The sequence below is a fragment of the Pseudomonas sp. stari2 genome, from assembly GCF_040760005.1.
GTDB lineage: Bacteria > Pseudomonadota > Gammaproteobacteria > Pseudomonadales > Pseudomonadaceae > Aquipseudomonas.
On the sequence record NZ_CP099760.1, the window covers coordinates 5458309 to 5515979 of the forward strand.

The window sequence follows — 57671 nt, forward strand, 5'->3', positions numbered from 1 at the left end:
GGGAACGCCGTTACGGGCTGATCGTGCCCCAGCGCACACCCAAGGGGCATCGCCTGTATTCGGCCGAACATGTACAGCGTATCCAGCACATCCTCACCTGGCTCAACCGTGGCGTGGCGGTCAGCCAGGTCAAGCCGCTGCTCGATACACCGCAAACCGTCAACGAGCCGCTGGAAAACGAATGGCAGCACTTGCACCAGGCCGCGCTGCTGGCGGTCACGCAATTGAACGAGCGCAGCCTCGACGACAGCGTCAACCAGGCGATGGCGCTGTACCCGCCACGAACCCTGTGTGAGCAATTGCTGATGCCGTTGCTGGCGGACCTCGAACAGCGCTGGCAAGGCCAGTTCGGCGCGCAGATGGAGCGAGTGTTCTTTCATGCCTGGTTGCGCAGCAAATTCGGCGCACGCATCTACCATAACAACCGTCAGTTGCGCACAGCGCCACTGCTGCTGGTCAATCAGTCGGATTTACTGCTCGAGCCACACCTGTGGCTCTGCGCCTGGCTGATCAGCAGCGCCGATTGCCCGGTACAAGTATTTGACTGGCCACTGCCGGCCGGGGAGCTGGCGTTGGCTATCGATCATCTAGAAGCCCGAGGCGTCCTGCTGTATTCCAGCAAAGCCATGAACCTTGTGCAGTTGCCCAAACTATTGAATGGCATCAGTTGCCCGAAAATGATTGCCGGACCAACGGTGTGCATCCACCACGCCGAGTTGTCCGTAAGAACCTCCGAGATCGCTGATCTGTACCTGGCCGAAGATCCACTGTCGGCGCATCAGGTGCTGATCGAGCGTGGGTTGATTTAATGAAGACTGTCGAGAACGCCATGCAATTGATCTGGCTGCGCAGCGACCTGCGCCAACATGACAACACCGCCCTGACGGCCGCTGCCGAGCGCGGCCCGACCGTGGCCGTGTACCTGTTGAGCCCCGATCAATGGCAGGAACATGACGACGCACCGTGCAAGATCGACTTCTGGCTGCGCAATCTGCGGGAACTGAGCGAGCGCCTCGGCAAACTGAACATCCCGTTGTTGATTCGCAGCGCCCCGCGCTGGGATCAGGCACCAGCGGTGCTGCTTGAGCTCTGCCGGCAATTGAAGGTCGAGGCCGTTCACGTCAACGAAGAATATGGCATCCATGAAAGCCGCCGCGATGCGGCAGTTGAACAAACGTTGCAATCTGAGGGCGTCGCATTTCGTAGCTACCTCGATCAGTTGCTGTTCAGCCCCGGCAGCGTACTGACCAAGACCGGCACCTACTTTCAGGTGTTCAGCCAGTTTCGCAAGGTCTGTTACGAGCGCCTGCATCGCTCGATGCCGCAGCTGATAAAGGCTCCAGCCGCACAGGCCCCGCTGCACATCGACAGCGATCCGGTGCCCGAGTCCATCGAGGGTTTCCCGATACCCGGCCAATCCCTGCGCGACCTGTGGCCTGCCGGTGAAACCGAAGCCCAACGACGCCTCGACACATTCGCCGACGTGCAGATCGACTATTACAAAAGCGAGCGTGACTTCCCGGCCAAGCCTGGCACCAGCCAGCTTTCGGCCTATCTCGCCGCCGGTGTGATCTCGCCGCGTCAATGCCTGCATGCCGCACTGCAAACCAATCAGGGCGAATTCGAAAGCGGCAAGGCTGGCGCCGTCACCTGGATCAACGAACTGCTGTGGCGCGAGTTCTACAAGCACATTCTGGTCGGCTACCCACGGGTTTCCCGGCATCGCGCGTTCCGTCCGGAAACCGAAGCCCTGGCCTGGCGCGATGCGCCGCAGGAACTGGCGGCCTGGCAGGAGGCACGCACCGGCCTGCCGATCATCGATGCGGCCATGCGCCAATTGCTCGAAACCGGCTGGATGCACAACCGCCTGCGGATGGTGGTGGCGATGTTCCTGACCAAAAACCTGCTGATCGACTGGCGCGAAGGCGAGCGCTTTTTCATGCGCCACCTGATCGACGGTGATCTGGCGGCGAACAACGGCGGCTGGCAGTGGAGCGCGTCGACCGGCACCGATGCGGCACCGTATTTCCGGATTTTCAACCCGATCAGTCAGTCGGAAAAATTCGACAGCGAAGGCTTGTTCATCAAGCACTGGCTGCCCGAACTGGCCGGGTTGAACAAGAAAGAAGTGCACAACCCGGCGAGTGTCGGCGGGCTGTTCGGCGTCGCGAACTATCCGCCGCCGATCGTCAACCTGAGCACCTCGCGGGAGCGGGCACTGACCGCGTTCAAAAACCTGCCCTCCCGTGCGTCTATCGGAGAAGGCCATGAGTGAATTCCTGAGCCGTTTCGCCCGCCAGTTCGCGCAGTTGAACAAGGACAATCTGCACAGCCTGGACGCGCTCTACAGCGAGGACATTCACTTCACCGACCCACTGCACGAAGTGCAGGGGTTGACGCAATTGCGCGACTACTTCAGCGAGCTGTACGCCAACGTCAGTGAACTGAGGTTCGACTTCCAAGGCCTCGACCAGATCGGGGACTGCGAAGGTTACCTGCGCTGGGTCATGAGTTACCGCCATCCGCGCCTGGCCGGCGGACGACTGATTCGCGTCACCGGCTGCTCGTACCTGCTCTGGCGCGACAAGGTTTATCGCCACCGGGATTACTTCGATGCCGGTGCGCTGCTTTACGAACATTTACCGATATTGGGTCGGGTGATCGCCTGGCTGAAAAGGAGATTGGGATGAGTCGTACAACTCCACGCCGTTATTGGCTGACCGGCGCCAGCAGTGGTATCGGTGCTGCCTTGGCGGAAGAGATTCTGAAAACCGGTGCGCACCTGGCGGTCAGTTCCCGTCAGATCGCACAGCTCAAAGTGTTGTCGCAGCGTTACCCGGGACAGGTGCTGGTGGTGCCGGGAGATCTGACCAACAGCCAGACCGTGCGGGAAATCGGTGAACAGATCGCGCTGGACTGGGGATCGCTGGACAGCGTGATCCTCAACGCCGGCACCTGCGAATACGTCGACGCAAAACAGTTCGACGCTACGATCGTCGAACACGTGGTACGCACCAACCTGCTTGCCAGCAGCTATTGCATCGAAGCCGCCCTGCCCCTGCTGCGCAAGGGAACCGCGCCGCATCTGGTGGGCATGGCCAGCTCCGTCACCTACGTGCCGCTTCCCCGGGCCGAAGCGTACGGTGCATCGAAGGCCGGACTGCGTTATCTGTTCGAGTCATTGCGCATCGATCTGGCGGACGAAGGCATTGAAGTCACCGTCATCAGCCCGGGCTTTGTCGAAACGCCACTGACGGCGAAAAACGACTTCCCGATGCCATTGAGCTGGCCTGTGGATAAAGCCGCACGGCACATCTTCGCCCGGCTCAAGGAGCGGCCGCTGGAAATCGCCTTTCCGGCCTTGTTCATGGCGGCCCTGTGGCCACTGTCGAAATTGCCTGCCCGGGTACAGCTTGCCATCGGCAAGCGCATGGTACGCAGCAACCCACCGCTGCGGGATCTGACGTGAACATCGCCATCGTCGGCAGCGGGATCGCGGGGCTGACCTGCGCCTACCTGCTCAATCGCCGACATGACGTCACAGTGTTCGAGGCCGGTGACTGGGTCGGCGGCCATACGCACACGGTGACAGTGACAGTGGACGGGCGTGATTACGCAGTCGACACCGGGTTCATCGTGTTCAATGACTGGACGTACCCGAACTTCATTCGCCTGCTCGGCCAATTGGGTGTGAGCAGCAAAGCTACCGAAATGAGTTTTTCGGTGACCGATCCGGACACTGGTCTGGAATACAACGGCAACAATCTCGACAGCCTCTTCGCCCAACGCAGCAATCTGTTGTCGCCGGGGTTCTGGGGCATGCTGCGCGACATCCTGCGCTTCAACAAGGAAGCCCGGCGCGATCTCGCCGAACAGCGGATCGCCAGCGACACCACACTGGACGACTACCTCAAGGCCGGCGGCTACGGCGAGCGTTTCATCCTGCATTACATCGTGCCGATGGGCGCAGCGATCTGGTCGATGCCGATGGCCGAGATGCTGAGTTTTCCGCTGCAGTTCTTCGTGCGGTTCTTCGAGAACCACGGCTTGTTGTCGGTCAGCAATCGTCCGCAATGGCGAGTGATCGAGGGTGGCTCGAGTGCCTACCTCGCACCGCTGACCGCGTCATTCAAAGAGCGGATCCGCGTGAACTGCCCGGTAAACCGGATCGAACGCAACGAACACGGCGTGGTTATCCACAGCCCTGTCGGCATCGAGCACTTCGACAAAGTCGTGCTGGCCTGCCACAGCGATCAGGCATTGCGGCTGCTGGTCGATCCGAGCCGTGCCGAACGAGAAATCCTCGGCGCCCTGCCCTACGCCGACAACGAAGTGGTGTTGCACACCGACACCCGCCTGTTGCCGACCCGCAAAAGGGCGTGGGCCAGCTGGAACTATCGCCTTGGCGGAGCCGGCCATACCCGGGCTGCCGTGACTTACGACATGAACATCCTGCAAGGCATCCAGAGCGACACCACATTCTGCGTCAGCCTCAATCAGAGCGCCGGCATCAGCCCGTCCAAAGTGCTTACCCGTTTCACTTATGCCCATCCGCAATTCAGCCTGGCGACAGTGGCGGCACAACAGCGCTGGGCGGAACTCGATGGGGCGCAACACACCCATTACTGCGGCGCGTACTGGGCCAATGGTTTTCATGAAGACGGCGTAGTCAGCGCTTTGCGCGTGGCCGCAGCGTTCGGAGAAAGCCTGTGAACAGCGCGCTCTACAGCGGCTGGATCGCCCATCGGCGATTTGCCCCACGCCGTCATGAATTCCGCTACCGGATCGGACTGATCTATCTCGACCTGACCGAACAGGACGCCGTGCTGAAGCTGTCGCCGCTGGCGGGCGTGAGCCGCTTCGCGCCGTTCTCGTTTCGCGAGAGCGACTACCTCAAGACCTTCACTGGTCGCGGTGTGCGGCTGATCGATGCGGTACGCCTGCTGGTCGGTAAAGCCCTCGGTCACGAGCCGCAGGGCTCGATCTGCCTGCTCACTCAGCCGCGCAGTTGGGGGCTGGCGTTCAACCCGGTGAGCTTCTTTTATTGCCACGAGACCGACGGGCAACTGGCGGCGATTCTCTGCGAAGTCAGCAACACGCCGTGGCGCGAGCGTTATCACTATGTGCTGCCGGCGCGAGCGCCGACCAACGTACGCGACTTCCACCAGCACTTCGCCGTGGCCAAGGCGTTTCACGTATCGCCATTCCTGCCGCCGGATCTGGAATACCGCATGAGCTTCAGCCCCGCCGCGCAAACCCTGGGTGTGCACATGGCCGACTGGCAGGGCGAACACAAACTGTTCGACGCCACACTCAACCTGAAACGCGAACCTCTCGTTCGACGCAACCTGCACCGGCATCTGTGGCGTTTTCCCTGGATGACCGCCAAGACCGCCCTCGCGATCTATTGGCAGGCCCTGCGATTGCTGCTCAAGCGCACACCACTGTTTTCCCATCGGACGGCTGACGACAGCTTTCGAACCGCCACTGCGACTCCCGAGGAGCACCGCCATGAAATCCTCTAGTGTTTCGGCCAGAGCCGCCATCCCGTTCAGTACCCACGGCATCACCGGTTCGCTGCTGCGCCGAGGTGTATTGCGCCAGCTCGCACAACTTAGGCATGGGCAACTGGTGGTGATCGAGGACGGCGAACGCCAAGTCTTCGGCACACCGGGCAGTGCGTTGCAGGGCGAAATTCATGTCCTCGATTCGGCGGTGTGGGGCATGGTCGCGGGTAACGGCTCGATCGGTGCCGGTGAAGCCTTTACTCATGGTTACTGGAGTTCACCAGATCTGACGGCCGTGGTACGCATCTTCGTCAGCAATCTTGAGGTGCTCGACGGCATGGAGGGCGGACTGGCGAAAATCGGCCGGCCGCTGGTGCGCGGTCTGCATTGGCTCAACCGCAACACACGCAAGGGCTCGCAGAAAAACATCGCCGCGCACTACGACCTCGGCAACGATCTTTTCGAGCAGTTTCTCGACCCGACCATGATGTATTCGGCAGCGCAATTCCTTAGCCCCGACGACAATCTGGAACAGGCACAACTGAACAAACTGGAACGGATCTGCCAAAAACTCGCACTCGAGCCCGGCGATCACCTACTGGAAATCGGCACCGGCTGGGGCAGCATGGCGCTGTATGCCGCGCAGCACTATGGCTGCAAAGTCACCACGACCACGCTGTCAAAAGAGCAATACGCGTTCACCGCCCGGCGCATTGAAAGCCTCGGCCTGCAGGACCGGGTGACGCTGCTGCTCAAGGACTACCGCGACCTCACCGGCCAGTACGACAAACTGGTGTCGATCGAGATGATCGAGGCGGTCGGCCATCGTTTTCTGCCGACCTACTTCAAACAATGCGCGCACCTGCTCAAGAGCAACGGCCTGATGCTGCTGCAAGCGATCACCATTCGGGACCAGCGTTACGAGCAGGCGAAACGCGGCGTAGATTTCATTCAGCGCTACATCTTCCCCGGCGGCGCCCTGCCCTGCGTGCAGAAGATGCTCGAAATCGTCAGCCGTGACACCGACATGAACCTGCTGCACATGGAAGATTTCGGCCTGCACTACGCCAGAACCCTTCGTTTATGGCATGAGAACTTTCGCCATGCCCACGGCCGTCTGAGCGAATTGGGCTACGACGATTATTTCCTGCGGCTGTGGGAATTCTATCTGTGCTACTGCGAGGGCGGCTTCCTCGAACGCACCATCGGCACCGCGCAATTGCTGTTGGCCAAACCGGCGGCCATGCCGGCACCGTTGCTCGGACGCTTCGATGCTTGAGCGGATCGCCAACGCGGTTCTGTTCCAGATCGGCTGGCTGGCCTGCGTGCTCGGCGGCAACAGCCTGTGGTTACTGGTGGCGCTGGCAGTGCTGGTGATTCATCTGAGCTGGATCAGCAGTTGGGCGGCAGAAGGCCGACTGATTCTCGGCGTGGTGATTCTGGGCACCGCCGTGGACAGTGGCCTGCGCGGTCTTGGCGTCTTTGAGTTCAAGGATCTGTCGCCGCTGATTCCGCTGTGGCTGATGTTGTTGTGGGCACTGCTCGCCACGACGTTGCGCCATTGCCTGCATTGGAGCGCCCGGCCATGGTGGCTGGCGAGCGCGCTCGGGGCCGTCGGTGGCGCGTTGTCGTACTGCGCCGGTGGACGACTGGCCGGGGTGCAGTTTCCCTACGGCGAGTTACCGACTTTGATCGGCATCGGCCTGTTGTGGGCGTTGCTGTTTCCGTTGTTGCACGTCTTGTCGCGGCGGCTGGTGCAGTAATCGTCCGTCAGGGCTTTCACACGCGCGCGGGTCACTGCCGTACACTGCGCCCATGAAAACCATTCCCCTCCAGCCAATCGACGACGAGCCCGCCGTCACCTGTTCGACTTGCGCGGCCTGCTGCTGTCAGCTCGAAGTCATGCTGATCACCGACACGGGTGTGCCCGAGCGCTATATCGATACCGATGAGTGGGGTGGGGAGGTCATGCTGCGTCTGGACGACGGCTGGTGCGCGGCACTGGATCGCGACACGATGATGTGCACCATCTACGAAAAACGTCCGCTGATCTGCCGCGAATTCGAAATGGGTGCACCGGAATGCATCGACGAACGCCAGGGAATCGCCACGGCGTATCGCTGAATACAAAAAAGGAGCGCTTGGCGCTCCTTTTTCATGGGTCTTACAACGGCAACGTGTAGTGCAGCGAGTAGCTTTCTACCCCGTCGTTGTTGCTGCTCAGGCCAGCGTTGGAATAGTGCGTGGCCCTGATTCCGATTTCATGCCCGCCATTGAATCGCAGGCCGAAACCGATGCGGTCTTCGAACTGGAAGGCTCCACCGATATTGTTGTCTTCGTACTGGGTGTTGGAGAACAACGCCACCCCGATCCCTGCTTCGACGTAGGGTTTGACCGACTGACCGGCGAATTCGTAAACAAAAACCGGCGAGAACGAAAGACTGTTGTTGCTGGAGGTCTTGTCACCTTCCCAGTAAGTGTAGGCGCCGCTCCAGTAACCGGTCAGGCGACCGACATCGCTTTGCAGCCAGCTCTTGTCCCAGTCGAAATTCATCCCCAGGCGATAGGTCATCGTTGAATCGCTGGTGGCGCCAACCCCGAATTCCACGCCAGCGGCCTGTGCAGTAAAACTTTGCCCCATCAGTGCGGCCGCAATCGCGGCCAAGCAGAATAGTCGCTTCACGTTGAAACTTCCTTTTCCGGAACGATCGTTTGGTTTTTAGGTAACTCAGCGGTATAGAAATCGGCGCTTAAACAGAAGTTCACCCGATATTCGGGTTATTTCACAATCTTTTTACAAGTGGAAGCGTTGCACATCGCCAGGCGTTTGTCCCAGCAACGGCAGAATGTTTTTCAAGGATTGCGGATCGGCGCTGGTCCAGAATCTGGCGGAGCGATTCGGGCCGACAGCAAGCAGATCGCGCTCGGCCAGCAGGCGCTGAAGTTGCCGGGCCACGGCGGCGCCGGTGTCGATCAGGCTGATGTCGTTGGGGAGCATCGTCTTGAGCAGCGGTTTGAGGAACGGATAGTGGGTGCAGCCAAGAATGATCGTGTCGCAACCCGCGCCCAGCAGCGGTTCGACATAGCGGTGAAGCAGCTCGCGCAACTCGGCGCTGTGCAGGTCGCCGCTTTCGATCAGCTCCACCAGTCCCGGGCATGGCTGGGTGATGACCCGGATATCGGTGGCAAAACGGTCGAGCAAAGCCGCGAACTTCGCGCTCTGCAGGGTGCCGGTGGTGGCGAGGACGCCGACCACGCCGCTGCGTGTCGCCGCAGCTGCCGGCTTGACCGCCGGCTCCATGCCGACAATCGGCCAGTCGGGAAAATCACGCCGCAAATCGGCAACGCCGGCCACGGTCGCGGTATTGCAAGCAATCACCAACGCCTTGGCGCCCTGCTCGCGGAAAAAACCGGCCATCACGCTGCAACGCTGGCGAATGAATTCCGGGGTTTTCTCACCGTAAGGAATGTGCCCGCAATCGCCGAGGTACAGCAGCGATTCATTGGGCAGCAGATGCTGGATTTCCGCCAGTACCGACAGGCCACCGACGCCGGAATCGAATACGGCGATCGGCGCCTCACGCATGGTGCGAACCACAGACGCTGCATCCCGGATCACGCTTGACCCGCAGCTCACGGAATCGCGAGCCCAGCGCATCGATCAACAGCAGACGCCCCACAAGTGGCTCGCCGAAACCCGCCAGCAGCTTCAAGGCTTCCAGCGCTTGCAGGCTGCCGACCAGACCCACCAGCGGCCCGACCACGCCGGCTTCGCTGCAAGTCAGTTCGGCTTCGCTGCCGTGACCGTACAGGCAGTGATAGCAAGGGCTCTCGGCGCGACGCGGATCGAACACCGACAGTTGTCCTTCGAGGCGGATCGCCGCGCCGCTGACCAGCGGTTTGCGCGCCGCCACACACGCGGCGTTGACCGCTTCGCGGGTGGAGAAATTGTCCGAGCAGTCGAGCACCAGATCCACTGCTGCCACGGCAGCGGAGAGAGAATCCTCGTCCAGCGCCTGGCGATGGGGCACCAGTTGAATTTCGGGATTGATCGCGCTCAGGCGCTTGAGCGCCGAGTCGACCTTGGTCATGCCGACGCTGTCGGTGTCGTGGATGATCTGGCGTTGCAGGTTGGTCAGGTCGACCGTGTCAAAATCCGCCAGATGCAACTCGCCGACACCCGCCGCCGCCAGATACAAGGCAACCGGAGCGCCGAGACCGCCGAGGCCGACGATCAGTACGCGGCTGTCCTTAAGCTTCAACTGGCCATCGATGTCGATGTGTTGCAGGAGAATCTGCCGACTGTAGCGCAACAATTCCTGATCATTCAGCACGGCAGGCGCCCCAGGCTGATCCGTTGATGGCCGCCCAGATCGGTGCGGCTGTGGACTTCTTCAAAACCTTGCGTCAGCAACAGATCGCGCACGGCTTCGGCTTGATCATAGCCGTGTTCGAGCATCAGCCAGCCACCGGCCTCCAGATGGGCCGGCGCCTGGGCGATGATCAGACGCAGATCGTCGAGCCCGTCGATGCCGGCCACCAGGGCGCTTTCCGGTTCGAAACGCACATCGCCTTCCACCAGATGCGGATCGGCGGCGCGGATGTACGGCGGGTTGCTGATGATCAGCTCGAAACGCTTGCCCTCGAGTGCGCTGAACCAGTGACTGCTGAGCACCGTGGCGTTGTCCAGGTGCAGACGCTGACGGTTGCGCTCGGCCAGGGCCACGGCTTCCAGCACGCGATCCACCGCAGTGACGTTCCATGCCGGACGCTCACTGGCCAGGGCCAGGGCAATCGCCCCGCTGCCGGTGCCGAGGTCGAGAACCTTGGCCGGGGTCGCCGGCAGCAATTCCAGTGCGGCTTCCACCAGCAGTTCGGTGTCCGGGCGCGGAATCAGCGTGTGCGGCGCGACTTCCAGATCCAGCTTCCAGAATCCTTGCTGGCCCAGAATGTAGGCCACCGGCTCGCCGCTGCGGCGGCGTTGCAGGTATTCGGTGAAGACCAGCACGGCTTCGCTCGGCACGATGCGTTCGGGCCAGGTGTGGAGAAAACTGCGGGACTTGCCCAGTGCCGCAGCGAGGAGCAGTTCGGCATCCAGGCGTGCGGTGGGCGAGTCCGGCAGTTCGGCGGCGCGCAACAGGCTGGCGATGATGGTCATTTATTCACCTATCGCTGCCAGTTGGTCGGCCTGGTATTCGGCCAGCAACGGTTCGATCACCGCTTCGACGCCACCGGCGAGGATTTCGTCGAGGGAATACAGGGTCAGATTGACGCGGTGGTCGGTGACCCGGCCCTGGGCAAAGTTATAGGTGCGGATACGCTCGGAGCGGTCACCGGAACCCACCAGCAATTTACGTTCGCTGGCGATGGCGTTCGCCGCCGCCGTGGTCTGCTGGTCGTTGAGCTTGGCTGACAGCCAGGCCATCGCCCGTGCACGGTTCTTGTGCTGGGAACGTTCTTCCTGGCACTCGACCACGATGCCGGTCGGCAAGTGGGTAATACGGATCGCCGAATCGGTCTTGTTGACGTGCTGACCACCGGCCCCGGAGGAACGGTAGGTGTCGACGCGCAAGTCCGCCGGGTTGATCTCGATCGCTTCCTGCTCGTCGGGCTCCGGCAACACAGCCACGGTGCAAGCGGACGTGTGGATGCGGCCCTGGGATTCGGTGGCCGGCACGCGCTGTACGCGGTGGGCACCGGACTCGAACTTCAGCTTGCCGTAGACATTGTCGCCTTCGACCCGGGCGATGACTTCTTTATAGCCGCCGTGCTCGCCTTCGTTCTCCGAGAGGATTTCCACGCGCCAGCCGCGCTTTTCGGCATAGCGCGAGTACATGCGGAACAGGTCGCCGGAGAAGATCGCCGCCTCGTCGCCACCGGTGCCGGCGCGGATTTCGAGGAACACGTTGCGCCCGTCGTTGGGGTCCTTGGGCAGCAGCATGCGCTGCAACGTGGCTTCCAGCTCGACGAGTTGCTCTTTGGTTTCGCGGACTTCTTCCACGGCCATTTCGCGCATGTCCGGGTCGCCGTCCTTGAGCAGTGCCTGTGCGCCTTCCAGATCGGCCTGAGCCTTGAGCAGCTGTTTATAGGCTTCGACGACCGGCTCGACTTCGGCGTATTCCTTGGAATAGGCGCGGAATTTGGTCTGGTCGGAAATGACTTCAGCGTCGCCGAGCAGCGCCGTCAGTTCCTCGAAACGGTCCTGGAGGATATCCAGCTTATTGAGCAGTGACGCTTTCATTGCGGTTTTTTATCCGAAAAGCTATCCGGTGAGCCCTCGAGGGCAAAGAGTTCCTGGGCCATGGCCAGCGCATCGAGGCGGCCTTCGGCAGAAAGCTTTTTCAACTGCACGCTCGGGGCGTGCAGGAGTTTATTGGTCAGGCCACGGGCCAATTGGCCCAGCACGTCTTCGGCGTTACCGCCGTTGGCCAGCAAGCGCAGGGCCTTTTGCAGCTCTTCGTCGCGAAGGCGTTCGCTCTGTTGACGATAGGCCTTGAGGACATCGACCGCCGCCAGCTCCCGCAGGCGCAACATGAAGTCGTCGGCGCCGACCGAAACCATCTCTTCAGCCGCTTGCGCTGCGCCCTGACGGCTCTTGAGGTTTTCGGCGACCACTTCGTGCAAATCGTCGACGCTATAGAGGTAAACGTCGTCGAGTTCGCCGACTTCCGGTTCGATATCCCGGGGAACGGCGATGTCGACCATGAAGATCGGCTTGTGCTTGCGCAGCTTCAGCGCGCTTTCAACGGCGCCCTTGCCGAGGATCGGCAACTGACTGGCGGTAGAACTGATGACGATGTCGCTGCGCACCAGTTCGGCCGGGATGTCCGAAAGCAACACTGCGTGGGCACCGAACTGCTCGGCCAGCAGGCTGGCGCGCTCCAGGGTCCGGTTGGCGACCACGATGCGCTTGACCCCGAGCTCATGCAGATGGCGGGCGACCAGGGTGATGGTCTCGCCGGCGCCGATCAGCAAGGCCTGGCTGCGTTGCAGGTCGCTGAAAATCTGTTTGGCCAGGCTGACGGCGGCAAACGCCACGGACACCGGGTTCTCACCAATGGCGGTATCGGTACGCACTTGCTTGGCGGCGTTGAACGTTGCTTGAAAAAGTCGCCCGAGCAGCGGACCGATGGTGCCGGCCTCGCGGGCCACGGCGTAGGCCGATTTCATCTGGCCGAGAATCTGCGGTTCGCCCAGCACCAGCGAGTCGAGCCCGGAGGCGACGCGCATCATGTGACGAACTGCCGCATCATCTTCATGCACGTAAGCACTCGCGCGCAGCTCATCGAGGCTTAAATGGTGATAGTCGGCCAGCCAGCGCAGCACGATATCGGCCGAAAGCTGATCCTGTTCTATATACAGCTCACTGCGATTGCAGGTGGAGAGGATCGCAGCTTCGCGGCTGTCGGTGAGTCGGCAGAGCTGCTGCAAGGCCTCCACCAGCTGCTCAGGGGTAAAGGCCACGCGCTCGCGGACGTCTACTGAAGCAGTCTTGTGGTTGATACCGAGTGCAAGGAAGGCCATTCAAGGTCGCTGATGGTGACGTGAAGCCGGCAATTGTCCTACTTCGTCAGATTCAGAACAACTACCGCTGACTATTGTCCCAATTGTCGGCCCCTATAATGGCCACAATCGAGACTCGGTTATGTTTGGCCGAAGGCTTGTGTCATGATGATCCGACCGCAGGTTAGTCGTCCTCTTCCTATATGAATAGATCTTCCGCGTTGCTCCTTGCTTTTGTCTTCCTCAGCGGCTGCCAGGCCTTGGCCCCCGTTTCGCACGATGGCACGCCGTCGGTCGAAGACACCACGCCAGCCCCTGAAAAGCCCAAGGTTTACAGCTCGTTCAGCGAAGAAACGGTTTTCAGCCTGCTGAGCGCCGAACTCGCCGGCCAGCGCAATCGTTTCGACATTGCCCTGGACAACTACGTGACCCAGGCCATCAACACTCAGGACCCGGGTGTTTCCGAGCGGGCATTCCGTATCGCCGAGTACCTGGGCGCGGATCAACCGGCGCTGGATACTGCATTGATCTGGGCGAAAAACGCCCCGGATGACCTCGAGGCGCAACGCGCCGCCGCCGTGCAACTGGCACGCGCCGGGCGCTATGACGACTCGATGGTCTACATGGAGAAAGTCCTGCAAGGCAAGGGCGACACCCATTTCGACTTCCTCGCGCTGTCGGCCGCCGATACCGATCAGGAAACCCGCAACGGTTTGATGAAAAGTTTCGACCGTCTGCTGCAGCGTCACCCGCACAACAATCAGCTGATTTTCGGCAAGGCCCTGCTGATGCAGCAGGACGGCGACACCAAAGGTGCGCTGACCCTGCTCGAAGACAATCCGCCGGACGACGGCGAAATCGCCCCGATCCTGCTGCGCGCCCGCCTGCTGCAAGGGCTGAACCGTGGCGACGAAGCCCTGCCGCTGCTGCAGAAAAACATCAAGAAGTACCCGGACGACAAGCGCCTGCGCCTGACTTACGCGCGGATGCTGGTTGAGCAAGACCGGATGGACGACGCCAAGGTCGAGTTCTCCACTCTGGTCCAGCAATACCCGGAAGACGACGAACTGCGTTACTCGCTGGCGCTGGTGTGCCTGGAAGCCAAGGCCTGGGACGAGGCCAAGGGTTACCTGGAAGACCTGGTCGCCCGGGAAAGCCATGTCGATTCCGCGCACCTGAACCTTGGCCGCATCGCCGAAGAACGCAACGACCCGCAAGGCGCACTGATCGAGTACGCCCAGGTCGGGCCGGGCAACGACTATCTGCCGGCGCAACTGCGTCAGGCCGACATCCTGATGAACAACGGCAAGACCGCCGAAGCCCAGAGCAAACTGGCGGCCGAACGTGATGCGCAGCCGGATTACGCAATCCAGCTGTACCTGATCGAAGCCGAGACCCTGTCTGCCAATAATCAGGGCGACAAGGCCTGGAAAACCCTGCAACAGGCATTGCAACAGTATCCAGACGACCTGAATCTGCTCTACACCCGCGCGATGCAGGCGGAAAAACGCAATGACCTGGCGCAGATGGAAAAAGACCTGCGCCTGATCATCAAGCGCGACCCGGACAACGCCATGGCGCTCAACGCCCTCGGCTACACCCTGTCCGACCGCACCACGCGCTACGCCGAAGCCAAGGCGCTGATCGAGCAGGCGCACCAGATCAACCCGGAAGACCCGGCGGTACTCGACAGCCTCGGCTGGGTGAATTTCCGCATGGGCAACCTGGATGATGCCGAGAAATATCTGCGTCAGGCGCTCGAGCGTTTCCCCGATCACGAAGTCGCCGCTCACCTTGGCGAAGTCCTTTGGACCAAGGGCAAGCAGCGCGAAGCCAAACAAGTCTGGGGCAAGTTCCTCAAGGATCAGCCCGACAGCACCATTCTGCGCAGCACCATCAAGCGCCTGACCGGATCCGAGACTCTTTAACTCATGTTTTTGCGCCACGTTATCGTTTTCAGTTTCATCGCCCTGCTTGCCGGTTGCGCGGGTTTCGGCGCTCGCGAATCGGTCGAGGGCCACGGCAGCCCTGCACAATGGGCCGCGAACAAACAACAACTGACCGGCCTCGACGGCTGGCAGATCGACGGCAAGATCGGCATCCGCGCCCCGAAAGACTCGGGCAGCGGCACGCTGTTCTGGCTGCAGCGCCAGGATTATTACGACATCCGCCTGTCCGGCCCGCTGGGTCGTGGCGCAGCGCGACTGACCGGTCGCCCGGGCAAGGTTTCGCTGGAAGTCGCCAATCAGGGCCGCTATGACGCGCAGTCGCCGGAAGTCCTGCTGGAAGAACAACTCGGCTGGAAACTGCCGGTATCGAATCTGTCCTGGTGGGTTCGTGGCCTGCCGGCTCCGGCCAGCAAGAGCCGCCTGACCCTCGATGCCGACAGTCGCCTGGCCAATCTGGAACAGGACGGCTGGCAGGTCGAGTACCTCGGTTATGCCGAACAGAATGGCTACTGGCTGCCCGAGCGGATCAAACTGCACGGCACCGATCTGGACGTGACGCTGGTCATCAAGGCCTGGCAACCGCGCAAGCTGGGGCAATAAGCATGACCGTTCCACGCCTGACGCTGCCTTCTCCGGCCAAACTCAACCTGATGCTGCACATCCTCGGTCGCCGTGAAGACGGCTATCACGAGTTGCAGACGATTTTTCAGTTCCTCGACTACGGCGACGAAATCACTTTCGCCGTCCGTGACGATGGCGTGATTTGCCTGCACACCGAATTCGACGGTGTGCCCCACGACAGCAACCTGATCGTGCGTGCGGCGAAAAAACTTCAGGAACAATCCGGCTGCGCCCTCGGCATCGATATCTGGATCGACAAGATCCTGCCGATGGGCGGCGGCATCGGTGGCGGCAGCTCGAATGCGGCGACCACCCTGCTCGGCCTCAATCATCTTTGGCAGTTGGGCTGGGATGAAGATCGGCTGGCAACACTGGGCCTGACACTTGGAGCCGACGTGCCGGTGTTCGTACGTGGCCACGCGGCTTTCGCCGAAGGAGTCGGCGAGAAACTGACCCCGGTCGAGCCCGCCGAACCGTGGTATGTCGTGCTCGTACCGCAAGTCTCTGTTAGTACGGCAGAAATTTTTTCAGATCCATTGTTGACACGTAACACGCCGCCCATTAAAGTGCGCCCCGTTCCCGAGGGAAACAGTCGAAATGACTGCTTGCCGGTGGTATCAAGGCGTTATCCAGAAGTACGTAACGCATTGAATTTGCTAGGTAATTTTACCGAAGCAAAACTCACCGGAACTGGAAGTTGTGTGTTTGGGGGCTTCCCAAGCAAAGCTGAAGCTGATAAAGTCTCGGCCCTTCTGACAGAGACCCTTACAGGGTTTGTAGCAAAAGGAAGCAACGTTTCGATGTTGCATCGCAAGCTGCAAAGTCTGCTCTAAAGGAACCAAGTGCACGGCACTTGCAAGCAACAGATACAGGGGCGTCGCCAAGCGGTAAGGCAGCAGGTTTTGATCCTGCCATGCGTTGGTTCGAATCCAGCCGCCCCTGCCATTTTCTATACTCATCCAGGTTACCCTCAGCCTCTAGGTACTGCGCGTGTCCAAGATGATGGTCTTTACGGGGAACGCTAACCCCGATCTGGCTCGGCGTGTCGTACGTCAGCTGCATATCCCTCTCGGTGACATCTCTGTCGGCAAATTCTCCGACGGCGAAATTACAGCCGAGATCAATGAAAACGTTCGCGGTAAAGATGTTTTCATTATTCAGCCGACTTGCGCTCCGACCAACGATAACCTGATGGAACTGGTAGTGATGGCTGATGCCTTCCGCCGCTCCTCGGCTACTCGTATCACTGCTGTTATTCCTTATTTTGGTTATGCCCGTCAGGATCGCCGTCCGCGTTCCGCACGTGTGGCTATCAGCGCGAAAGTCGTCGCTGACATGCTTACCGTAGTCGGCATCGACCGTGTTCTCACGGTTGATCTGCATGCTGACCAGATTCAGGGTTTCTTCGATATTCCGGTAGATAACATCTACGGCTCCCCGGTTCTGGTGGATGACATCGAAGATCAGCGCTTCGAGAACCTGATGATCGTGTCCCCGGACATTGGTGGCGTCGTGCGTGCACGTGCCGTTGCCAAATCCCTGGGCGTGGATCTCGGGATCATCGACAAACGCCGTGAGAAAGCCAATCACTCTGAAGTGATGCATATCATCGGTGATGTCGAAGGGCGTACCTGCATCCTGGTCGATGACATGGTCGATACCGCCGGCACCCTGTGCCACGCGGCCAAGGCCCTGAAAGAGCATGGCGCAGCCAAGGTCTTTGCCTACTGCACACACCCTGTGCTGTCGGGTCGGGCCATCGAGAATATCGAAAATTCCGTGCTGGACGAGCTGGTGGTCACTAACACCATCCCGCTGTCCGCAGCAGCACAAGCCTGTGCACGTATCCGTCAACTGGATATCGCACCGGTTGTTGCCGAAGCGGTTCGCCGCATCAGCAATGAAGAATCGATCAGCGCGATGTTCCGCTAAGGGCCCTGCCCTTCTCGAAATGTCTTGTTGACGAAAAGCGCCCCGCCCCAACACTCATGTTGGGGCGGGGCTTTTTTGCCCATGCCGCTTTGACGTCGGTCGCAGACGTCGCCCGGACATGGCTATTTTGGAGATACAAAATGACTGATTTCATCCTGAACGCCGAAGCGCGTACCGACCTGGGGAAAGGTGCGAGCCGCCGCCTGCGTCGTCTCGCCAGCCAGGTTCCTGCCGTTGTCTACGGTGGTGACAAGGCTCCTGAGTCCATCATGATGATGGCTAAAGAAGTGGCCAAGCTGTTCGAAGACGAGGCTGCTTTCAGCCACGTCATCCAACTGAACATCGGCGGCGTCAAGCAAGACGTGGTTGTTAAAGCCATGCAGCGTCACCCGGCCAAGCAGTTCATCATGCACGCCGACTTCGTACGCGTTGTTGCCGGCAAGAAACTGACTGCCGTTGTTCCAGTGCACTTCATCAACGAAGAAGCTCCGGTCAAGAAAGGCGGCGAGATCTCGCACGTTGTTGCAGAAATCGAAGTTTCCTGCGAAGCCAAAGATCTGCCTGAGTTCATCGAAGTCGACCTGGCCAAGGCCGAAATCGGCACCATCATTCACCTGTCGGACCTGAAAGCTCCTAAAGGTGTTGAGTTCGTTGCTCTGGCACACGGCGATGACAAGGCTGTTGCCAACGTCCACGCTCCACGTGTTGCTCCAGAAGCTGCCGAAGGCGCTGCAGAGTAATCACTCTGTAAAGCCGGAGTGAACAGGTAACATCGCGGACTGGAACGTAGCGAGAAAGCGGGCGGGAACGCGGAGTTTACATCCATGGTAAATGAGCATTTTTCGTCCACTTTCGCCGCCTTCCCCGATCGCGGCGATGTTATCCACCACTCCAAGGAAGGGCCCCTATCGTGACTGCCATCAAACTGATCGTTGGCCTGGGAAATCCGGGTGCCGAATACGAACAGACCCGGCATAACGCAGGGGCCCTTTTTGTTGAGCGCATCGCCCACGCACAGAATGTGAATCTCGTGGCCGATCGCAAGTATTTCGGCCTGACCGGGCGTTTTTCGCATCAGGGTCAGGACGTTCGTCTGCTGATTCCCACCACCTACATGAACCGTAGCGGCCAGGCCGTGGCGGCACTCGCCGGTTTCTTCCGCATCAAGCCCGAAGAGATCCTGGTGGCGCACGACGAACTCGATCTGCCTCCGGGCGTCGCCAAACTCAAGGTGGGCGGCGGCCATGGCGGTCACAACGGGTTGCGCGACATCATTGCGCAATTGGGCAATCAGAATACGTTCCACCGCCTGCGGCTTGGCATCGGCCACCCCGGCGTCGCCAGTATGGTTTCAAATTTCGTCCTGGGTCGTGCGCCACGCGCCGAACAGGAAAAACTCGATGCCAGCATCGACTTTGCCCTCGGCGTGCTGCCGGATATCCTCGCCGGTGAATGGAACCGCGCGATGAAAAACCTGCACAGCCAGAAGGCCTGACTCTAATCCGAGGGGAAACACCATGGGATTCAATTGCGGCATCGTCGGCCTGCCTAACGTCGGCAAGTCCACCCTGTTCAACGCCCTGACCAAATCCGGGATCGCGGCCGAGAACTTTCCCTTCTGCACCATTGAGCCGAACAGCGGTATCGTGCCGATGCCGGACCCACGCCTGAATGCTCTGGCGGAAATCGTCAATCCGAAGCGCATCCTGCCGACCACCATGGAATTCGTCGACATCGCAGGCCTGGTGGCCGGCGCGTCGAAAGGTGAAGGTCTGGGCAACAAGTTCCTGGCCAACATCCGCGAAACCGACGCGATCGCTCACGTCGTTCGCTGCTTCGAAGACGAAAACGTGATCCACGTTTCCAACAGCGTCGACCCGAAGCGCGACATCGAAATCATCGACCTGGAACTGATCTTCGCCGACCTCGACAGCTGCGAGAAGCAACTGCAGAAAGTCGCGCGCAACGCCAAGGGCGGCGACAAGGACGCAGTGGCCCAGAAGGCTCTGCTGGAGCAATTGATCCCGCACTTCACCGAAGGCAAGCCTGCACGCAGCCTGATGAAGAACATGAGCGCCGACGAAAAGGCGATCATCAAGGGCTTCCACCTGCTGACCACCAAGCCGGTCATGTACATCGCCAACGTCGCTGAAGACGGTTTCGAGAACAATCCGCACCTGGACGTGGTCAAGGCCATCGCTGAAGAAGAAGGCGCCATGGTCGTTCCGGTCTGCAACAAGATCGAAGCGGAAATCGCCGAGCTGGACGACGGTGAAGAGAAAGACATGTTCCTCGAGGCCCTGGGCCTGGAAGAGCCTGGCCTGAACCGCGTGATCCGCGCCGGCTACGAAATGCTGCACCTGCAGACCTACTTCACCGCCGGTGTCGAAGAAGTCCGCGCCTGGACCGTCCGCGTCGGTGCCACCGCACCACAAGCCGCCGGCGTGATCCACACCGACTTCGAAAAAGGCTTCATCCGCGCCGAAGTGATCGCCTACAACGACTTCATCCAGTACAAGGGCGAAGCCGGTACCAAGGAAGCCGGTAAATGGCGTCTGGAAGGCAAGGACTACATCGTCAAGGACGGCGACGTGATGCACTTCCGCTTCAACGTGTAAAAGCTCCACCCAAGAAAAAGCCGCGTTCGATACGCGGCTTTTTTGTGCCTGAAATTCAGCCCGTCAGGCCTTTTTGGTTCTTGGCAGGAAGATCGCCAATACCCCGAACAACGGCAGGAACGAGCACAGGAAGTACACGTACTCGATGCCGTGAATGTCCGCGAGATGCCCGAGCAACGCCGCACCAATCCCGCCAAAGCCGAACATCAACCCAAAGAACACGCCGGCAATCATTCCGACGTTGCCCGGCACCAGTTCCTGCGCGTACACCACAATCGCCGAGAACGCCGACGCCAGGATAAAGCCGATCACCACACTCAGCACGGTGGTCCAGAACAGATCGACATGCGGCATGAGCAAGGTGAACGGCGCCACGCCAAGGATCGAGAACCAGATCACCGCCTTACGGCCGATCTTGTCGCCAATCGGCCCGCCGAAGAACGTGCCCGCCGCCACCGCGCCGAGGAACAGGAACAGGTGCAACTGGGAACTGGCCACCGACAGGTCGAATTTCTCGATCAGGTAGAAGGTGAAGTAACTGGTCAGGCTGGCCATGTAGAAATACTTGGAGAACACCAGCAACCCGAGCACCACCAGCGCGCTGACCACCCTGCCCTTCGACAGTCCATGAGTGGCGGCTTGCCCGGCTTTGAGCTTGAACAGGTTCAGGTGATGGGCATACCAGCGACTGATGCGGTACAGCACAAACAGCGCAAACACCGCGAACAGCCCGAACCACGCCACGTTGCCCTGTCCAAAGGGAATAATGATCGCCGCTGCCAGCAACGGACCGAACGCCGAACCGGCGTTACCGCCGACCTGGAAGGTCGATTGCGCCAACCCGAAACGCCCACCGGAGGCCAGCCGTGCAATACGAGAAGCTTCCGGGTGAAAGGTCGAAGAACCGATCCCGATCAGCGCTGCCGCCAGCAGAATCAGCGGGAAACTGCCGACCATCGACATCATCACAATGCCGACCAGCGTGCACACGGACCCGGCCGGCAACAGCCACGGTTTCGGGTGCCGGTCAGTGTGATAACCGACCCACGGCTGCAACAGCGAAGCGGTCAATTGAAAGGTCAGGGTAATCAGGCCGACCTGGGTGAAGCTCAAGCCGTAGTTGGCCTTGAGCATCGGATAGATCGAGGGCAGCACTGACTGGATCAGGTCGTTGATCAAATGTGCCAGCGCCACCGCGCCGATGATGCGCATTACCAGTGGACTGCTTTGGGGAGGAGCGGACGCCGACGCAGCGGCGGTCTGAACGTTGCTGATAGCCATGGGAGTTTCCGTACAGCAGATGGGTGCACGCAGGCAGGTGCGTCAATGTGCCATTTTTCGGTGCGCCAGCGCCATCCCCTTAGCCAGCTAACGAACTATTCAGTCGTCGCGCCGCAAGTGATAGCGCAACGCCATGGTCTGAATCTTGCCTTGCTTATCCGCTTGAACGCGGCGCCCTTACAAAGGGCATCGAGAATGGGAAGTTTCGCTACAGAGCCGGCCTACAGAGCGGGCAAGGGTGAACTTTCGAGGCCTTTTAGCAGGGCACCAATCCCGGTCGCAACGACCGCGATGCACGCCGATGGTGCGTGGTGTCCAGAGGAGTCATGAGGCATGCAGGCTTTTTTATCACCGGGGATCGGATTACTGGGGCGGTTTGGCTTCGCGCGTAAATTCCAGTTGTTGTTTCTACTGTTTATCCTGCCTTTGGCCGGCAGCCTGTTGATGATCGGCCAGGACTATCGCGACAAACTCAACCTGATCGCCGGCGAGCGCGCCGGTGTGCGGCAATTGCTCGCCCTCGATGCACTCGACAACCTGCTCGCCGCCCAACGCGACCGCGCCGCCCGCTGGCGCGCCACGGAAACCAACCGCCAGCCGACTCCCGCGACCCTTGCCGCGATGGCTGCGTTCGATGGCGTACAACCCGCTGTTGCCCAAGCGACAGTGGACTTGGGCAATGCCCTGCAAGCCGAAGGCGCGGAAGGCGAAACCCTGGCTCGCTATCAGGCCCTGCAAACCGCGCTCGATGGTCTGGACTCGAAAAGCCTTTCCGGTGTCGGTTGGTGGCCGGACGGTTACGACCGGTTCACCAATGCCCTCAGCGCCCTGCAAGCCTTGCGCGAGCAGATCGCGATGGACAATCGCCTGATCCTTGCACCGTGGCTGGAAACCTATCTGCTGACGCAGATTTCCACCCAACATGCACCTGACCTGATCGAACGCGTCGGCCGGCTGGCAGCCGTCGGTCAGGCGTCTGTGGTGTCCGGTCAGTTCACCCTGCAAAGCCGTCTGCAACTGCGCGACCTGCGCAGCCGCATCGGCGATGCCCGCGAGCAGCTGGTGAAAACCGCAAACCTGCTCGAGGCGCGTCTGCCGCCAGCCCTGCAAGGTTGGGTCGGGCAGTACCACGACAGCCTCAAGCAACTGGATGCCGGTTTGAAAGTGCTGGATGACGGCGTGTTCGGCGGCAGCATCAATCTCAAACCGGAAGACTTCGAGCGCAGCCTGGACACCCTGCTCGGCAACCTCGCCACGCTGCGACAGCAATCGCTGGTGTCGCTCGATCAGCGCCTGGACGACTACCACAGCTCCTCGATTCGTCAGTTCATCATTGTGGCGACGGTCTTCGGTTGCTTGTTGTTGGCAGCACTCTATTTGTTCGTCTGCCTGCAAGCCTCAATCCGTCGCAGCGCCAGCGGTATTACGGTGCTCGCCGAAGCCTTGCGCGACGGCAACCTGAGCCTGCAAGTGCCTGTCGTGGGCCGAGATGAACTGGCCTCGATCAGCACCGCGCTCAACGTGGCCGTGGTGCAACTGCGCACCAGCTTGCTAGGTGTCGATCACGAGACTTCGCAACTGAGCAACGCGGTGCGCAGCCTCAACGATCACTCCAGCGGCGCTCTCAGCGAAGTCGAAGCGCAGCAAATGCAGATCAGCCAGATCGCTGCAGCGGCCACGCAATTGGCGGCCACCTCCCAGGGCGTCGCACAGAGTTGCGAACAGGCCTCCGGCAGCGCCCAGCAAACACGGCGCATCGCCGCCGACAGCAGCCGCGACAGCCAACGCACCACGGCGAGCATTCAACAGCTCAATCAGCGCCTGAACGAAACCGCAGCGGCGCTGGGCCGGGTCAGCGAGCAAGGGCAGCAGATACAACTGGTGGTCGACACTATTCGCGGCGTCGCCGAGCAGACCAACCTGCTGGCGCTTAACGCGGCCATCGAGGCCGCTCGTGCCGGTGAACAGGGTCGCGGTTTTGCCGTAGTGGCCGACGAGGTGCGCAGCCTGTCGCAACGTACGCAATCGTCCACGGCGCAGATCGCCGCGACGGTCGACAGTCTACGCAACACGGTCAACGAAGCCGTGAGCCTGATGGAGGCTGCGTGCGGCCAGGCGCAATCAGACGCAGAAGCGGTCACCGGACTTGGTGAACGCCTGGGGGAAATCGCCAGCGCCGTGCAAAGCGTCACCGACACCCTCGCCCAGATCGCCACGGCGGTCGAAGAACAGGCGAGCACCGCCGATGAGGTCAGCGGCAATATCCAGCAGGTGGATCAGGCGGCGGTTCGCCTGCTCGACGGCGCACGAGCAGTCAACCTGGCGGCAGACACCTTGAGCCTGGGCAGCAAGGCCTTGAGCGACAACACAGCACGCTTCCGGCTCAGTTGATCAACGCTTCGGGAAAGTCCTGTTCCAGCTCAGACTTGAGCCATTGAATGAACCACGCCGCATCCGCCGACAGCTCGGCGGACGGCGTCAGCACCCGATAGCTTTCCAGCTTCACCTGAGCCTCCACTGCGCGCACCAGTTTGCCGGACCTGAGTTCTTCGCGAACCAGCACCTCATTGGCCAACGCGATGCCCTGCCCGCTCTCGGCCACCGATAACGCGTGATCGTTGTTGACGTAGAGCATGTCGGAATTGAGGTGAATATCCAGGTCATGGGCGGCGAACCAAAGGTTCCACCACTCGCCGTCGTCGACGTGGATCAACTCGTGCCGGACCAGATCGGCCGGACCACTGAGCGGCTCGATGCTTGCCAGATATTGCGGGGTGCAGATCGGAAACACCCGGGGACAGATCAACGCTTCACGGGAGTCCGCGTACTGCCCGTCGAGACCGTAGACGATGCCGAGATCGGCGCTTTTGCCATCCACTTCGGTGAAGGTCGAGTTCGGTTCAATGGCAAACTTCAACCCCGGACGCAAGTGACGCATGGCCTCGATGCGTGGCATCAGCCAGCGCTTGGCAAAACCCGGCACCACCATGATCCGCAGCCAGCGTTCGGCCTCTTTGGGACGTGCCTCCTTGCCGGCCTCGATGATCAACTGCAGGGCGGCCGCGATCTTGCGGTGGTACTTCTCACCGGCCGGCGTCAGGTTGACCCCGCGCGACGTGCGTTCGAACAGCTGAATGCCCAGCCAGTCCTCCAGCAGCTTCACATGCCGGCCAATCGCCGGCTGAGTCACGTGCAAGGCTTTCGACGCCTCGACATAGCTGCCCAGGCGGGCAGCGGCATCGAACGCACGCACTGCATTGAGTGGTGGCAAACGGTGGTCGGGCATGTTCCTGGTACCTGTCGGTATTAAATTAACTAACACCTGCCATGTTTAAATTGAAGTTTCGCCCCGCGCAACCCCTCGCCGATAATCGAGCCACAGCAGAACAACAAAACAGCTGGTTTCACCCGTACACAATCTCGATCCTGCCCAGAAAAATAATATCCATGGCCCGACAGATTCGCTGACCAACAGCGCAATCGCAGGCGATGGGGGAATCGGAGGTAACGCATGAATGCCCTGCATTCGCTGCAAACACTGGCGGTGTCGATCCGCTCGGTGCGCAAGGTCTACGGCGATCCGTCCACCGGTCCGGTGGCGTTGAAAAACATCGATCTGGATATCCGCGACAACGAATTCTTCACCCTTCTCGGGCCCTCCGGCTGTGGCAAGACCACGCTGCTACGGATGATTGCCGGGTTCGAATTTCCGACGCAGGGCGAGATCCTGCTCTACGGCGAAAACATCGCCGAGCGCCCGCCATTTCAGCGACCGGTCAACACGGTGTTCCAGCACTACGCACTGTTCCCGCACATGACCATCGCCGAAAACCTGGCCTTCGGCCTTGAGTCGCACCCGATGGGCAAGGTCCTGAACAAGGCACAGATTGCCGAGCGCGTGCGCGAGATGCTTGCCTTGGTGCAGATGGAGCGCTTCGCCAATCGCAAACCGGCGCAACTCTCCGGTGGCCAGCAGCAGCGCGTCGCCCTCGCCCGCGCTCTGGCGCCGCATCCCAAGGTCCTGTTGCTTGACGAGCCGCTGTCGGCACTTGATCTCAAGCTGCGCCAGGCCATGCGCGAAGAGCTGAAAACCATCCAGGCCAGGACCGGCATCACCTTCATCTTCGTCACTCACGACCAGGAAGAAGCGCTGACCATGTCTGACCGCATCGCCGTGCTGTCCGAAGGCGAAGTGCAACAGGTCGGTCGCCCGGAGGACATCTACGAACGGCCGCGTAATCGCTTCGTGGCCGACTTCATCGGCGAAACCAACTTCATCCAGGCCAGCGTCACTCGCGTCGAGGACGGCATGGCGTGGTTCGCCGGGCCGGCCGGACATCCTCTGCCGGCCCAACCGTGCAACGACGTGCAACCGGGTGTCAGCGTGACCCTGTCGGTGCGCCCCGAGCGCCTGCATCTAGTGCCGGCCAATTCTGACGCGGCGTTGCCGTGCCGGGTCGAAGCGCAGATTTATCTGGGCACCGACCTGCAATACCAGGTCAGCCTCGGCGACGGTTCGCGCCTCACCGTGCGCACGCCCAACTGCGTCGATCAGAGCCTGCGCTTTGCCGTGGGCAGTCAGGCCGGTCTGTTGTTCGACCGGGGAAGCGCCAGCGTCCTGCACGATTGAACCCGAGGAGTTGTCATGCACGCCTTACCGATAACCAACACGCTTGAACGCCGACGGGCGTTCCAGAGTTTCCTCGGTGTCAGCCCGGCGCTGATTGCCATCGCCCTGTTTCTGGTGGTGCCGATCCTGATCGTCATCGGTTATTCGCTGATGGAAGCCAACCCCTACGGCGGGGTCAACAAGGTGTTCAGCAGCGACGCCTACACCTCCCTGCTGTTCGAACGGCAAATGGACGACAGCCTGGCCTTCGCCGACTCCTACCTGATCATCGCCCTGCGCTCGGTCGGGATTGCCGGCCTGACCACCGTCATCACGCTGCTGATCGGTTTTCCGGTGGCAGTGTGGCTGGCCATGCAACCGGCGCATCGGCGTGGTCTGTTGATCTTTCTGATCACCGTGCCGTTCTGGGCCAACCTGCTGATCCGCACTTACGCGTGGATTCTGTTGCTGCGTAACACCGGGGTGATCAATAACAGTCTGATGGGCCTGGGCGTCATCCATGAGCCGCTGCAGTTGCTGTACACCGACGGCGCCGTGCTGCTGGGGCTGGTTTATACCTATGCACCCTTCGTGGTTCTGCCGATCTACGCCACGCTGGAAAAAATGGATATCCGTCTGCTCGAGGCCGCTCAGGACCTGTATGCCGGACGCCTGCGCACCTTGCGCAAAGTGGTACTGCCGATCGCCAGACCGGGAATTCTCGCCGGCGCCATTCTCACCTTCGTGCCGTGCCTGGGCGCGATGATCGCCCCGGAACTGCTCGGCGGCGGCACGCGGATGATGCTCGGCAACCTGATCTTCCGGCAGTTCAGCGACGCCCGTAACTGGCCGTTCGGCGCAGCGTTGTCGCTGGTGCTGATGGCGGCGGTGATGCTGGTGCTGACGGTCTATGCCCTGCGCGCCGAACGCCAGCGCATCGCCAAAGGAGGTGCGTGATGATCGGTCTGTTCAAACGCAAGGGACTGGGTGTACAGGATTTCCCCGGATTCGGCGGCTTCAGTTTCCTGTTCTACCTGTACCTCTACGCGCCGATCGTGGTGCTGGTGGTGTTCTCGTTCAACGCCAACCAGTCGGCCACGGTATGGACCGGTTTCAGCCTCGACTGGTATCGCGCCGCGTTCGCCAATCAGGCGCTGCGCCAGGCGGCCGGCAACAGTCTGCTGATCGCGGTGTGCGCCAGCATGGTCGCCACGGCGATTGCCACCCTCGCGGCCCTCGGCACCTCGCGGGGCGCGAAGTTCAAGGGCCTGCAACTGTCGATGGGCGCGATCATGCTACCGCTGGTGCTGCCGGAAATCGTCGTCGGCGTCGCCACGCTCGCGCTGTTCTCAACCATCGGCCTGTCGCTCGGCTACGGCAATCTGATCATCGCCCATACGGTGTTCTGCATTCCGTTTGCCTACCTGCCGATCCGGGCCCGGCTGAACGACATGGACCTGTCGCTGGAACAAGCCTCGGCCGACCTGTATGCCGGCCCGTGGCGGACCTTTCGCAAAGTCACCCTGCCGTTGCTGATGCCGGGGATTTTCTCCGGGCTGATGCTGGCCTTCATCGTCTCGCTGGATAACTTCGTGATCTCGATGATGGTCTCCCAGGCCGGCACCACAACGCTGCCGATCTTCATCTTCGGCCTGTTGCGCATGGGCGTGACACCCGACGTCAACGCCGTGTCGACCCTGATCCTGGGCGTCTCGGTGCTGTTTGTCAGCCTCTCTTACCTGCTGGGCAAAAAGAACGCCTGAACCTTCCAAGAACCGTGGGGAAATAGCATGAGCAAGTGGATAAAAAGCGTCGGTACTTCGTTGTTTCTGACTGTACCGCTGGTCATGGCCGGGAGTGTTCAGGCCGCCGAAAAACTCAACGTGGTGAGCTGGAGCGGTTACTTTTCACCGGAGATTCTCGCCAAGTTCCAGAAGCAGACCGGCATCGAAGTCACCGTCGACTCCTACGACTCCAACGAGACGCTGCTGGCCAAACTGAAACAGGGCGGCGCCGGTTACGACGTGGCGATTCCCTCGCACCAGTTCATTCCGATCCTGATCAAGGAAAACCTGCTGGAGCGCTTCGATCCGGTCAAGGAGCCGTACTACGCCAGTGTGGTCGACAACCTGAAAAAACCGAGTTGGGACCCGGAGGGCGCCTATTCGGTGCCGTTCATCTGGGGCACCACCAGCGTGGTGCTCGACAGTGGCCGCTACAAAGGCCCGGCCGACAGTTACAAGGTGCTTTATGAGCCGCCGGCCGAGTTGCAGGGGCGGATCAACATGTTCGATTCGGTCAGCGACATGGTCGACATGGCCAGCCTGTACCTGAACATTCCGCTGTGCAGCGAGGATCCGAAACAGATGCAACAGATCCTCACGCTGCTCAAGGCGCAGAAGCCATTCGTCAAAACCTACAGCTCCAAGGCCGGCTCGATCCGCGAGAACCTCGCCTCGGGCGAAATCGATATGTCGATGTTCTGGGGCGGTTCGTCAATGCGCGCCCGCGAGATGAAACCGAGCCTGAAATACCTGTACCCGAAAGAAGGGGTGCTGGCCTGGGTCGACAACATGGTCATCCCCGCCGGCAGCAAGAACCCGGCGAATGCCAAGGCGTTCATCGCGTTTCTCAGCCAGCCGGAAAACTCGGCGATGACCCAGAACTTCCTCAAGCATCAGAGCCCGATCAAAGGCGTCGAACCGTTCCTCGATGCAAACCTCAAGGATGCACCGGAACTGCATATTCCCGAGGGCACCCACGTGGTGTTCAGCAAGACCTGCGGTGAAGGCGCGATCCGTCTGGCCGATCGTCTGTGGACCAACCTGATGCGTTGATTTCTACCGCCCCGGCACGAGGCCGGGGCGTTTTTCCAGCCGTCTGAAGGGCGCCGTCGTCATGAACTCCAATAACATCAGCGAACTGGTCCTGTTGCCGGCCATCGAGCTCGCCGAACGCATCCGCCTGCGCCAGGTTTCCTGCCGCGAAGTGATGCAGACCTATCTTGCCCACATCGACCGGTTCAACCCGGCAGTCAACGCACTGATCAGCTTGCAGGCGCCGGAAGATCTGCTGGCCCAGGCCGACACACGGGACGCCGAACTGAGCCATGGCCAATACCGTGGCTGGATGCATGGCCTGCCCCACGCCATCAAGGATCTGTCGCTGACCTGCGGCATCCGCACCACGCTGGGCTCACCGCTGTTCAAGAATTTCATTCCCGAGCGTGACGGCATCATGGTCGAGCGGATCAAGGCTGCCGGCGCGATCATCATCGGCAAGACCAACACCCCGGAATTCGGCCTCGGTTCGCAGAGCTACAACCCGTTGTTCGGGGCCACCGGCTGCGCCTTTGACCCGAGCAAAACCGCAGGCGGCAGCAGTGGCGGCGCGGCGGCGGCACTGGCGATGCATCTGGTGCCGGTGGCCGATGGCAGCGACATGATGGGCTCGCTGCGTAACCCGGCAGCGTTCAACAACATCTTCGGTTTCCGTCCGTCTCAGGGCCGCGTGCCGTTCGATGACAGCGCCGATCTGTTCTTCGATCAACTCGGCTATGAAGGGCCCATGGCGCGCAGTGTGCGTGATGCCGCGATGCTGCTGTCGGTGCAGGCCGGTGGCGATGCGCGGGCACCGCTGTCGATCCGTGAATCCGGTGAGGTCTTTACCGCACCGCTGGAACGCGACTTCACCGGCACCCGGATCGGCTGGCTCGGCGACTTCAACGGGTATCTGCCCATGGAAAACGGCATCCTCGCGTTGTGTGAAAAGACTTTTGCCGACTTTGAAAGCCTGGGTTGCCATATCGAGTCGGCGCGTCCGGAATTTGCCCCTGAAAAGCTGTGGAGCAGCTGGCGCACCTTGCGCCACTGGATGGTCGCTGGCTCCCTGGGCGCGGCTTACGCCGATCCGCAGAAACGGGCGCTGCTGAAACCGGAAGCCTGCTGGGAAGTGGAAAACGGTCTGAAGCTCTCGGCCAGCGAAGTGTTCGCCGCCTCGGTGGTGCGCAGCGACTGGTATCGGGCAATCTCACGCTTGTTCGAAGAGTACGACTACCTGCTGCTGCCCAGCGCGCAGGTCTTCCCGTTCGACAAGACGCAACCGTGGCCGACCGCGATCGAGGGCGTGAACATGGACACTTATCATCGCTGGATGGAGGTCGTGATTCCCGGCACGTTATCCGGTTGCCCGGTGGCGAACGTCCAGGCCGGCTTCAATGCCCGGGGGTTGCCGATGGGGCTGCAGATCATCGGCCGGCATCAGGCAGACTTCGCCGTTCTGCAACTGGCGCACGCGTATGAGCAGGCCAGTCGCTGGTTCCAGCGCTGCCCTTCGCCACTGTTGAACGCCTGATTTTGATAAACGGTTGAAAGCGTAGAAAAAATTTTGAAATTTACGCTTGACGCTTTTCCATTTCAGGGGAATAATGCGCGCCACTTGGCTACATAGCTCAGTTGGTTAGAGCATAGCATTCATAATGCTGGGGTCCGGGGTTCAAGTCCCTGTGTAGCCACCAAGTACTAAAAACGGCTTACCGAAAGGTAGGCCGTTTTTTTATGCCTCGAGAAAAGTGCCCTCCCCGCTGGATCGGTCTGATTCTGTAGGAGCCCGGTGCAAAAGGCGTACGAAGAGGATTTTTCGTTCGTCCAGGCACCTGCATCTGCGCAAGTCGATTTGATCGCCATCCCGATTGACCGACACGCTCCCCTGTCTCGACTTCCAGGACAGACAAGGAGTGGTCATGGACCTGAACAAATTCCTTTTCGACGATGAGTGGCGTCGAAAACGCCCGAGCGGGAACGCTATATGGAGCGGATGGATTCCGCCCCCGCCGCCAGAACCCATTTATATCCGGACAGTCGAATGGCCCACCCCGAAGTCCCGCGACGATCTGGTATTTGCCAAATCCTGCACACCCGATAACTGGTGCCAAACGGAGGCCGGCACGACACCCGAACCCGCCTCAGGTTTTGGCAAGATCATGGTCGCGGGCGCCATGCGCTTTCCCGCTGCCAGTACCGCCGCAGCCAAGGCAATCGGCGCCGATCTGGCTCTGGGGCGCATGGCTGGTGGTGGCATCCTGCAGCAACGCCTGAACTGGGCAATACGAGGCGCCGGCGGCCCGGCCAGTGTGTTCATCCTCGGGATGCTGCCGACCCGAATGGGCGACGGCACGCTCTACACCGACGATCAGTTACGCACCTTGTCTCGCGCAACCACTCGCGTGCGCTTCCAGTTCCGACGCGATGCCGAAGGCGTCATGCAGGTCTACGGCATCCACACCGGTGTCTCGGGCGACGACTCGGTGCGTACCGTAAAAGTCCGGTGGAACAGCGACAAGACCGCCATGGAGGCCAAACTCAACGGCATCACCATTCTGTGGACGCCACAACGCGGGCCGCTGGGAGCGATGCCGCCACTGGTCTATCCGGAGCACGGCGAACCACTGAGCACGATCCTCGTCCACCCGATCGCCGCGAACACCGACAGCCAGATAGAAATCCTGCCCGGCGAAGACATCACCGCCGAGGATTGTATTCTGGTGTTTCCGGCGGAGACCGGGCTGAAGTCGTTGTATGTGGTGTTTTCGAAACCGGCCAGGTTGATGCCGGGGATGGTGACGGGGGTTGGGGAGGATATTGCCGGGATATGGCTGGCGGGAGCGGGGACAGGGATTGGAGCGCCGATTCCGACGCGGATTGCAGACAGACTCAGAGGGAGGGAGTTTTCAAACTTCGACGCGTTCAGAAAAGCATTCTGGCAAGCCGTGCGGGATGATCCAGAACTTTTCGATCAGTTCAATGTGGATGCCCAAGATCGTTTAATGTCGGGCAACGCGCCAGCGGTTCGAGACAGAGAGTCTGTAGGCACACGAGGAGTATTTGAAATTCACCACGTCGAGCGAATCGCTGATGGCGGCGCTGTCTACGACATAGACAACCTCCGGATCAACACCCCTAAAAATCACATCTTTCAACACAAAAGACAGTGAACGCACATGGAAAAAATATCTGAATACACTGAAACCCAATTTATCCGTTTCATCGAAAAAATACGTGTCACGAACAAAAGCGGATCGGATACGGAGCTTGGCGAGCTGCTGGCACAATTCAGAAAGCTTACCGGCCACCCGGATGGCACCGACCTGATTTTTTATCCCGAACCCGGAGAAGACAACTCTGCCGAGGGCATTGCGAAGACCGTAAAAGATTGGCGCGCTGCCAACGGGCTGCCAGGCTTCAAGCAATAACCCTCCGGCATCCATAGTCAAAACCGCCGCACATCACCAGGCAGTCAAACGGCTTACCGAAAGGCAAGCCGTTTGTTTATCCCTCGCCTGCTAATGCCCTGAGCCCTTTCGCCCAGATCTGCCGCGTGCGCAACCCCACCATCGCCCGCCAGTCCGGATCCACCGGATAGAACTGCTCCAGCAGACTCAACTTGATCGCCCGCCCCGTCGCATCCAGTGGATCGCCGTGCAGATGCAGCCAGTGATCATCACGCAGATAACGATGTACGTCCGGCCCCGGATACGTCCCGCACTCGATCACGAACGGCATCAACTGCACATTCGGCAGCGCGTTGAGCAATGCCTGCGAGGTGTAACCGGTAGCCGTTGCCGCGACACCGGTTTCACTCAGGGTTTCAGCGCCTGTGTGCAGCGTGTAGAGCCACGGGCCATAGATTGATTGCGCCTGGGCCAGCGCCGGATACGGTGCCTGAGTGATCGTCAGCAGCATCGGATGGCCATACTCGCCGGCCCCGGTGTGCAGGTCGAAACACATCACGGTTTCGGCACCGGCCAGATGATTCTCGACGACCTGGTGCAGCGTGCGATTCGACCAGCTCGGGGCAAAGCCTCCGAAAAACAGTCCGTCAGGATGGCTGTGCTGACCACCCTCGACAATCGACATCACCGCCGGCCAGCCGTGTTCGGCGATCTGCGCATCGAGCAAGGCATCGGCGCGCTGTCGCTCGGGGCCGTTCAAATCGGCGCAGGCGTAAATTTCGTGCAGCGCGGCGTAGGCCTGGTTGTCCGGGAGGGGCTCGTTGAAATCCAGATGATTGCGGTTCAGGTCAATATTGTCTTCGTTGACCCGCCGCAGCCACGCCGTGCCCCACGGGTTGATCAGGTGAATCATCACCACCGCCACATCCTTCGGTAGCGAACCCGCCGTGAAATGCTTCAGCCAGTCGATCTGACATTCCGAACCGTAATAGCCCTCCACCCCGTGGGTGCCGCTGAGCGCCACCAGACGCCGTTTGGCTTGCGGATCCCCCAGCACCGCCACATCAGTGCTCAACGGCTCGCCAAACGGCCCGCAACGCGGATGGGCGTAGGAAGTGAGCGTCGCACCGGCCGCGGTGGCGGCGGCAAGAAACTGCTCGCGCTGCTGACGGTAGCTGGAGTGGGTCGGAAACTCGCTGTGCATAGTGGCCTCTGTGGATTGTTCTGGCTTCACGCTTGCGCCTGACCCTACAGAAAATTCGCCAAGGCATGAAGGACAAACATACCGACGGTTTGCGTCCTGCACGGTCGGCCGATACAGTCCGTCAGACTTTCATCCCACGGACGGAGAGCCCCGCGTGTTTCCAGCCCAGCCCCTGAAACGCTTTCGCCTGCCGGCCCTGACGTTGATCGTCAGCGCCATCACCCTCGCCGCCTGTAACGCTCCGCCCTCCTCGACCTTGCCGCTGGCACCGGAAGCCGCCTCCGGTTACCGCACAGGCCTGCAAGCCAGTCATGCCGATAAACACATGGCCGCTGCTGCGAATCCGCTGGCCGCCGAAGCCGGTCGCGAGATGTTGCGTAAAGGTGGATCGGCCATCGATGCGGCCATTGCGATGCAAGCCGTGCTGACCCTGGTCGAGCCGCAATCCTCCGGGATCGGCGGCGGCGCGATGATCGTGCTGTGGGACGGCAAGCAGGTGCGCACCTATGATGGCCGCGAAACCGCACCGGCCGGCGCTACCGAAAAGCTGTTCCTGCAGGCTGATGGAAAACCGATGCCGTTCCCGCAGGCGCAGATCGGCGGACGCTCCGTCGGCATACCGGGGGTGATGCGTGCGCTGGAACTGGCGCACAAACAACATGGCCGTTTGCCGTGGGCGACGTTGTTCGAACCGGCGATCAACCTTGCGGAACAGGGCTTTGCGATCTCGCCTAGACTTCATTCGCTGCTGGAGTCCGACCCTGTGGTGCGCCGCTCACCAGACATGGCCAGGTATTTCCTCAACAGCGACGGCAGCGTCAAAGCCATCGGCACGCGCCTGAAAAACCCGGCGTTGGCCGCAGTGCTCAAACGCATCGCCAACGAAGGTGCAGACGCGCTGTACAAAGGCCCGATCGCCGAAGAGATCGTGGCCAAGGTTCAGGGTCACGCCAACCCCGGCAGCCTTTCGCTGAACGACCTTCAGCACTATCAGGCCAGGGAACGCGCGCCACTGTGCACCGACTACAAGCGCTGGCAGGTTTGCGGGATGCCGCCGCCGTCATCGGGCGGGATTGCAGTGGCGCAAATCCTCGGCACCTTGCAGGCCCTGGAGACCCGCGATCCACGCCTGTCCCTGACACCACTCAAACCCGTGAAGACCGATAAACCGGCGGGCCTCGAACCGGCACCGCAAGCCGTGCACCTGATCGCCGAAGCCGAGCGCCTGGCCTACGCCGACCGTGCGCAATACGTGGCCGATACCGACTTCGTGCCGGTGCCGGTCAAAGGCCTGGTCGACCCGGGATATCTGGCCAGCCGCGCCAGCCTGATCGGCGATCGCAGCATGGGCAGCGCCAAATCGGGCACACCACCGGGGGTGCAGGTTGCCTACGCACCGGACCGCTCGCCGCTACGCATCTCCACTTCGCAAGTGGTGGCCGTGGATGACTTCGGTGGCGCGGTATCGATGACCACCACCATCGAAGCGGCATTCGGCTCGCACCTGATGGTTCAGGGTTTTTTGCTCAACAACCAGATGACCGATTTTTCGTTCATCCCCGAAGAAAACGGGCAGAAAGTCGCCAACCGCGTCGAACCCGGCAAACGTCCGCGCTCGTCGATGGCTCCGACCCTGATCTTCGACCGCAACAGCGGCGAGTTCGTCGCCACCGTCGGCTCTCCGGGCGGCTCGCAGATTATCGAATACGTGGCCAAAACCACCGTCGGCCTGCTCGACTGGAACCTCGACCCGCAAAGCGCCATCAGCCTGCCCAACTTCGGCAGCCGCAACGGCCCGACAGAACTGGAACAGGGCCAGTTCAGCCCTGCACTGATTCAGGCACTCAAGGACAAGGGCCATACCTTCAGCGAAATTGACATGACCAGCGGCACCCAGGCCATCGTGCGGATCAAGAATGCACAGGGGAAGGCAACGTTTGCAGGTGGGGCAGATCCTCGGCGTGAAGGGGTAGCGTTGGGGGATTGAAACAGTGCTGCCAACTGAAAAAGGCTTACCGAGAGGTAAGCCTTTTTTGTGTGTCCATGAACCCATTTCAGCGGGCAACTGAAACCCTCAGGCTTCCCCCTTCTCACCCGCCACCCGAATCAGCAGATCTCCGGGCTGACAGCTGAGGTACTCACAAATGGCATCCAGCGTCGCCAGTCGCAGCCCTTTGACCTTGCCCTGTTTGAGCAGTGACAGATTGGCCTCGGTAATGCCGATGGCCGCTGCAAGGTCTTTGGATTTGACCTTGCGCAGCGCGAGCATCACATCCAGTTGAATAACGATTGGCATGTCGACCTCATATAAACGTGCGGTTTTCCCGATCCACTTCGCTGGCTTGAGACAGGATCCGCGCAATCACCGCGATACACGCGGCCAGGAACAATGCGACGAACGAAGCAGCTGTGATGCTCAAGGTGAACAAGCGCTCACCCACCGGTGCATTCTGGGTGATCCACAGGCTGAGCATCGGCTCACAGAGGAAATCCAGCAGCACCCAAATCGCCACGGCTCGCCCGACCTTGCCCAGATGACCGGCCGTTTCACGGGCGAAATACTCACCCCGCCCATAGCTCTGAAACAGCCGGCGCAAATGGTTCAGGCCCGACGCAAGCGCCAGCAGGGGAATGCTCGACAGTACGAGCCCGCCCAGCTTCTGCCACAACGGAAACAGCGTTGCGGTGTCGGCCATTTGCGACAGTTGGCGCTCGGTCAGCGCAAACCCCAGTCCCCAGCCTTCCTTTTCCGCCAACGGTGGGTAAACCCATATGACAGCATTGAGCAGCAGCATCACGACGATCAGGATCAACGTCATCGTCGCCATGCGCCGACTGAATTGCACGAGCCTGTTGGTGGTCATGGGAAAGCCTCACAAGAATGAATGTGAGCGCCACACTAGCGATTAAAATTATCGAATAACAATAATTAATTGCTGCAAAACATTAAAAATTTCAGATATCCAGACTCTTGCCGACCACCGGATCACCGATCTTCAGGAAGTTGCCCCCGGCCACGTGATGCAGCGTACGCAGCTCATCTTGTCCTTCAAAATGCCAACGCCCATCGCTGAAGACTCGCGAATCAGCTCGCGCGGCAATGACCTCTGCCAGGAACAGATCGTACTGTTCGTGATTGCGCGGCTCCGGCAGCAAGCGGCATTCGAGCCATGCCACGCAACCGTCCAGCATCGGTGCCTCGACCTGCTCGCCAGCGAAGGTCTGCAAGCCATACGCATGGAACTTGTCCTGCCCTTGATCACGATTGATTTCCAGGCCCGAAGTCGAACCGACGGTCTGCACGATGTCAGCCTGATTCACGCAAGGGACATTGAGGACAAAGGAGCCCGAGGCCTCGAGCAGTTGTCGGGTCCAGGTGGATTTATCGAGGACCACCGCGACTTTCGGCGGCTCGAAATCCAGCGGCATGGCCCAGGCCGCAGCCATGATATTGCGCTGCCCGTCGTGAGCGGCACTGACCAGCACGGTCGGCCCGTGGTTGAGCAAACGGTAGGCTTTGTTCAGGGGAACCGGGCGACGGAAGGACTCGCTCATGGGATCTGCTCCGGGAAAAAGAGCCGATTGTAGCGGGATAAAAACAGCGAAGGGATTGCCATGGACAATCCCTTCGCCTGACAAGCATCAGTTGGATAGCTGGTTGGCGAACTGGCCGACCGCGTCCACCACTTTCTGCGCGCCATCCTGGATCTCGACGATCACCGTGCCAGCCTCCGCCGCCAGCGCCAGCCCTTGCTCGGCCTGAAGCTTGCCGTCGGTCATCAGCGCCACGGCGTTACGCGCCATGTCCTGGTTCTGACGCACCACGCCGACGATTTCCTCGGTGGCCTGGCTGGTGCGCGAGGCCAGTTGCCGCACTTCGTCGGCCACCACCGCAAAACCACGGCCCTGCTCGCCTGCACGGGCGGCTTCAATCGCGGCGTTGAGCGCCAGCAGGTTGGTCTGCTCGGCAATGCCGCTGATGGTCTTGACGATGGTGCCGATCACCTGGGATTGCTCGTTCAGCGCCTCGATGCCTTCGCCGGCGGTCTGCATGTGCCGCGACAGGTCGCGCATCACGTTGACCGCTTCGGTGACCACACGGGTGCCGCGCTGAGCGGTGCCATCGGTCTGCAAGGACGTGCTGTAGGCAATGTTGGCGGCCTCGGCGACGGCTTGCTCCTGATTGACCTGATCGGTGATCACGGTGGCGAACTTCACCACTTTGTAGAGTTTTTCATTGGCGTCGAGTACAGGGTTGTAGGACGCCTCCAGCCAGACGACCCGGCCATGGTGATCGACGCGCTTGAATCGTCCGGCAACGTACTCGCCATTGTTCAAGCGGCGCCAGAAGTTCTGGTACTCGGCGCTGTTGTACTCATCCGGCTCGCAGAACATACGGTGATGTTTGCCCTTGATCTGCGCCAGGCTGTAACCCATGCCCTGAAGGAAGCGGTCGTTGGCGCTCAGCACATTACCGTTGAGGTCGAACTCGATCACCGCCGTCGAACGCACCAGTGCGCCGATCAGGTTTTCGTGTTCGCGTGAGGCTTCGATGGTGCGGGTCAGGTCGCTGGAGAAAATCGAGAAATGCTTGATGCGCCCGTCCGAAGAGCGGATCGGCTGGACGATCGAACGCAACCACGCCTCTTCGCCATTGCCGCGCGACAGGCGCACGGCGCCGGCGAAATGCTCGCCCCGGCTCAGTGCGGCCCGGAAGCGGTGATGAAACTCGTCGGACTTCACATGAGCCGGCACGATGTCTTCGATGGCGCGGCCGATCAGGTCGTGGCTCTTGTAGAGCATTTCATTGAGGAAGTTCTGGTTGACCGATTGAATCCGCCCGTCGGGCTCAAGGGTCAGCACCAGCATCTCGCTTTCCAGGCTCTCCTTCACTTGCAGAAGGCTGGAGAGTTCTTCACGAAGAGCCGCCAGCTCTTGCTTCAGGCGTTTGTTGAACATGGGAAAGCACCGATGGACTGGATGGATAGCGGGTATGCAGCCTAACCATCGGCCTTGGAAATCTTTTCTGAAGAGCGATCGAGACCGGCCAGTCAAAAATAATCTCAATTAGCCATTGGCCTTATCCGCCCTCGCAGAACGGATACAAAACCCGGCGCTCTGGCCCGGCCATATCAGGTACTCTCAAGTCAAATTGCAACAATATGTTGCCGCTATCCGCTCGATAAGGAGTTCCGTTTTGGATTTATCGACCGCTGCCTGGATGGTCACGACACCCGCCTGATTCTCTGCTGCCTGCTGGCGATTGCGACGATTATCGTGTTGATCAGCGCCAGCAAGCTACCGCCCTTTCTATCGATCCTGATCGGTACATTCATCGCCGGCGTCGGCGCGGGTTTACCGCCAGAGGACGTGGCCAAGGCGTTCAGCAAAGGCGCCGGGGCTATTCTCGGTGAAGCGGGGATCATCATCGCGCTGGGCTCGATGCTTGGTGCGCTGATGGCCGAGTCCGGCGCCGCCGACCGCATTGCGTCAACCTTGCTTGGACTGGGCAAAGGCAAGTCCCTGCCGTGGGTCATGGCGCTGGTGGCGATGGTGATCGGCCTGCCGCTGTTCTTCGAAGTGGGACTGGTGATGATGGTTCCGATCATCTTCGTCATGGCCCGCCGTTCCGGTCAGCCGCTGTTGAAAATCGCGATTCCGGCGCTGGCGGGAATGACCACGCTGCATGCCCTGATGCCGCCGCATCCCGGACCGTTGATCGCGGTCAGCGCATTGCAAGCCGACCTTGGGCTGACCATGTTGCTGGGCTTCAGCATCGCCATCCTGGCGGTGATCCTGGCCGGACCGATCTACGGCAACTGGCTGTCGAAACGCATGCACGTCGATGAGCCGGCAGAACTTGGCGCACTGTTCAGCGCCCCGCCGAAAGCGCCGCGCCAGCCGAGTTTCGGCATGTCGCTGCTGATCATTCTGCTGCCGGTGTTGCTGATGCTCGGCAGCACGCTGGCGAAAGTCGCGATGAACCCGGAAAGCAGCGTCGCCCTGACCCTGAAGTTTCTCGGAGAACCCTTGGTGGCATTGGGCATTGCCGTCATGGCAGCGGTGATCTGCCTCGGCTGGGCCAACGGCATGCCGCGTGAACATGTCGGCGGCACCCTGCGCAAAAGCCTCGCGCCGATTGCCGTGCTGTTGCTGACCATCGGGGCCGGTGGCGGCTTGAAGCAGACCTTGCTGGATGCCGGTGTCAGCCAGACCATCAGCAAAGTCGCCGAAGGCGCGCACATGCCGTATCTGCTGCTGGCCTGGCTGATTGCCGTGGCACTGCGTCAGGCCACTGGCTCGGCGACGGTGGCCACCACGACGACGGCGGGGATTCTGGCGCCGATGATGGCGGGCCTCGCCGCGACGCAAAGTTCGCTGGTGGCGCTGGCGATTGGCGCCGGCTCCGTGTTCTTCTGCCACGTGAACGACGCCGGCTTCTGGATGGTTCGCGAGTACTTCGGCCTGCAACTGAAACAGACGATCTGGGTCTGGTCGGTCCTGCAAACCATTGTCTCGGTGGTGGGTCTGGCGGGGACCTTGCTGTGGTGGCACTGGTTGACGTGACGGCGGCGCGAGTTTGCGCCGCCGTCACGTCAACCAGCCTTCAGGAACAGGGCGCCACCGAACGGCGCCCGCCTGCGGGCATGCGCACACCAAAGTACGCCGCGCTGACGATGCCGACCGCGCCCATCACCGTGCAGAACATCACACAGATCCATGGGCTCCACGGCATCAGACCGATCAGCAGCAGCGGTGTGATGCTTGCCCATGCGGCGTAGGCAATGTTGTAGGTGAAGGAAATGCCGGATACCCGGATACGCGCCGGGAACAGACCGACCATCACCGATGGCACGGCGCCGACCACACCGCAGCCGAGACCGGCGATGGCGTACGCCAGCCCCACCCAATCGCCGCCCATGATCAAACAGCTGTAAAGCACACCGATGCCCAATGGCAGCAGCAGGCTATAAAGCATCACCGTGCGCCAGGCGCCGAGGCGATCGACCAGCAGCCCGGCAATCACGCAGCCGATGTTCAGGAACACGATGCCCAACGCGCTCAGGGCAAAGGTGTGGCCGGCGGACATGCCAAAGGTTTTCTGCATCATGGTCGGGGTGATGACCACGAACACCACCACCGCCGAAGTCAGTACGCAGGTCAGCAGCATGGCCGGCAGCATCGCCAGGCGATGCTCGCGCAAGACCGTGCGCAACGGCAGTTCGACCCGCGCCTCACGCTGCGCCTCCATGGCCACGAACACCGGGGTTTCGCTCAACCAGCGACGCAGGTACACGCCGATCACGCCGAACACGCCGCCGAGCAGGAACGGATAACGCCAGGCGTAATCGAGGATTTCCGCCGGGGTAAACACCTGTGCGAGAAACGTCGCAGTCAATGCACCGATCAGGTAACCGAAGGTCAGCCCGGCCTGCAGAAAACCCAGTGCATAACCGCGATGCGCGACCGGTGCGTGCTCGGCGACGAACACCCAGGCGCTCGGCACTTCACCGCCGACCGCCGCGCCTTGCAGGATGCGCAGCGCCAGCAGCAACAGCGGTGCGAAATAGCCGATCTGCGCGTAGGTCGGCATGATTCCGATCAGCAGGCACGGCAGCGCCATCATCAGGATGCTCAGGCTGAAGACTTTCTTGCGCCCCAGCCGGTCGGCGAAATGCGCCATCAGGATCCCGCCCAGTGGCCGCGCCAGATAGCCTGTGACAAAGATTCCGAAGCTTTGCAGCAGGCGCAGCCACTCGGGCATTTCCGGCGGGAAGAACAACTGGCTGAGGGTCAGGGCGAAGAACACGAAAATGATGAAATCGTAGATCTCCAGCGCCCCGCCCAGGGCCGCAAGGCCGAGGGTCTTGTAGTCGGAACGGCTGAACGGCGCCGGTCGGGCAGTGGAATGGGCAGTCATGGCAAAGAACTCTGGCAGGCAAAAAACCAAGGCGCCCATGGTCTACGCAAACGGGCCGCCGGACAACCCGTTAGACCATAGTCTGATCCAGCAAAACACGGTCACAAAAATCCGCCGGTTGATTTACTGTTGGCACCTGTCCAGACGGGCCGGCCAAGCCCCGAAGACCACAATAAACATAAAAATCCGAGGTACTCCCGTGGCCGTTGATATCGAAGATAGCCGTTCTGCGCGCTTTGCCTTGCGCTGCTCCAGTTTTGCCGAACGCTGGTTTCCCGACTCCTGGGTGTTCGCCGCACTCGCCGTGATCATCGTGGCGCTGGCCACCCTGGCCATGGGCGCCAAACCCACCGACGCCGCCATGGCCTTCGGCGACGGCTTCTGGAGCCTGATCCCCTTCACCATGCAGATGGCCTTCGTGGTAATCGGCGGTTATGTCGTCGCCAGTTCGCCGCCCGCGGTAAAACTGATCGATCGTCTGGCGCGAATCCCGAAGAACGGCCGCTCCGCCGTGGCCTGGGTCGCGCTGATCTCGATGGTCGCGTCGTTGCTCAACTGGGGCCTGTCGCTGGTATTCGGCGGTCTGCTGGTGCGCGCCCTCGCCCGCCGCACCGATCTGAAAATGGATTACCGCGCCGCCGGAGCCGCGGCTTATCTGGGCCTTGGCGCCGTGTGGGCGCTGGGCTTGTCGTCGTCTGCCGCACAGCTGCAGGCCAACCCCGCCAGCCTGCCGCCGTCGATTCTGTCGATCACCGGGGTGATTCCGTTCACTCAGACGATTTTCCTCTGGCAGTCGGGCGTGATGCTGCTGGCGCTGGTGGTGATCTCGATCATCATCGCCTACGCTACCGCGCCCGGACCGAACTCGGCGCGTGACGCCAAGGCCTGCGGCATCGACCCGGCCTTCAACCTGCCGCCGCTGCAACCGCGCACCCGCCCCGGCGAATGGCTGGAGCACAGCCCGTTGCTGATCATCGTGCTGGTACTGCTGGCAGCCGGATGGCTGTTCCACGAATTCTCGACCAAACCGGCCATCACCGCGATTTCCGGGCTCAACACCTACAACTTCCTGTTCATCATGCTCGGTGCCTTGCTGCACTGGCGCCCGCGCAGCTTCCTCGATGCGGTGGCGCGGGCGGTGCCGACCACCACTGGTGTGCTGATCCAGTTCCCGCTGTACGGCTCGATCGCCGCGCTAATGACGACGGTCAAGGGCACCGATGCCCAGACTCTGGCTCACCATATCTCGACCTTCTTCGTCAGCATCGCCTCCCACGACACCTATGCGCTGCTGATGGGCGTGTACTCGGCGATTCTCGGCTTCTTCATTCCGTCCGGCGGCGGCAAGTGGATCATCGAGGCACCCTACGTGATGCAGGTGGCCACCGACCTGAAATACCACCTGGGCTGGGCCGTGCAGATCTACAACGCCGCCGAAGCCCTGCCGAACCTGATCAACCCGTTCTACATGCTGCCACTGCTGGGCGTGCTGGGATTGAAAGCGCGAGACCTGATCGGCTTCTCGTTTGTGCAACTGCTGGTGCACACACCGTTGGTGCTGCTGTTGCTGTGGGCGTTGGGGACGACATTGGCGTATACGCCGCCGGTAATGCCATGACTCGGAATCATCTTCAGGCGTAATTCTCATGAGGGAGCTAGCGTATTGGCTCCCTCATTTGTTTCTGCGCCTTGGAAATGTCACCCAACCGTCACATTCCCTTGCTAGCGTCCGCCAGAAATATACTGAAACAATTAAGCATAAACGGACTTCTACATGAACGACGACACCGACGGCCAAGATCCCTCCTCGCCAGACTCCGACAACCCCACCGATACCAGCCGCCGCCGTTTTCTCGGCGGTGTCGCCGTCCTGGGTGTGGGCGCCACGCTGGCCGGGTGCGGGAATGCCGGTGATCAACCGGGCAAACCCGAGGAGCGTCCGCTCACGCCCGCCGAGCTGGACAAGGCCCTGCGCGATCAGGTGAAGACCGTTGTGGTGATCTACGCCGAAAACCGCAGCTTCAATAACCTGTTCGGTGATTTCCCCGGTGTCGAGAAGCCGCTGTCCGCACTCAAGCCCGAGGAATACCAACAACGCGACCGCGACGGCAGCCTGCTGCAGACCCTGCCGCCGGCCTGGGGCGGTGTATTGCAGATCGGCCCGCAAACGCTTGATGGCGTGACCTATCCCAACGCCGTGCAGTTTCAGGAAAACCTGCCCAACGCACCTTTCGCTCTGAAAGGCCCGAATGCCGAGGACCTGCCACTTGGCCTGGTAACCCGCGACCTTTGGCACGTGTTCTATCAGAACCAGATGCAGATCAACGGCGGCAAGAATGACGGCTTCGTTGCCTGGGCCGATTCCGGCGGCCTGACCATGGGGCACTATGCCCAGAGTCGCTATTCCCTGCGCCTGTGGGACGTGGCCCAGGAATTCGTACTGTGCGACAACTTCTTCCAGGGTGCCTTCGGTGGTTCGTTCCTCAACCACCAATACCTGATCAGCGCCACCGCGCCGTTCTACCCGAATGTCGCCAGCTCAGTCGCCAAGAGCCAGATCGCCGCGCTGCAAAGCGATGACCCGGCCGACCCGCGCCTCAAACCGCTGGAGCAATCCCCGGCCAGCGCCATGACCGGCCCGCCGCAGTTCGGCCCGAGCGCGCTGACCCCGGACGGTTACGGGGTCAACACCCTCGCCCCGCCGTACTGGCCGACCTGGATCCGCGACCCGGAGCGTCCGGCGTATTCCAAGGCCGATCTGCCGAATGTCATGGTGCCGCAGACTCACGAGCACATTGGCGACAAGCTGTCGAAGAAGAACATCGACTGGGCGTGGTACGCCGGAGCCTGGCAGGCGACGCTGGATCAATTCAAGGATTCCGGCGGCATCCCGAAAATCCCCAACTTCCAGTATCACCACCAGCCGTTCAACTACTTCCAGCAACAAGGCCCGGAGCATCCCGAAGAGCGCAGCAAACGCCTGCGCGACGCTGGTCTGGGCGATGAGTCGAGCACCAACAAATTCTTCGCCGATGCCGAGGCGGGCAAGCTGCCGGCCGTGAGTTTCTACAAGCCCCAGGGCAACCTGAACATGCACGCCGGTTACGCCGATGTGGCTTCGGGCGATCGCCATATCGTCCGCGCGCTGAAAGTGCTGCGGGAAAGTCCGCAGTGGAAAAACATGGTGGTGATCGTGACCGTCGATGAAAACGGCGGCTGGTGGGACCACGTCGCGCCGCCCAAGGGCGATCGCTGGGGGCCGGGTTCGAGAGTGCCGACGCTGGTGGTTTCACCGTTTGCCCGCAAAGGCACGGTGGATCACACGGTCTATGACACCGCGTCGATCCTGCGCCTGATCACCCGGATCTTCCAACTGGAGACACTGGCGGGTATCAAGCAGCGTGACGATGCAATGATCGGCCGGGGTCAGAAACCGATGGGCGACTTGACCAACGCCCTGCATTTCAAGGCCTGAGGACAGGTCCTGCGGTACAGCTCAAAAAACTGCGGCTGACGGCTTCTCGCCATCACCCGGCTGATCCAATATGTGGCGCACCCGAGCAACGGGGAACCCACGCTGAAAAGGATCTGAGCATGTTCAAACTCGCAGGACTCACCCTCGCTGCGCTCACATTGAGCGCAGCCGCCCACGCCGATGTCGACCTCAAACTGGGCAGCACCGAACGCGTCACCCGCCTCTTCGCTTATCCCAACAATTGCAGCGTGATCTGCTTTCGCAACTGGACGCTTGAGCAGACCGTCGCCCACTACCTGAGCCAAAGCGTGCAGCGCGATGGCTACGCCGGCGCCAAGGTGCTGGTGAAGAACGACAACGGTCAGATCTACGCCGAGATCAGCGGTGTGCCGAAAGGCTACGACAAGCCGCTGACTGCGCTGCTGGATGCCGGCGACCTGGCCTACACCGGCGCCAGCAAGCTCAACGCCGATGGCAAATGGGCGTACAGCTGGTATTTGTTCCTGCCGCTGGGCATGGCCCTGGAAAACCGTAAAAGCGTCGAACTGTTGCACTTCCCGCCGGATTACTCGCTGACCCAGGCTCAGGACTACCTGCGCTCCAACACCACCGACCGCTGGGCCGCGCTGCTGACCGACAACGGCATCCCGGCCGACCAGACGCCGGGTTACCAGACCATCGTCGACATCGCACCGATTGCCGCCCCCGCCAGCGCCGGCAGCGACCTTGAAGGCGTCTACGACTACTTCAAGGATTACCAGACCAGCATGGTCAAACAGGTCAGCGTCAGCGCCAGCGGTGCTGCCCTGCCGATGGTGGCCTTCGGTGCACCGGTGCGTAACTGGATCAAGAAACAATACGGGCAGACCGTGGATGTTCTGGGCCTGGCAACCATCACTCCGAGCGCCGGGGTGAACGTGCCAGTACTGGGTTCCAACCACCCGAGCTACATCTGGTACGCCGCCGATCCCAAGAGCTACACCGGTGACGACGCCCAGGCCAAGGCTGACGCGGCGGGGCTGAAAGTGATGGGCCAGGACTTGAGCGCCGCCTGCTGGCAGGCCGGCATGGGCAGCAAGCCGGGTACCGACCCGAAAACCTTGCTGAACAGTTGCACCCAGACCTGGCAAGTGACGCAGAAGGTCAAGACTTGCGAGTTGTTCTACACCTCGATCCGCAACTTGACCGCCGAACAGGCCGCCGCCAAGTGCGCCACCACGCCGATCAAGGCCCAGTTGCAACAGCTGAAAGATCCGCTCCCGGCCATGGCCGCACCGACTCCCCACCTCTGAACCCGCGCGTGAAATTCCCGTGTCAGCCTTGGCTGACTCGGGAATGCGCCTATTTCGCCTGTCAGATCTGACAGTAGACCGCAAGTGTGACTTACGAAACTATTGGATCCAAAGTACGACTACTGGACTGACAGGATGTCAGTCTCGGGAATCGCGACACCTGACTGACAAGGAACGTGATGAACACTCACACACTGCAAGCTCACGCCCCGCGCGATACCGAAGGCATTTACCCTTTCACCGGTCTTCCCGTTCGCCTCGGGTTTCCTTCCCGGGCCGACTTTGAAATGGTTCACGACAACCATGCCATGCCCGTCGCCGTCGTCGCCCGCCGAGAATTCCTGCGTATCACCCGAATGTGCCGGGTTTCGGGGCAATTGCTGCCCTATCGCTGCCGGCAGACCCGACAACTGCTGGCCGGCATCCATCTTTACGATTCACGCTTTTGCGGTGCACTTGAGCACTCTTGCGATCCGAACACCTTTCTCGACATGAGCGAGTTATGGCTGTGGGCATTGCGCGACATTGCTGCGGGGGAAAGGCTGACCGTGGATTACACCGCAACCGAAGACAAACTGCTACGGCAGTTCGCCTGCGATTGCGGATGCTCACGCTGCCGTGGATGGATCACCGGCTACGACGAAACACCCAATCTTGAAGGCCAGCGTTATTTACAAGCCTGGCGGAGGCAAGGTTTAGGCTGAACAGAGAATCAAGGTGCGCCGACCGGCCGCAGACGGTATTGCGGCGGCAGTTGCTCGAAACCGCTGATCGTCGTGTTCAGACTCTTCCAGCGGCCATCCTTGATGCCGTAGATGCAACCGTGAATCGACAGACTCTGCCCGCGATGCCAGGCATTCTGGATGATGCTGGTATGAGCAACGTTGGCCACTTGCTGGATCACGTTGAGCTCGCACAGGCGATCGACCTGTTCTTCTTCAGTCGGCAGTTTGGCGAGTTCTTCGCGCTTTTCGTAATACAGATCGCGAATCGACCGCAGCCAGCCATCGATCAGACCGAACTGGCGATCCTGCATCGACGCCCGCACACCGCCGCAACCGTAGTGGCCGGTGACCAGGATGTGTTTGACCTTGAGCACGTCCACGGCGTACTGGATCACCGACAGGCAGTTGAGGTCGGTGTGCAGCACTACGTTGGCGACGTTGCGATGAACGAACAGATCGCCCGGCAGCATGCCGACGATTTCGTTGGCCGGAACCCGCGCGTCGGAGCAACCGATCCACAGGTATTCAGGCGTCTGCTGGCGGGCCAGTTTGGCGAAGAAATCCGGGTCTTCCTTGGTGATCGCGTCAGCCCAACGCTCGTTGTTATCAATCAGGTCTTGTAAGTCATGCATGCTGTAAGGCCTCAAGAAAGATGCGCTGCTATGACAGACAACCGTCCGTCGGGGTCACGAAAAGATCGCAAGTGATTTCGTTGGAATTTCTCGCGTGCCCAGTGAGTCCACCTCAGTAAGGCCCACAGTATGAGGAAGTGCCATGACTGATTCACGACGTCCCTTCGACGCGGTGCAGCCGGAACCCATCGATGATAACGAAGACCGCATGGGATCGGTGCATGAGCTGGATTTCGACGACGAACAGCCCAGTGCGAAGATCGGCGATGAACTGCCGGAACGTGAGCGTGAGCAACGGATGCCTCGCGAGCGGGTACGGGAGGCGGGCCTGACCGGTGCTTCAGTGGCTGATCATGAGCCGACCGACGATGACCTGAGCCCGGAAACCCTGATTCATGAGGACGGCGCCCGGGATGCCGATGAGTTGGGGTCAGGCAATCAGGCGGATTGGGATTTGAGCATTGTCGATGAGGACGACATTGGCGGCAGCGACGGGCTGGATGAAGCGGAAATGGCGCGTCGAGATCCGATGGACGGCAAACGCTGAAATGTTCGTTAGAAGCTGCCTCGGGTTGAGGCAGCTTCTGCTGGCGGTCAGTCAACCAAAGTGCAGGCCATGACCACAGCGTCTTCACGCCCGCCCACCGCCGGATAGTAGTCGCGACGACGGCCGATTTCATTGAAACCGTAGCGCTCGTAGAGGCGGAACGCCGCTGTGTTGCTGTCGCGCACTTCCAGAAAACACTCCCGAGCATCGGCCGCATAGGCACGCGACATCAGGTATTCGAGCAATGTCAGCCCCAGGCCGCGCCCCTGATTCTCCGGCTTGACCGTGATGTTGAGCAGGTGCGCCTCATCCAGAATGATCTGCACCACCCCGTGGCCGACCTGCTGCTCGCCTTCGAACATCAACCAGATCTGGTATTTGCCCAGCCCGTCGAGAAAAATACCGCGCGTCCAGGGATGGCTGTAGGCCGCGAATTCGATTTTCAGCACAGCGTCCAGATCGGCTTCGACCATCGGACGAAAGGTTACAGCATCACTCATTCGATTCTTTCCAGCGCGCCATCAGCCGACGCATGGCTTGCCACACGGCGGCTTTGCGCTGTGGCTCTTCCATCAACAATTCCAGTCCCGGCACGGCCCAGGCCAGGCCAAGACCCTCGATCTGCAATTCACTGTTGAACGCCTCGGCGTCCTTCTCACCGGCAAAGCGCAACGCTGGCAGACCGATCAGCCAAAGGCAGGCGCACGGAGACGTCTCCATTTGCACCGAAAGGAAACCCTGGACGAAATCCCGGGCAGCATCCGGGCCCTGATCCATGGTGCCGCGTACCAGCAGTGGCCAACGCACCGGATCGCCGACGATCTGCGGCGCATCCGGCAAACCGGCGGCCCGCAGCATGTCCTTGAGCAACAGATAGGCAGGATCCCGGCTCTGGAACGATTCGCCGGTGGGTAACTCCACCAGCAACAGGCAACGACCGGCACGCAGCAATTGCAGGGCGAAACGCGGTGGCGGCACCGGCGCCGGCCGTGCGACTACTGGCGCTTCTTCGGCTTCCTCCACCGGTTTGGCAGCAGGGCGGCCGCTGGCGGGCGTCGGTCGCGGGACTTCGATCTTCGGCCGCTCGGCTACACGCGCAGCCGGCTGAGCCGGCGCCTCAGCCGGGGATGCCGGTGCGATGGATGGCGTAACCTCGGGCTCTGGCGCCAGCGGCTCCAGTAGCTCGGGCCGCGACGGAGCGGCGAAGGGCAATTCGGTGCGCGGCAGCCAGTTGACCACCTGCATGGCGTTCAAATAGGCGCGGCGGCGGGACTCGATTAGCAAGGGTCGGCCACTTGTGGATAACTGAAGTGCGCTGATTCTACCGCCCTTCGCTCAAGATCGCTTGCGGTTGATCGATAGTCTTGAACGCTGCTCTTCACTCAGAAAAAGCGACAGCCCGTCCCGAGAGTGAATCGCATCGTCCGCGATGCAGTACAATCGCGGCTTTTAATCGCCAACCAGCCGGCCATTCCGATGATCGAACCCAAGCGCGTCTTGCGCGCCCTCGCTGAACACTGGGCACTTCTGGAGCCACTGTGCGAGCACTTCGACCAGGGCACCCTGAGCCTCAACGAACTGCGCACGCAACTGGCCGCCCAACAACTGGACAGCACGCCGCAGGACATCACCAGCCTGCTCGACGTGTGGATCCGCCTCGACATTCTGGTTCCCGTGGCGAAAAGCCCGAACCGTTTCGAGCTGAACGCGCAGATTCATGACTTCCTCGCCTACCTGCGTAGGGAACACCGACTGGGCCTGTGCCTGGAGATCGAAGCGTATCTGCGCCACCTCGAGCGTCTGGCCGGATATATCCAGGACGCGTTCGACGTTCGTGACGGCAATGATCTGGCCCGTCAGCTGCGCCTGCTCGACATGCGCGTGCGCGACGTTCTGAAGAAACTCGACAACGACGAACAGGCGCTGGTGGCCGTGGCCGAACGGGCCAAGACCAGCGACCGGCAGATCCCGCTGCGTCAGCGTTACGCCGAAGTACTGGCGACCTGGGACGAATACGTCGAGCCAATGATCGATCTGGTGAACGCCGACGGCGCCTTCGAACAAGGCGTGCGCAAGGTCGAAACTGTGCTGCTGAAGATGCTTAGCGAACAGCAGCGCCTCGGCCATCTGGTCGATGACGACATGCTGCTGCGTACTCACGCGCGCATCCTGGAGATGCAGACCAGCGCCCAGTTGACCCTGCGCCACGCCCGGGAACTGCTGCTGCCGCTGCGTGAAGAAGCGCGCCGACACAACGCCGTGACCCGTGGTGCTGCTCTGGCGCTGGCGGCGATCCGCCGCAAAGGCATCGACGCCGTGCCGCAAGCCGCGATGCCGCTGTTCACCCGGCCGCAAAGCACCTTCCTCGGCAGCGCCAGTCAGGTTGAAGCCTACGTCTACGCCTTGGCCCGTTTCGAGCCGAAACCGGCGCGCTTCCCCAAGGCGCACAAGTCGCAAAAGACCGGCGATGCGCCGCGTGCACCGCGCACCGTGCGCGAAATGGTCGACCGTTGCGAAGAGTCCCTGCCAATGCCGGATCTGATGACCTGGCTGCTGGAGCAGGAACCGGACGGCGCCACCGACGAATTGCTTTACTGGTTCTCGCGCCTGTCGCGGGAAAAACGCTTCAAGCGCGAGCGTCTGGAACGCCGCGAATACCACACTCAGGAGCACCAGGTCAGTCTGCGCTCCTTCGCCCTGCTCTCGGCCGGCGACGCCACCGAGGATTCTGCGAGCACCCTCTCTGCAGGTACGTCTAATGCATCTTGATCTTTCCGAACTGTCGCAACTGGCGCCGATCTTCCGCGAGTTGTTCAAGGGTTACCACGTCAGCCGCCGTGATCCTGAGCTGTATGCACAACTGTCGAATTTCCAGGACCAGTACCGCACGCTGTTCAAGGCACTGGGTTTTGAACTGGTCTGCGACACCCGTGGTTTCTACTACTTCGTGCCGGACATGGCTGCCGCAGCGGTGAACAAGACCGCTCAGCGTCTGGCGCTGTTCACTTTCATCCTCGTCGAGCATCTGGCCGATCAGGGCCGCGATCCGATCGCCGTGCTCGACGGCGGCAGCCTCGGCCGCGAAGAACTGCCATCGCTGCTGGAAAAGTACCGCGACCTGTTCATCCAGGCCGAAGTGCAGACCGTTGAAGAGCTGGAAGAAAAGATCATGCGCCGCATGACCCAGCTCGGCTTCGCCAGCGAGGAAAACGGCGTGTACCGTTTCCTGCCGCCGATGCACCGCTTCCTCGACGTATGCCTGTCGGTGCAGCAGGACCGCGATCTGGCGGCCAGCGTCCACAGCGTTCTGCCGCTGCCGGCACCGGTGCTGATCGACGAAGCCGCCGAGGCCAAATTTCTCGCCACCGACGACCCGCTCGATCTTTCCGAATTTGAGGAAGAGAGCGAAGAAGACGCACTGGCCCGCGCCATTGCCGAAGAACAGGAGTCCGACGCATGAGCCAGGAACGCTACGGCATCCGCCGCTTTGCCCTTTTGAACACCGCCGGTTACAGCCTCGGCCTGTTCCCGCTGGAAGAACCACTGTCGGTCTACGGCGCGAACAACCTCGGTAAATCCGCCTCGATCAACGCCTTGCAGTTCCCGATCCTGGCGCGCATGTCGGACATGAGTTTCGGCAAGTACAGCCTGGAACAATCCCGGCGGTTCTACTTTGCATCCGACACCAGCTATATCCTCGTCGAAGTGAACCTGCCTCACGGCCCGCACGTGATTGGTGTGGTCGGCCGCGGCCCGGGCGGCGGTTTCGGGCACCAGTTCTTTGCCTACGCCGGCAAGCTGGATCTGGCGCATTACCAGAAAAACGACACCTGCCTGCGTCAGAAAGAACTGTTCAGCAACCTTGAGAAGGAAGGCCTGAAAGCCTACGAGCTCAAGCCTGATGAACTGCGTCGTTTGCTGGTGGGCGGTCACACGTCGATCCCGCTGGATCTGACCCTGATTCCACTGCGCTCCACCAGCGAGCAGAGTCTGAAGACCTTCCGCGCACTGTTCATCAACCTGTTGCACATGCGCGAAATCACCGCAGCCAAGCTCAAGCAGCTGTTCCTCGATGCCTTCGAACACAGCCTGCGTTCCGGCAGCGTCGACTACATCGCGGCGTGCGAAGAAGCCTTCCGCGATGTGCGTCGCATGGAACAGGACTACAACTCGCTGGTGGCCGCCGGCCCGTTGGTCGAAGCCTTGGCCAACGGCGTGAAACAGCGCGACGTGCTGCGCGGCAAGTTGCATCGCCTGTCGCCGCTGCTCGACTCACTGCTCGGCACGTGGTCGGACTACGCCACGGCCCGCAAGGAAGAGCTGACGATTCAGGCCGAACACTACCGCCGCGAGCAGGACGACCTGCAAAACGATCAGCGGGGTGGCACTCAGGAACTGATGCGTCTGGAACGGGAAATCTCCGGCATCCAGCGCTGGCTTGGCGAACTGTCTGTACTGAAGAACCGCTTTGCACTGGTCGATGACGTCAAGGTGCTGGAGCAGCAACTGCTGGCGGCCAAGGACGCTCACGATGAACTGGCCGGTGCACTGGCGCAGTCCCGTCAGTTCAGCGCCGAGGATCTGGAAGAACGTCTTCGCGATCTGGAAAAACGCCTGAAGTCGGTGAAGCAGCAACTCGATCACGCCGACAACAACAGCTACGCCCGCCTGCGCGAAGAGTTCTCGCAACAAGACGTCGAACGCCTGATGCGCCTGTTCAACAGCGCGCTGTTCAGCCTGCCGCTGGGCGAACATGGCATCACCCTCGACGAGGATGGCGAATGGGTGAAGTCGGTCGAGCTGATCCTCGACGGTTTCAAGGGTGAGCGTTTCGAAGTGCCGGGCCTGTCGATCGACATCTCGCACATCGAGCCACCGGCGCTGCAAGCGCTGGCCGACCGTGCCGCGCTGCGCGATCAGAAAGAACGCCTGGAAAAAGAGCTCAAGCAACTCAAGACCCAACAAGCCGTAGCCGCCGACCGCGCTGCGAGCAAGACCCAGACCGAAGCGCTGTACCAGCAGGTACTGGATGCGCAGAAGGCGCTGGAAGACTTCCGTCGCACCCAGACCTTGAGCGCCGAAGAAGGCGACAAGCTCGAGCAACTGACGCAGATGGAGGCCGCGCAGGACGAACTCAAGCGTTCCAGCGATGCGTTCACCGAGCGCGTCCAGCAACTGTCGGCCAAGCTGCAACTGGTCGGGCGGCAGATCGCCGACATGGAAGCCAAGCAGCGCACCCTCGACGACGCCCTGCGTCGCCGCCAGCTGTTGCCGGCAGACCTGCCGTTCGGTACGCCGTTCATGGATCCGGTCGACGACTCGATGGACAACCTGCTGCCGCTGCTCAACGACTATCAGGACAGCTGGCAAGGCCTGCTGCGTGCCGACGGTCAGATTGAAGCGCTGTACGCGCAGGTACGCCTGAAGGGCGTGGCCAAGTTCGACAGCGAAGACGACATGGAGCGCCGCCTGTCGTTGCTGATCAACGCTTACGCGCACCGTACCGACGAAGCCCTGACCCTCGGCAAGGCCCGTCGTGCAGCCGTGACCGATATCGCCCGAACCCTGCGCAACATTCGCAGCGACTACGACAGCCTCGAGCACCAACTGGCGTTGTTCAACCGCGAGATCAACAAGCGTCAGGTGTCCAACCTGCAGAGCTTCCGCATCGTGCTCGCACCGAACAAGGAAGCCCTCAAGCACATCGACCAGATCATCCACAGCGCCGGTCAGTACGAAGAAGGCGAAACCCTGTCGGTGTTCGACCTGAGCCAAAGTGCGGAACAGGACAACAAGAACGAAGAGGCCAAGGAATACCTGGCACGGCTGGTGGCGGCAAACCACAACCAGCTCGGCCTCAAGGACTTGTTCGAACTGGCGTTCGAGATCACCAAGGTCAACGGCCAGCCGGTGATCCACACCGACATCGACGGCGCGGCGTCCAACGGCACCACGATGACCATCAAGGCACTGACCAACATGTATTTGTTGCTGCACCTGATGGACCGCGACCTGGCCGGTCGCGTGCGTCTGCCGTACTACCTCGACGAGGCGGCGGACATCGACGAGAAGAACCAGGCCGCCCTGCTGGAGACCAGCCTGCAACTGGGCTTCGTGCCGATTCTGGCGAGCGTGAAGCCGCAGGTCTGCGCCAGTGTCGCCATCGACCTGGAAGGTGGCAGCGGCCCGGCCGGTATCTACATCGACGAGGCGGACTGGAAGTACATCCGCCGCCACGATGTGGTGAAGGCCACGATCAATGTCGAAGCGGACGAGCCGGAGCTGGATGCGGTTTGATGCGTAACTGACGGGTACAAAAAAGGGCCGCGATCCATTTTGGATCGCGGCCCTTTTCATTGGGCGGGATTATTTGCCGAGGGGGATTTTCGGCGCCCAGTTCAGCCACTCGTCTTCGAACTTGTCGAACAGCGGGAAGGTTTGTTCGGCGCGGGCCGGATTGCCCATCTTCTCGCCGTCCGGGGTGGCGAAGGCGATACCGCCCTGAATCACTGTTTCAAGCGACTCCGTACGCATGGTCACGCCTTTGAACAAGCCGATATCGAAACCGACGCCGCTGGTGTGCCAGAAGCGACTGCCGCTACGCACCAGTGGCGCGTACTTCGGTTCGATCAGGATATGCACCAGCACGCGATCCGCTGTCTGGCCCAGTTCGTAACCGGTGACTTTGCCCACGGTGATCTCGCGGTAGGTGACCGGCACACCCGGTTTCAGCGAGCCACGACGAGCAGCGCTCAATACCAGACTCAAACCAGCCTCTTGCTTGGTCACCTCTGGTGGATTGGCCAGGGCCACGAAGTTCTTCTGCGGGCCGAGGTTCTTGGCCGCCGGTTGCACTTCGATGTACTGGCCGGTGACCAGGGTCTCCAGGTTCGAGGTCTTGATCAGCCCCAACTCCGGTTTGACCACCCAGAACTGACTGCCGACCCGGGCAATTTTCTCCGGCACTTCAGTGATGCGTGCGGTGAGGATCACTGATTGCAGATCATCGGTCAGGTCGACACTTTCGATCTTGCCGACGTCCAGGCCCTTGAAGCGAACCGGGGTGCCGCTGCGCAGACCGTCCGCGCGATCGACCTTGATGGTGACGACAGCGCCTTTCTGATTCGCTTCATCATGGTTGGCAAACAGACGGAAGCGTGGAATGCGTTTTTGCAGCGGTGCCTTGGCTTGCGGCGTTTCGAAGGCGATGCCGCCGGCCATCAGAGTCTGCAACGATTCACTCTTGACCTGAATGCCGCCGGTCAGACCGCCAGTCAACGTGACGCCGCTGACGTTCCAGAACCGGGTCGAGGCGTTGACCAGGTTTTCGTATTCCTTCTCGATGTGGACGCCGATCACCAGTTGCTTGCGGGTCTTGGAGAACTGATAGCTCTGCACCGAACCGACCTTGACCTGCTTGTAGAGAATCGGGCTGCCGACATCGATCGAACCGAGGGTGTCGGTGAACAGCACCAGGTGCAGGCCGGGTGCGCGCAGATCCAGCGGCGGCGCTTTTGGCCGGGCCTCGAATTCACGTTGTGGCGCACCACCCTTGTCGCCCGGACGGACCGCGATGTAGTTACCTTTTACCAACGCTTCCAGACCGGTAATGCCTGCCAGGGAGATCGAAGGTTTGACTACCCAGAATTGCGTGCCGGTGACCAGATAGTCTTCGGCCAGCGGATCGAGGGTCAGCTCGGCGGTTGCGCTGGACAGGTCCGGATCGATCTTCAGCGCTTTCAGGTTACCGACCTGAATGCCCTTGTACATCACCGGGGTACGCCCGGCCTGCAGGCCTTCGAAATCGCTGAGTTTGACCTTCACACGGATGCCGGCGGCGGCCGCGTCGAAGTCTTCATAGAGGCGAAACGGCAGGCTCGGGTCGGTGGGCGGGCTGTCCTTGCGGTTCTCCGGGGTGGCGAAGGCGATGCCGCCGGCGACGATACTGGCCAGAGATTCGCTGCGCACTTTCACGCCGGACAGGTTGGCGTCGATGCTGATGCCGCTGGCGTTCCAGAAACGGGTGTGTTTGCGCACCAGTTTGGCGTAGGTCGGTTCGATGAATACCTTGAGTTCGACCGTGCTCTGGTCTTCCGACAGCACATAACTTTTGATCTGGCCGACCTTGATCTGTTTGTAGAAAACCGGGCTGCCACGATTCAACGAACCGAGGCGATCGGCCTTGATGGTCAAGTGCAGACCGGGCTTGGAATCCGATAGCGGTGGCTCTTCGGCCAGGGCCTTGAACTTGCGAGTCGGCTCGCCTTCGCCCGGGCTGATGGCGACGTAGTTACCCGAAACCAGAGTTTCCAGACCAGTGATCCCGGCTAGGGTCACGCTTGGCTTGACCAGCCAGAAACGAGTGCTGGTCTTCAGGTACTGATCGACATCCTTGTTCATCTCGATAGTGGCGATCACACCTTTGGTGCCACCTTCGTCATCGAGCTTGAGGGCTTTGACCTTACCGACGGACATGCCTTTGTAGACGACTTCGGTCTTGTTGGCCTGGATGCCTTCACCACTTTCGAAACGCACCTGAATCTCGATGCCGGTTTCGGTGTAGGCACGCCATCCCAGCCAGCCGCCGATGATCAGGGCAATAAGGGGAAGTACCCAAATGGCAGACCAGTTAGAAGCCGGTCGGGTTTTCGCTACAGGCAAATCAGTCATGGTCGGCGTCCGACTCCGTGTTATCCCAAATCAGTCGGGGATCGAAAGTGACAGCGGCGAGCATCGTCAGGATCACCACACTGGCGAAGGCGATGGCGCCAAGATTGGCTTCGACGCTGGCAAGCCGGCCGAAGTTGACGACCGCCACCAGAATGGCGATCACGAAAATATCGAGCATGGACCAGCGGCCTATGAACTCGATGAAGCGGTACATCCAGATCCGCTGGCGCGCGGACAACGGCTGACGGCGCTGTACCGAAAACAGCAACAGCGCGATGCCCACCAATTTGAATGTCGGCACCAAAATACTGGCGATGAACACCAAGGCAGCGATCGGAATCATGCCGTGCTGTACCAGCTGGATGACGCCGGACATGATCGTGCTCGGATCACCCTGCCCCAGAGAGCTGACTGTCATGATCGGCAGTACGTTGGCGGGGATGTAGATAATCGCCGCCGTGATCAGCAACGCCCAGGTACGCGCGAGACTGTTCGGGCGCCGCGCATGAACCAGCGCACCGCACCGAGTGCAAGTCTGCACATCGCTGTCGGCATCCTGTCTGTTCAGTTCGTGGCATTCCGTACAGATCAGAATGCCCGCATCAATCGCCCGCATGGGCATCTTCTCCTGATAACGCCTGCCAGATCTGGTGCGGTGACATCACCACTTCAAGCCAGACCTGAACCAGTAACAAGCCGATGAAACACGCCAGACCGAGGCCCACGGTGATAGCCGCCATGTCCGCCAGTTTGACGATTGCGACCAGGACACCCATGAGGTAGACCTCAAGCATGCCCCAGTCTTTGAGGTGGTGATAAATGCGGTAGAGCAACAGGCCGTAGCTACGACCGATGTTGAAACGGATCGTCAGCAGCACGATCAACTGACACAGCAGTTTCAGCAGCGGAATCGCCATGCTGCAAAGGAATACGACGACTGAAACGCCGCGCATATC

At 60.8% G+C, this 57671-nt stretch carries 53 protein-coding genes, 2 tRNA genes and 1 pseudogene (2 of these 56 only partly in view); 36 read left to right on the forward strand and 20 right to left on the reverse strand.

The features are described from left to right. The 9 genes in view from NH234_RS24975 to NH234_RS25015 are tightly spaced (at most 52 nt apart) and all read left to right on the forward strand, a layout consistent with a single transcriptional unit that may run on beyond the window. Positions 1–809, forward strand: the 3' portion of a protein-coding gene (locus NH234_RS24975) for a MerR family transcriptional regulator (protein WP_367254581.1). 133 nt of this gene lie to the left of the window's left edge; 809 of the gene's 942 nt are visible here — the last part of the coding sequence; its start codon lies beyond the left edge, outside the window; its stop codon occupies positions 807–809. A 20-nt stretch (positions 810–829) separates the two neighbouring features. Further along, positions 830–2275, forward strand: a complete 1446-nt coding sequence (gene phrB / locus NH234_RS24980) for a deoxyribodipyrimidine photo-lyase (protein ID WP_367254583.1) — start codon at positions 830–832, stop codon at positions 2273–2275. Beyond that, positions 2268–2690 (forward strand): nuclear transport factor 2 family protein, encoded by a 423-nt coding sequence (locus tag NH234_RS24985; RefSeq protein WP_367254585.1) that lies wholly within the window; start codon positions 2268–2270, stop codon positions 2688–2690. The genes phrB and NH234_RS24985 overlap by 8 nt, the downstream gene beginning before the upstream one ends. Beyond that, entirely contained in the window at positions 2687–3469 is a 783-nt protein-coding gene (locus NH234_RS24990) for an SDR family oxidoreductase (protein WP_085733627.1), read from the forward strand. Before NH234_RS24985 ends, NH234_RS24990 begins: the two co-directional genes overlap by 4 nt. After that, positions 3466–4713: an NAD(P)/FAD-dependent oxidoreductase gene (locus NH234_RS24995; RefSeq protein WP_367254587.1), complete on the forward strand. Its 1248-nt coding sequence runs from the start codon at positions 3466–3468 to the stop codon at positions 4711–4713. The genes NH234_RS24990 and NH234_RS24995 overlap by 4 nt, the downstream gene beginning before the upstream one ends. Continuing rightward, entirely contained in the window at positions 4710–5525 is an 816-nt protein-coding gene (locus tag NH234_RS25000; protein WP_367254589.1) for a DUF1365 domain-containing protein, read from the forward strand. The genes NH234_RS24995 and NH234_RS25000 overlap by 4 nt, the downstream gene beginning before the upstream one ends. Beyond that, the gene (locus tag NH234_RS25005) at positions 5512–6786 is read left to right on the forward strand and encodes a cyclopropane-fatty-acyl-phospholipid synthase family protein (RefSeq protein WP_085733624.1); all 1275 of its coding nucleotides are present in this window, start codon (positions 5512–5514) and stop codon (positions 6784–6786) included. Before NH234_RS25000 ends, NH234_RS25005 begins: the two co-directional genes overlap by 14 nt. Further along, entirely contained in the window at positions 6779–7270 is a 492-nt protein-coding gene (locus NH234_RS25010; protein WP_085733623.1) for a DUF2878 domain-containing protein, read from the forward strand. Before NH234_RS25005 ends, NH234_RS25010 begins: the two co-directional genes overlap by 8 nt. A gap of 52 nt (positions 7271–7322) precedes the next feature. Next, positions 7323–7631, forward strand: coding sequence for a YkgJ family cysteine cluster protein (locus NH234_RS25015; RefSeq protein ID WP_085733622.1), 309 nt, complete (start codon positions 7323–7325; stop codon positions 7629–7631). Positions 7632–7671: 40 nt separating this feature from the next. On the opposite strand, the gene NH234_RS25020 is transcribed toward NH234_RS25015, so the two are convergent. The 6 genes from NH234_RS25020 to hemA all read right to left on the reverse strand — a co-directional run bounded on the left by NH234_RS25020 (position 7672) and on the right by hemA (position 13031). Next, positions 7672–8190 (reverse strand): acyloxyacyl hydrolase, encoded by a 519-nt coding sequence (locus NH234_RS25020; RefSeq protein ID WP_085733621.1) that lies wholly within the window; start codon positions 8188–8190, stop codon positions 7672–7674. 111 nt (positions 8191–8301) lie between these two features. Next, complete coding sequence (gene murI / locus NH234_RS25025; RefSeq protein WP_367254591.1) at positions 8302–9093, reverse strand: glutamate racemase; 792 nt, start codon at positions 9091–9093, stop codon at positions 8302–8304. Further along, the gene (locus tag NH234_RS25030; RefSeq protein WP_367254593.1) at positions 9086–9841 is read right to left on the reverse strand and encodes a molybdopterin-synthase adenylyltransferase MoeB; all 756 of its coding nucleotides are present in this window, start codon (positions 9839–9841) and stop codon (positions 9086–9088) included. Before NH234_RS25030 ends, murI begins: the two co-directional genes overlap by 8 nt. Further along, on the reverse strand, positions 9835–10665 hold the full coding sequence (gene prmC / locus NH234_RS25035; RefSeq protein WP_367254595.1) for a peptide chain release factor N(5)-glutamine methyltransferase: 831 nt from the start codon (positions 10663–10665) through the stop codon (positions 9835–9837). Before prmC ends, NH234_RS25030 begins: the two co-directional genes overlap by 7 nt. Next, positions 10666–11748: a peptide chain release factor 1 gene (gene prfA, locus NH234_RS25040; RefSeq protein WP_085709293.1), complete on the reverse strand. Its 1083-nt coding sequence runs from the start codon at positions 11746–11748 to the stop codon at positions 10666–10668. After that, entirely contained in the window at positions 11745–13031 is a 1287-nt protein-coding gene (gene hemA, locus NH234_RS25045) for a glutamyl-tRNA reductase (protein WP_085733617.1), read from the reverse strand. Before hemA ends, prfA begins: the two co-directional genes overlap by 4 nt. Positions 13032–13213: 182 nt before the next feature. Here hemA and NH234_RS25050 point away from each other — a divergent pair, with 182 nt between their 5' ends. The 8 genes from NH234_RS25050 to ychF all read left to right on the forward strand — a co-directional run bounded on the left by NH234_RS25050 (position 13214) and on the right by ychF (position 20130). Beyond that, entirely contained in the window at positions 13214–14938 is a 1725-nt protein-coding gene (locus NH234_RS25050) for a tetratricopeptide repeat protein (RefSeq protein ID WP_367254597.1), read from the forward strand. A gap of 3 nt (positions 14939–14941) precedes the next feature. Beyond that, positions 14942–15559, forward strand: coding sequence for a lipoprotein insertase outer membrane protein LolB (lolB, locus tag NH234_RS25055; protein ID WP_085733615.1), 618 nt, complete (start codon positions 14942–14944; stop codon positions 15557–15559). Between the two features lie 2 nt (positions 15560–15561). Continuing rightward, positions 15562–16413 (forward strand): 4-(cytidine 5'-diphospho)-2-C-methyl-D-erythritol kinase, encoded by an 852-nt coding sequence (gene ispE / locus NH234_RS25060; RefSeq protein ID WP_085733614.1) that lies wholly within the window; start codon positions 15562–15564, stop codon positions 16411–16413. A 37-nt stretch (positions 16414–16450) separates the two neighbouring features. Then, positions 16451–16525: transfer RNA gene (locus tag NH234_RS25065), tRNA-Gln, on the forward strand. Between the two features lie 45 nt (positions 16526–16570). After that, positions 16571–17512 (forward strand): ribose-phosphate pyrophosphokinase, encoded by a 942-nt coding sequence (locus tag NH234_RS25070; RefSeq protein WP_003171603.1) that lies wholly within the window; start codon positions 16571–16573, stop codon positions 17510–17512. Positions 17513–17652: 140 nt separating this feature from the next. Then, positions 17653–18252 (forward strand): 50S ribosomal protein L25/general stress protein Ctc, encoded by a 600-nt coding sequence (locus NH234_RS25075; protein WP_085733613.1) that lies wholly within the window; start codon positions 17653–17655, stop codon positions 18250–18252. Positions 18253–18422: 170 nt separating this feature from the next. Continuing rightward, complete coding sequence (gene pth / locus NH234_RS25080) at positions 18423–19007, forward strand: aminoacyl-tRNA hydrolase (protein ID WP_007951726.1); 585 nt, start codon at positions 18423–18425, stop codon at positions 19005–19007. Positions 19008–19029: 22 nt separating this feature from the next. Then, entirely contained in the window at positions 19030–20130 is a 1101-nt protein-coding gene (gene ychF / locus NH234_RS25085; protein ID WP_085709288.1) for a redox-regulated ATPase YchF, read from the forward strand. A 63-nt stretch (positions 20131–20193) separates the two neighbouring features. Here ychF and NH234_RS25090 read toward each other — a convergent pair whose 3' ends face one another. Further along, positions 20194–21411 carry an MFS transporter gene (locus tag NH234_RS25090; RefSeq protein ID WP_085733612.1) on the reverse strand — a complete coding sequence of 406 codons (1218 nt, stop codon included), beginning with the start codon at positions 21409–21411 and terminating at the stop codon, positions 20194–20196. Between the two features lie 333 nt (positions 21412–21744). Between NH234_RS25090 and NH234_RS25095 the strand changes: the two genes are divergently transcribed. Beyond that, positions 21745–23802 carry a methyl-accepting chemotaxis protein gene (locus NH234_RS25095; RefSeq protein ID WP_367254602.1) on the forward strand — a complete coding sequence of 686 codons (2058 nt, stop codon included), beginning with the start codon at positions 21745–21747 and terminating at the stop codon, positions 23800–23802. Here NH234_RS25095 and NH234_RS25100 read toward each other — a convergent pair. After that, positions 23795–24697, reverse strand: coding sequence for a LysR substrate-binding domain-containing protein (locus tag NH234_RS25100; protein ID WP_367254603.1), 903 nt, complete (start codon positions 24695–24697; stop codon positions 23795–23797). The genes NH234_RS25095 and NH234_RS25100 overlap by 8 nt on opposite strands. A 225-nt stretch (positions 24698–24922) precedes the next feature. On the opposite strand from NH234_RS25100, the gene NH234_RS25105 reads away from it, so the two are divergent. The 8 genes from NH234_RS25105 (at position 24923) to NH234_RS25140 (ending at position 32270) form a co-directional block, all read left to right on the forward strand. Further along, positions 24923–26041, forward strand: coding sequence for an ABC transporter ATP-binding protein (locus tag NH234_RS25105; protein ID WP_367254604.1), 1119 nt, complete (start codon positions 24923–24925; stop codon positions 26039–26041). A 15-nt stretch (positions 26042–26056) separates the two neighbouring features. Continuing rightward, positions 26057–26977, forward strand: a complete 921-nt coding sequence (locus NH234_RS25110; RefSeq protein ID WP_085709284.1) for an ABC transporter permease — start codon at positions 26057–26059, stop codon at positions 26975–26977. Then, on the forward strand, positions 26977–27783 hold the full coding sequence (locus NH234_RS25115) for an ABC transporter permease (protein WP_085709283.1): 807 nt from the start codon (positions 26977–26979) through the stop codon (positions 27781–27783). Before NH234_RS25110 ends, NH234_RS25115 begins: the two co-directional genes overlap by 1 nt. Positions 27784–27810: 27 nt before the next feature. Next, entirely contained in the window at positions 27811–28857 is a 1047-nt protein-coding gene (locus tag NH234_RS25120) for an extracellular solute-binding protein (protein WP_085709282.1), read from the forward strand. Positions 28858–28918: 61 nt separating this feature from the next. Then, complete coding sequence (locus NH234_RS25125) at positions 28919–30373, forward strand: amidase (RefSeq protein WP_367254608.1); 1455 nt, start codon at positions 28919–28921, stop codon at positions 30371–30373. Between the two features lie 86 nt (positions 30374–30459). Then, positions 30460–30536: transfer RNA gene (locus tag NH234_RS25130), tRNA-Met, on the forward strand. Positions 30537–30761: 225 nt separating this feature from the next. Beyond that, positions 30762–32012 carry an S-type pyocin domain-containing protein gene (locus NH234_RS25135; RefSeq protein WP_367254610.1) on the forward strand — a complete coding sequence of 417 codons (1251 nt, stop codon included), beginning with the start codon at positions 30762–30764 and terminating at the stop codon, positions 32010–32012. A 6-nt stretch (positions 32013–32018) separates the two neighbouring features. Further along, positions 32019–32270, forward strand: a complete 252-nt coding sequence (locus NH234_RS25140; protein ID WP_367254612.1) for a bacteriocin immunity protein — start codon at positions 32019–32021, stop codon at positions 32268–32270. A gap of 76 nt (positions 32271–32346) precedes the next feature. Here NH234_RS25140 and NH234_RS25145 read toward each other — a convergent pair whose 3' ends face one another. After that, the gene (locus NH234_RS25145) at positions 32347–33453 is read right to left on the reverse strand and encodes a DUF2817 domain-containing protein (protein WP_367254614.1); all 1107 of its coding nucleotides are present in this window, start codon (positions 33451–33453) and stop codon (positions 32347–32349) included. A gap of 154 nt (positions 33454–33607) precedes the next feature. On the opposite strand from NH234_RS25145, the gene ggt reads away from it, so the two are divergent. Continuing rightward, a complete protein-coding gene (gene ggt / locus NH234_RS25150; RefSeq protein WP_367254616.1) occupies positions 33608–35440 on the forward strand; it encodes a gamma-glutamyltransferase in 1833 nt (610 codons plus the stop codon). Between the two features lie 87 nt (positions 35441–35527). Here the strand turns inward: ggt and NH234_RS25155 are convergent, their stop codons facing one another. The 4 genes from NH234_RS25155 to NH234_RS25170 form a co-directional block, all read right to left on the reverse strand. Continuing rightward, positions 35528–35749 carry a helix-turn-helix transcriptional regulator gene (locus tag NH234_RS25155; protein WP_085733602.1) on the reverse strand — a complete coding sequence of 74 codons (222 nt, stop codon included), beginning with the start codon at positions 35747–35749 and terminating at the stop codon, positions 35528–35530. A 7-nt stretch (positions 35750–35756) separates the two neighbouring features. Beyond that, complete coding sequence (locus tag NH234_RS25160) at positions 35757–36317, reverse strand: DUF2975 domain-containing protein (RefSeq protein ID WP_085733601.1); 561 nt, start codon at positions 36315–36317, stop codon at positions 35757–35759. Between the two features lie 91 nt (positions 36318–36408). Beyond that, positions 36409–37008 (reverse strand): flavin reductase family protein, encoded by a 600-nt coding sequence (locus tag NH234_RS25165; protein ID WP_085733600.1) that lies wholly within the window; start codon positions 37006–37008, stop codon positions 36409–36411. Between the two features lie 87 nt (positions 37009–37095). Further along, positions 37096–38412 carry a PAS domain-containing methyl-accepting chemotaxis protein gene (locus NH234_RS25170; RefSeq protein WP_085733599.1) on the reverse strand — a complete coding sequence of 439 codons (1317 nt, stop codon included), beginning with the start codon at positions 38410–38412 and terminating at the stop codon, positions 37096–37098. 238 nt (positions 38413–38650) lie between these two features. Here NH234_RS25170 and NH234_RS25175 point away from each other — a divergent pair. Beyond that, positions 38651–40020, forward strand: a pseudogene (locus NH234_RS25175) (gluconate:H+ symporter). Positions 40021–40060: 40 nt separating this feature from the next. Here the strand turns inward: NH234_RS25175 and NH234_RS25180 are convergent. Next, positions 40061–41374 (reverse strand): MFS transporter, encoded by a 1314-nt coding sequence (locus tag NH234_RS25180; RefSeq protein ID WP_085733597.1) that lies wholly within the window; start codon positions 41372–41374, stop codon positions 40061–40063. A 199-nt stretch (positions 41375–41573) separates the two neighbouring features. Here NH234_RS25180 and NH234_RS25185 point away from each other — a divergent pair, with 199 nt between their 5' ends. The 4 genes from NH234_RS25185 (at position 41574) to NH234_RS25200 (ending at position 46845) form a co-directional block, all read left to right on the forward strand. After that, a complete protein-coding gene (locus NH234_RS25185; protein ID WP_085709272.1) occupies positions 41574–42992 on the forward strand; it encodes a TIGR00366 family protein in 1419 nt (472 codons plus the stop codon). Between the two features lie 156 nt (positions 42993–43148). Further along, entirely contained in the window at positions 43149–44849 is a 1701-nt protein-coding gene (gene acpA / locus NH234_RS25190) for an acid phosphatase (protein WP_367254620.1), read from the forward strand. A 119-nt stretch (positions 44850–44968) separates the two neighbouring features. After that, positions 44969–46141: a hypothetical protein gene (locus tag NH234_RS25195; RefSeq protein WP_085733595.1), complete on the forward strand. Its 1173-nt coding sequence runs from the start codon at positions 44969–44971 to the stop codon at positions 46139–46141. 179 nt (positions 46142–46320) lie between these two features. Then, positions 46321–46845: an SET domain-containing protein-lysine N-methyltransferase gene (locus NH234_RS25200; RefSeq protein WP_085733594.1), complete on the forward strand. Its 525-nt coding sequence runs from the start codon at positions 46321–46323 to the stop codon at positions 46843–46845. A gap of 8 nt (positions 46846–46853) precedes the next feature. On the opposite strand, the gene can is transcribed toward NH234_RS25200, so the two are convergent. Further along, positions 46854–47498 (reverse strand): carbonate dehydratase, encoded by a 645-nt coding sequence (gene can / locus NH234_RS25205; RefSeq protein WP_007951756.1) that lies wholly within the window; start codon positions 47496–47498, stop codon positions 46854–46856. Positions 47499–47640: 142 nt separating this feature from the next. Between can and NH234_RS25210 the strand changes: the two genes are divergently transcribed. After that, positions 47641–48045: a serine kinase/phosphatase gene (locus tag NH234_RS25210; RefSeq protein WP_085733593.1), complete on the forward strand. Its 405-nt coding sequence runs from the start codon at positions 47641–47643 to the stop codon at positions 48043–48045. 47 nt (positions 48046–48092) lie between these two features. On the opposite strand, the gene rimI is transcribed toward NH234_RS25210, so the two are convergent. Further along, positions 48093–48545, reverse strand: a complete 453-nt coding sequence (gene rimI / locus NH234_RS25215; protein WP_085709267.1) for a ribosomal protein S18-alanine N-acetyltransferase — start codon at positions 48543–48545, stop codon at positions 48093–48095. Beyond that, positions 48538–49290, reverse strand: a complete 753-nt coding sequence (locus NH234_RS25220; RefSeq protein ID WP_085733592.1) for an energy transducer TonB — start codon at positions 49288–49290, stop codon at positions 48538–48540. The genes rimI and NH234_RS25220 overlap by 8 nt, the downstream gene beginning before the upstream one ends. Positions 49291–49521: 231 nt before the next feature. Between NH234_RS25220 and mksB the strand changes: the two genes are divergently transcribed. From mksB to mksF, 3 genes are read left to right on the forward strand one after another with little or no spacing between them, the layout of a single operon-like run. After that, the gene (gene mksB, locus NH234_RS25225; protein WP_170929660.1) at positions 49522–50814 is read left to right on the forward strand and encodes an Mks condensin complex protein MksB; all 1293 of its coding nucleotides are present in this window, start codon (positions 49522–49524) and stop codon (positions 50812–50814) included. Next, positions 50804–51505, forward strand: a complete 702-nt coding sequence (gene mksE, locus NH234_RS25230; protein WP_007951764.1) for an Mks condensin complex protein MksE — start codon at positions 50804–50806, stop codon at positions 51503–51505. The genes mksB and mksE overlap by 11 nt, the downstream gene beginning before the upstream one ends. Next, on the forward strand, positions 51502–54342 hold the full coding sequence (mksF, locus tag NH234_RS25235; protein ID WP_367254624.1) for an Mks condensin complex protein MksF: 2841 nt from the start codon (positions 51502–51504) through the stop codon (positions 54340–54342). Before mksE ends, mksF begins: the two co-directional genes overlap by 4 nt. Before the next feature lie 69 nt (positions 54343–54411). On the opposite strand, the gene NH234_RS25240 is transcribed toward mksF, so the two are convergent. The 3 genes in view from NH234_RS25240 to NH234_RS25250 are tightly spaced (each overlapping or abutting the next) and all read right to left on the reverse strand, a layout consistent with a single transcriptional unit that may run on beyond the window. Beyond that, complete coding sequence (locus tag NH234_RS25240; RefSeq protein WP_367254626.1) at positions 54412–56715, reverse strand: MlaD family protein; 2304 nt, start codon at positions 56713–56715, stop codon at positions 54412–54414. Next, positions 56708–57331: a paraquat-inducible protein A gene (locus NH234_RS25245; protein ID WP_367254628.1), complete on the reverse strand. Its 624-nt coding sequence runs from the start codon at positions 57329–57331 to the stop codon at positions 56708–56710. The genes NH234_RS25240 and NH234_RS25245 overlap by 8 nt, the downstream gene beginning before the upstream one ends. Next, positions 57318–57671: the 3' portion of a paraquat-inducible protein A gene (locus tag NH234_RS25250; RefSeq protein ID WP_085733587.1), read on the reverse strand. Its footprint extends 306 nt past the window's final position; the window shows 354 of its 660 coding nt (coding positions 307–660); its start codon lies off the right edge, out of view — the gene reads right to left on this strand; it ends in the stop codon at positions 57318–57320. Before NH234_RS25250 ends, NH234_RS25245 begins: the two co-directional genes overlap by 14 nt.

Coding starts and splice junctions, on each gene's coding strand:
- prmC (WP_367254595.1), bottom strand. CDS start 10,665: ATGACCATCATCGCCAGCCTGTTGCGCGCCGCCGAACTGCCGGACTCG.
- acpA (WP_367254620.1), top strand. CDS start 43,149: ATGAACGACGACACCGACGGCCAAGATCCCTCCTCGCCAGACTCCGAC.
- NH234_RS25050 (WP_367254597.1), top strand. CDS start 13,214: ATGAATAGATCTTCCGCGTTGCTCCTTGCTTTTGTCTTCCTCAGCGGC.
- ychF (WP_085709288.1), top strand. CDS start 19,030: ATGGGATTCAATTGCGGCATCGTCGGCCTGCCTAACGTCGGCAAGTCC.
- NH234_RS25135 (WP_367254610.1), top strand. CDS start 30,762: ATGGACCTGAACAAATTCCTTTTCGACGATGAGTGGCGTCGAAAACGC.
- NH234_RS25165 (WP_085733600.1), bottom strand. CDS start 37,008: ATGAGCGAGTCCTTCCGTCGCCCGGTTCCCCTGAACAAAGCCTACCGT.
- NH234_RS25240 (WP_367254626.1), bottom strand. CDS start 56,715: ATGACTGATTTGCCTGTAGCGAAAACCCGACCGGCTTCTAACTGGTCT.
- murI (WP_367254591.1), bottom strand. CDS start 9,093: ATGCGTGAGGCGCCGATCGCCGTATTCGATTCCGGCGTCGGTGGCCTG.
- mksB (WP_170929660.1), top strand. CDS start 49,522: ATGATCGAACCCAAGCGCGTCTTGCGCGCCCTCGCTGAACACTGGGCA.
- NH234_RS25090 (WP_085733612.1), bottom strand. CDS start 21,411: ATGGCTATCAGCAACGTTCAGACCGCCGCTGCGTCGGCGTCCGCTCCT.
- NH234_RS24985 (WP_367254585.1), top strand. CDS start 2,268: ATGAGTGAATTCCTGAGCCGTTTCGCCCGCCAGTTCGCGCAGTTGAAC.
- rimI (WP_085709267.1), bottom strand. CDS start 48,545: ATGAGTGATGCTGTAACCTTTCGTCCGATGGTCGAAGCCGATCTGGAC.
- NH234_RS25115 (WP_085709283.1), top strand. CDS start 26,977: ATGATCGGTCTGTTCAAACGCAAGGGACTGGGTGTACAGGATTTCCCC.
- prfA (WP_085709293.1), bottom strand. CDS start 11,748: ATGAAAGCGTCACTGCTCAATAAGCTGGATATCCTCCAGGACCGTTTC.
- mksF (WP_367254624.1), top strand. CDS start 51,502: ATGAGCCAGGAACGCTACGGCATCCGCCGCTTTGCCCTTTTGAACACC.
- NH234_RS25160 (WP_085733601.1), bottom strand. CDS start 36,317: ATGACCACCAACAGGCTCGTGCAATTCAGTCGGCGCATGGCGACGATG.
- lolB (WP_085733615.1), top strand. CDS start 14,942: ATGTTTTTGCGCCACGTTATCGTTTTCAGTTTCATCGCCCTGCTTGCC.
- NH234_RS25245 (WP_367254628.1), bottom strand. CDS start 57,331: ATGCGGGCGATTGATGCGGGCATTCTGATCTGTACGGAATGCCACGAA.
- ispE (WP_085733614.1), top strand. CDS start 15,562: ATGACCGTTCCACGCCTGACGCTGCCTTCTCCGGCCAAACTCAACCTG.
- NH234_RS25155 (WP_085733602.1), bottom strand. CDS start 35,749: ATGCCAATCGTTATTCAACTGGATGTGATGCTCGCGCTGCGCAAGGTC.
- hemA (WP_085733617.1), bottom strand. CDS start 13,031: ATGGCCTTCCTTGCACTCGGTATCAACCACAAGACTGCTTCAGTAGAC.
- NH234_RS25010 (WP_085733623.1), top strand. CDS start 6,779: ATGCTTGAGCGGATCGCCAACGCGGTTCTGTTCCAGATCGGCTGGCTG.
- NH234_RS25140 (WP_367254612.1), top strand. CDS start 32,019: ATGGAAAAAATATCTGAATACACTGAAACCCAATTTATCCGTTTCATC.
- NH234_RS25220 (WP_085733592.1), bottom strand. CDS start 49,290: ATGCAGGTGGTCAACTGGCTGCCGCGCACCGAATTGCCCTTCGCCGCT.
- NH234_RS25110 (WP_085709284.1), top strand. CDS start 26,057: ATGCACGCCTTACCGATAACCAACACGCTTGAACGCCGACGGGCGTTC.
- NH234_RS25095 (WP_367254602.1), top strand. CDS start 21,745: ATGCAGGCTTTTTTATCACCGGGGATCGGATTACTGGGGCGGTTTGGC.
- NH234_RS25170 (WP_085733599.1), bottom strand. CDS start 38,412: ATGTTCAACAAACGCCTGAAGCAAGAGCTGGCGGCTCTTCGTGAAGAA.
- NH234_RS25195 (WP_085733595.1), top strand. CDS start 44,969: ATGTTCAAACTCGCAGGACTCACCCTCGCTGCGCTCACATTGAGCGCA.
- can (WP_007951756.1), bottom strand. CDS start 47,498: ATGCATGACTTACAAGACCTGATTGATAACAACGAGCGTTGGGCTGAC.
- NH234_RS25015 (WP_085733622.1), top strand. CDS start 7,323: ATGAAAACCATTCCCCTCCAGCCAATCGACGACGAGCCCGCCGTCACC.
- NH234_RS25180 (WP_085733597.1), bottom strand. CDS start 41,374: ATGACTGCCCATTCCACTGCCCGACCGGCGCCGTTCAGCCGTTCCGAC.
- phrB (WP_367254583.1), top strand. CDS start 830: ATGCAATTGATCTGGCTGCGCAGCGACCTGCGCCAACATGACAACACC.
- NH234_RS25005 (WP_085733624.1), top strand. CDS start 5,512: ATGAAATCCTCTAGTGTTTCGGCCAGAGCCGCCATCCCGTTCAGTACC.
- NH234_RS25105 (WP_367254604.1), top strand. CDS start 24,923: ATGAATGCCCTGCATTCGCTGCAAACACTGGCGGTGTCGATCCGCTCG.
- NH234_RS24990 (WP_085733627.1), top strand. CDS start 2,687: ATGAGTCGTACAACTCCACGCCGTTATTGGCTGACCGGCGCCAGCAGT.
- mksE (WP_007951764.1), top strand. CDS start 50,804: ATGCATCTTGATCTTTCCGAACTGTCGCAACTGGCGCCGATCTTCCGC.
- NH234_RS25210 (WP_085733593.1), top strand. CDS start 47,641: ATGACTGATTCACGACGTCCCTTCGACGCGGTGCAGCCGGAACCCATC.
- NH234_RS25100 (WP_367254603.1), bottom strand. CDS start 24,697: ATGCCCGACCACCGTTTGCCACCACTCAATGCAGTGCGTGCGTTCGAT.
- NH234_RS25125 (WP_367254608.1), top strand. CDS start 28,919: ATGAACTCCAATAACATCAGCGAACTGGTCCTGTTGCCGGCCATCGAG.
- NH234_RS25075 (WP_085733613.1), top strand. CDS start 17,653: ATGACTGATTTCATCCTGAACGCCGAAGCGCGTACCGACCTGGGGAAA.
- NH234_RS25145 (WP_367254614.1), bottom strand. CDS start 33,453: ATGCACAGCGAGTTTCCGACCCACTCCAGCTACCGTCAGCAGCGCGAG.
- NH234_RS25200 (WP_085733594.1), top strand. CDS start 46,321: ATGAACACTCACACACTGCAAGCTCACGCCCCGCGCGATACCGAAGGC.
- NH234_RS25120 (WP_085709282.1), top strand. CDS start 27,811: ATGAGCAAGTGGATAAAAAGCGTCGGTACTTCGTTGTTTCTGACTGTA.